50 protein-coding genes, 1 tRNA gene and 1 pseudogene are annotated in these 49,703 nt (G+C 66.7%); 5 read left to right on the plus strand and 47 right to left on the minus strand.

Annotated elements, in window-relative coordinates:
- The 10 genes from ACREEF_RS06735 to dnaE form a co-directional block, all read right to left on the minus strand.
- On the minus strand, positions 1–1,150 hold a 1,150-nt coding region (locus ACREEF_RS06735; RefSeq protein ID WP_431564827.1), incomplete at its 3' end, for a M50 family metallopeptidase.
- A gap of 23 nt (positions 1,151–1,173) precedes the next feature.
- Positions 1,174–2,370: a 1-deoxy-D-xylulose-5-phosphate reductoisomerase gene (dxr, locus tag ACREEF_RS06740; protein ID WP_431564828.1), complete on the minus strand. Its 1,197-nt coding sequence runs from the start codon at positions 2,368–2,370 to the stop codon at positions 1,174–1,176.
- Positions 2,367–3,185, minus strand: coding sequence for a phosphatidate cytidylyltransferase (locus tag ACREEF_RS06745; protein ID WP_431564829.1), 819 nt, complete (start codon positions 3,183–3,185; stop codon positions 2,367–2,369). The genes dxr and ACREEF_RS06745 overlap by 4 nt, the downstream gene beginning before the upstream one ends.
- Positions 3,185–3,952 carry a polyprenyl diphosphate synthase gene (gene uppS / locus ACREEF_RS06750; RefSeq protein ID WP_431564830.1) on the minus strand — a complete coding sequence of 256 codons (768 nt, stop codon included), beginning with the start codon at positions 3,950–3,952 and terminating at the stop codon, positions 3,185–3,187. The genes ACREEF_RS06745 and uppS overlap by 1 nt, the downstream gene beginning before the upstream one ends.
- 30 nt (positions 3,953–3,982) lie before the next feature.
- Positions 3,983–4,540 (minus strand): ribosome recycling factor, encoded by a 558-nt coding sequence (gene frr, locus ACREEF_RS06755; RefSeq protein WP_431564831.1) that lies wholly within the window; start codon positions 4,538–4,540, stop codon positions 3,983–3,985.
- Between the two features lie 38 nt (positions 4,541–4,578).
- Positions 4,579–5,316, minus strand: coding sequence for a UMP kinase (pyrH, locus tag ACREEF_RS06760; protein ID WP_431564832.1), 738 nt, complete (start codon positions 5,314–5,316; stop codon positions 4,579–4,581).
- Positions 5,317–5,455: 139 nt separating this feature from the next.
- On the minus strand, positions 5,456–6,397 hold the full coding sequence (gene tsf, locus ACREEF_RS06765; RefSeq protein ID WP_431564833.1) for a translation elongation factor Ts: 942 nt from the start codon (positions 6,395–6,397) through the stop codon (positions 5,456–5,458).
- 100 nt (positions 6,398–6,497) lie between these two features.
- The gene (gene rpsB, locus ACREEF_RS06770; RefSeq protein WP_431564834.1) at positions 6,498–7,346 is read right to left on the minus strand and encodes a 30S ribosomal protein S2; all 849 of its coding nucleotides are present in this window, start codon (positions 7,344–7,346) and stop codon (positions 6,498–6,500) included.
- A 164-nt stretch (positions 7,347–7,510) separates the two neighbouring features.
- On the minus strand, positions 7,511–7,873 hold the full coding sequence (locus tag ACREEF_RS06775) for a GFA family protein (RefSeq protein WP_431564835.1): 363 nt from the start codon (positions 7,871–7,873) through the stop codon (positions 7,511–7,513).
- Positions 7,870–11,325: a DNA polymerase III subunit alpha gene (gene dnaE, locus ACREEF_RS06780; RefSeq protein ID WP_431564836.1), complete on the minus strand. Its 3,456-nt coding sequence runs from the start codon at positions 11,323–11,325 to the stop codon at positions 7,870–7,872. The genes ACREEF_RS06775 and dnaE overlap by 4 nt, the downstream gene beginning before the upstream one ends.
- A gap of 322 nt (positions 11,326–11,647) precedes the next feature.
- Here dnaE and msrA point away from each other — a divergent pair, with 322 nt between their 5' ends.
- Positions 11,648–12,271, plus strand: a complete 624-nt coding sequence (gene msrA, locus ACREEF_RS06785) for a peptide-methionine (S)-S-oxide reductase MsrA (RefSeq protein WP_431564837.1) — start codon at positions 11,648–11,650, stop codon at positions 12,269–12,271.
- On the opposite strand, the gene ACREEF_RS06790 is transcribed toward msrA, so the two are convergent.
- From ACREEF_RS06790 to ACREEF_RS06805, 4 genes are read right to left on the minus strand one after another with little or no spacing between them, the layout of a single operon-like run.
- Positions 12,272–12,988: an ABC transporter ATP-binding protein gene (locus tag ACREEF_RS06790; RefSeq protein WP_431564838.1), complete on the minus strand. Its 717-nt coding sequence runs from the start codon at positions 12,986–12,988 to the stop codon at positions 12,272–12,274. It lies immediately after the preceding gene.
- A complete protein-coding gene (locus ACREEF_RS06795; protein ID WP_431564839.1) occupies positions 12,981–14,291 on the minus strand; it encodes a lipoprotein-releasing ABC transporter permease subunit in 1,311 nt (436 codons plus the stop codon). The genes ACREEF_RS06790 and ACREEF_RS06795 overlap by 8 nt, the downstream gene beginning before the upstream one ends.
- Positions 14,288–15,604 carry a proline--tRNA ligase gene (gene proS, locus ACREEF_RS06800; RefSeq protein ID WP_431564840.1) on the minus strand — a complete coding sequence of 439 codons (1,317 nt, stop codon included), beginning with the start codon at positions 15,602–15,604 and terminating at the stop codon, positions 14,288–14,290. Before proS ends, ACREEF_RS06795 begins: the two co-directional genes overlap by 4 nt.
- Positions 15,605–15,664: 60 nt before the next feature.
- Positions 15,665–15,931 carry a DUF1467 family protein gene (locus ACREEF_RS06805; RefSeq protein ID WP_431564841.1) on the minus strand — a complete coding sequence of 89 codons (267 nt, stop codon included), beginning with the start codon at positions 15,929–15,931 and terminating at the stop codon, positions 15,665–15,667.
- A 91-nt stretch (positions 15,932–16,022) separates the two neighbouring features.
- Between ACREEF_RS06805 and ACREEF_RS06810 the strand changes: the two genes are divergently transcribed.
- Positions 16,023–16,382 (plus strand): 5-carboxymethyl-2-hydroxymuconate Delta-isomerase, encoded by a 360-nt coding sequence (locus ACREEF_RS06810; protein ID WP_431564842.1) that lies wholly within the window; start codon positions 16,023–16,025, stop codon positions 16,380–16,382.
- Between the two features lie 6 nt (positions 16,383–16,388).
- Here the strand turns inward: ACREEF_RS06810 and ACREEF_RS06815 are convergent, their stop codons facing one another.
- The 20 genes from ACREEF_RS06815 to ACREEF_RS06910 all read right to left on the minus strand — a co-directional run bounded on the left by ACREEF_RS06815 (position 16,389) and on the right by ACREEF_RS06910 (position 34,946).
- Positions 16,389–16,727: a DUF3088 family protein gene (locus ACREEF_RS06815; RefSeq protein ID WP_431564843.1), complete on the minus strand. Its 339-nt coding sequence runs from the start codon at positions 16,725–16,727 to the stop codon at positions 16,389–16,391.
- Positions 16,727–18,403, minus strand: coding sequence for a ribonuclease J (locus ACREEF_RS06820; protein ID WP_431564844.1), 1,677 nt, complete (start codon positions 18,401–18,403; stop codon positions 16,727–16,729). The genes ACREEF_RS06815 and ACREEF_RS06820 overlap by 1 nt, the downstream gene beginning before the upstream one ends.
- A gap of 6 nt (positions 18,404–18,409) precedes the next feature.
- Positions 18,410–19,204, minus strand: coding sequence for a type III pantothenate kinase (locus ACREEF_RS06825; protein WP_431564870.1), 795 nt, complete (start codon positions 19,202–19,204; stop codon positions 18,410–18,412).
- Positions 19,201–19,947 carry a biotin--[acetyl-CoA-carboxylase] ligase gene (locus tag ACREEF_RS06830; protein ID WP_431564845.1) on the minus strand — a complete coding sequence of 249 codons (747 nt, stop codon included), beginning with the start codon at positions 19,945–19,947 and terminating at the stop codon, positions 19,201–19,203. Before ACREEF_RS06830 ends, ACREEF_RS06825 begins: the two co-directional genes overlap by 4 nt.
- Before the next feature lie 6 nt (positions 19,948–19,953).
- Positions 19,954–21,396 (minus strand): NADH-quinone oxidoreductase subunit NuoN, encoded by a 1,443-nt coding sequence (nuoN, locus tag ACREEF_RS06835; protein ID WP_431564846.1) that lies wholly within the window; start codon positions 21,394–21,396, stop codon positions 19,954–19,956.
- Positions 21,397–21,403: 7 nt separating this feature from the next.
- Positions 21,404–22,891, minus strand: a complete 1,488-nt coding sequence (locus tag ACREEF_RS06840) for an NADH-quinone oxidoreductase subunit M (protein ID WP_431564847.1) — start codon at positions 22,889–22,891, stop codon at positions 21,404–21,406.
- 5 nt (positions 22,892–22,896) lie between these two features.
- Entirely contained in the window at positions 22,897–24,966 is a 2,070-nt protein-coding gene (nuoL, locus tag ACREEF_RS06845) for an NADH-quinone oxidoreductase subunit L (protein ID WP_431564871.1), read from the minus strand.
- Between the two features lie 14 nt (positions 24,967–24,980).
- On the minus strand, positions 24,981–25,289 hold the full coding sequence (nuoK, locus tag ACREEF_RS06850; RefSeq protein ID WP_105563431.1) for an NADH-quinone oxidoreductase subunit NuoK: 309 nt from the start codon (positions 25,287–25,289) through the stop codon (positions 24,981–24,983).
- Positions 25,289–25,915 carry an NADH-quinone oxidoreductase subunit J gene (locus tag ACREEF_RS06855; protein WP_431564848.1) on the minus strand — a complete coding sequence of 209 codons (627 nt, stop codon included), beginning with the start codon at positions 25,913–25,915 and terminating at the stop codon, positions 25,289–25,291. Before ACREEF_RS06855 ends, nuoK begins: the two co-directional genes overlap by 1 nt.
- Positions 25,916–25,978: 63 nt before the next feature.
- Positions 25,979–26,470 carry an NADH-quinone oxidoreductase subunit NuoI gene (nuoI, locus tag ACREEF_RS06860; RefSeq protein WP_040345161.1) on the minus strand — a complete coding sequence of 164 codons (492 nt, stop codon included), beginning with the start codon at positions 26,468–26,470 and terminating at the stop codon, positions 25,979–25,981.
- Positions 26,470–26,682, minus strand: coding sequence for a hypothetical protein (locus ACREEF_RS06865; protein WP_431564849.1), 213 nt, complete (start codon positions 26,680–26,682; stop codon positions 26,470–26,472). Before ACREEF_RS06865 ends, nuoI begins: the two co-directional genes overlap by 1 nt.
- A complete protein-coding gene (nuoH, locus tag ACREEF_RS06870; protein WP_431564850.1) occupies positions 26,682–27,758 on the minus strand; it encodes an NADH-quinone oxidoreductase subunit NuoH in 1,077 nt (358 codons plus the stop codon). Before nuoH ends, ACREEF_RS06865 begins: the two co-directional genes overlap by 1 nt.
- Positions 27,759–27,761: 3 nt before the next feature.
- Positions 27,762–29,807, minus strand: coding sequence for an NADH-quinone oxidoreductase subunit NuoG (nuoG, locus tag ACREEF_RS06875; RefSeq protein ID WP_431564851.1), 2,046 nt, complete (start codon positions 29,805–29,807; stop codon positions 27,762–27,764).
- A 5-nt stretch (positions 29,808–29,812) separates the two neighbouring features.
- A complete protein-coding gene (gene nuoF / locus ACREEF_RS06880; RefSeq protein WP_431564852.1) occupies positions 29,813–31,126 on the minus strand; it encodes an NADH-quinone oxidoreductase subunit NuoF in 1,314 nt (437 codons plus the stop codon).
- A 6-nt stretch (positions 31,127–31,132) separates the two neighbouring features.
- Positions 31,133–31,402 (minus strand): hypothetical protein, encoded by a 270-nt coding sequence (locus ACREEF_RS06885; RefSeq protein WP_431564853.1) that lies wholly within the window; start codon positions 31,400–31,402, stop codon positions 31,133–31,135.
- Positions 31,402–32,076, minus strand: a complete 675-nt coding sequence (nuoE, locus tag ACREEF_RS06890) for an NADH-quinone oxidoreductase subunit NuoE (protein ID WP_431564854.1) — start codon at positions 32,074–32,076, stop codon at positions 31,402–31,404. The genes ACREEF_RS06885 and nuoE overlap by 1 nt, the downstream gene beginning before the upstream one ends.
- Positions 32,073–33,251: an NADH-quinone oxidoreductase subunit D gene (locus ACREEF_RS06895; RefSeq protein WP_431564872.1), complete on the minus strand. Its 1,179-nt coding sequence runs from the start codon at positions 33,249–33,251 to the stop codon at positions 32,073–32,075. The genes nuoE and ACREEF_RS06895 overlap by 4 nt, the downstream gene beginning before the upstream one ends.
- Positions 33,252–33,346: 95 nt before the next feature.
- A complete protein-coding gene (locus tag ACREEF_RS06900; RefSeq protein WP_431564873.1) occupies positions 33,347–33,946 on the minus strand; it encodes an NADH-quinone oxidoreductase subunit C in 600 nt (199 codons plus the stop codon).
- 23 nt (positions 33,947–33,969) lie between these two features.
- Positions 33,970–34,599: a NuoB/complex I 20 kDa subunit family protein gene (locus tag ACREEF_RS06905; RefSeq protein WP_431564855.1), complete on the minus strand. Its 630-nt coding sequence runs from the start codon at positions 34,597–34,599 to the stop codon at positions 33,970–33,972.
- Positions 34,569–34,946, minus strand: a complete 378-nt coding sequence (locus ACREEF_RS06910) for an NADH-quinone oxidoreductase subunit A (protein ID WP_431564856.1) — start codon at positions 34,944–34,946, stop codon at positions 34,569–34,571. The genes ACREEF_RS06905 and ACREEF_RS06910 overlap by 31 nt, the downstream gene beginning before the upstream one ends.
- Positions 34,947–35,156: 210 nt before the next feature.
- Between ACREEF_RS06910 and ACREEF_RS06915 the strand changes: the two genes are divergently transcribed.
- Positions 35,157–36,620, plus strand: coding sequence for an AbgT family transporter (locus tag ACREEF_RS06915; RefSeq protein ID WP_431564857.1), 1,464 nt, complete (start codon positions 35,157–35,159; stop codon positions 36,618–36,620).
- A 112-nt stretch (positions 36,621–36,732) separates the two neighbouring features.
- Positions 36,733–36,809, plus strand: a tRNA-Asp gene (locus ACREEF_RS06920).
- A gap of 105 nt (positions 36,810–36,914) precedes the next feature.
- Here the strand turns inward: ACREEF_RS06920 and ACREEF_RS06925 are convergent.
- Positions 36,915–38,165 carry a glycosyltransferase gene (locus ACREEF_RS06925; RefSeq protein WP_431564874.1) on the minus strand — a complete coding sequence of 417 codons (1,251 nt, stop codon included), beginning with the start codon at positions 38,163–38,165 and terminating at the stop codon, positions 36,915–36,917.
- Positions 38,166–38,468: 303 nt separating this feature from the next.
- Between ACREEF_RS06925 and ACREEF_RS06930 the strand changes: the two genes are divergently transcribed.
- Positions 38,469–41,756: an autotransporter outer membrane beta-barrel domain-containing protein gene (locus ACREEF_RS06930; RefSeq protein WP_431564858.1), complete on the plus strand. Its 3,288-nt coding sequence runs from the start codon at positions 38,469–38,471 to the stop codon at positions 41,754–41,756.
- Between the two features lie 502 nt (positions 41,757–42,258).
- On the opposite strand, the gene ACREEF_RS06935 is transcribed toward ACREEF_RS06930, so the two are convergent.
- The 12 genes and pseudogenes from ACREEF_RS06935 to ACREEF_RS06990 form a co-directional block, all read right to left on the minus strand.
- Entirely contained in the window at positions 42,259–43,182 is a 924-nt protein-coding gene (locus ACREEF_RS06935; protein ID WP_431564859.1) for a hypothetical protein, read from the minus strand.
- Between the two features lie 135 nt (positions 43,183–43,317).
- Entirely contained in the window at positions 43,318–43,608 is a 291-nt protein-coding gene (locus ACREEF_RS06940) for a hypothetical protein (protein WP_431564860.1), read from the minus strand.
- Positions 43,609–43,772: 164 nt separating this feature from the next.
- Positions 43,773–44,063 (minus strand): hypothetical protein, encoded by a 291-nt coding sequence (locus tag ACREEF_RS06945; RefSeq protein WP_431564861.1) that lies wholly within the window; start codon positions 44,061–44,063, stop codon positions 43,773–43,775.
- Positions 44,064–44,316: 253 nt separating this feature from the next.
- Positions 44,317–44,754: a helix-turn-helix transcriptional regulator gene (locus tag ACREEF_RS06950; RefSeq protein ID WP_431564862.1), complete on the minus strand. Its 438-nt coding sequence runs from the start codon at positions 44,752–44,754 to the stop codon at positions 44,317–44,319.
- Between the two features lie 102 nt (positions 44,755–44,856).
- Positions 44,857–45,147, minus strand: coding sequence for a hypothetical protein (locus ACREEF_RS06955; protein ID WP_431564863.1), 291 nt, complete (start codon positions 45,145–45,147; stop codon positions 44,857–44,859).
- A complete protein-coding gene (locus ACREEF_RS06960; RefSeq protein ID WP_431564864.1) occupies positions 45,144–45,743 on the minus strand; it encodes a lytic transglycosylase domain-containing protein in 600 nt (199 codons plus the stop codon). The genes ACREEF_RS06955 and ACREEF_RS06960 overlap by 4 nt, the downstream gene beginning before the upstream one ends.
- Complete coding sequence (locus ACREEF_RS06965; protein ID WP_431564865.1) at positions 45,737–46,240, minus strand: S26 family signal peptidase; 504 nt, start codon at positions 46,238–46,240, stop codon at positions 45,737–45,739. The genes ACREEF_RS06960 and ACREEF_RS06965 overlap by 7 nt, the downstream gene beginning before the upstream one ends.
- Positions 46,237–47,305: pseudogene (locus ACREEF_RS06970) on the minus strand (TrbI/VirB10 family protein). The gene ACREEF_RS06965 and the pseudogene ACREEF_RS06970 overlap by 4 nt, the downstream one beginning before the upstream one ends.
- Before the next feature lie 90 nt (positions 47,306–47,395).
- Entirely contained in the window at positions 47,396–48,394 is a 999-nt protein-coding gene (locus ACREEF_RS06975) for a TrbG/VirB9 family P-type conjugative transfer protein (RefSeq protein ID WP_431564866.1), read from the minus strand.
- Positions 48,373–49,056 carry a conjugal transfer protein TrbF gene (gene trbF, locus ACREEF_RS06980; RefSeq protein ID WP_431564867.1) on the minus strand — a complete coding sequence of 228 codons (684 nt, stop codon included), beginning with the start codon at positions 49,054–49,056 and terminating at the stop codon, positions 48,373–48,375. The genes ACREEF_RS06975 and trbF overlap by 22 nt, the downstream gene beginning before the upstream one ends.
- A 4-nt stretch (positions 49,057–49,060) precedes the next feature.
- A complete protein-coding gene (locus ACREEF_RS06985) occupies positions 49,061–49,336 on the minus strand; it encodes a hypothetical protein (protein ID WP_431564868.1) in 276 nt (91 codons plus the stop codon).
- 127 nt (positions 49,337–49,463) lie between these two features.
- Positions 49,464–49,703: hypothetical protein (locus ACREEF_RS06990; protein WP_431564869.1), on the minus strand; the 240-nt coding region annotated here is incomplete at its 5' end.

Here is a 49,703-nt window from a genome sequence, read left to right on the forward strand (position 1 = left end):
ACATTAAACTAGCCAGCAAAGCAAGACCGACCCTGTATCCCGCCTCCTGGACCTTTGCCGCCACGGGCCTGCGCGCCACCGCCTCATAGGCGTAGAACATCAGATGCCCCCCATCCAGAACCGGAATGGGCATGAGATTTAGAAAGCCGATTCCGACCGAAAGTATGGCGGCGAAGCTGGTCAGCGTCAGCAGGAGATTTCCCGCCATGGCCAGGGGATCGGGATTGGCGGCCACCGCGGCGTTGGTCAGGGCGCCCGACGCCTTGGCGATGCCCAGAGGGCCGCTGAACTGATCGCCCGATTCGCGGCCGGTGAAGATGCGGCCGATGTAGGTGAAGGTGGTGCTCAGAATGGCGCCGGTTTCCTTGAACCCCTGCCCCACGGCGGCGAGCGGTCCATAGCGGACATGACGCACCTCGTCTCGGCTGGAACCCAGGCCCAGGCCGATGCGGCCGACCGAAACCCGTCCGGCGATGGGATCGTTCTCGACCCGACGCTCCGGCGTGGCCGTCAGTTGCACGTCGGCGCCCGCGCGCTCGACCGTGAACTGCACGGGATCGCCGCTGCTGAGCGCCACCACACGCGTCACCTCTCCACCGTCGGCGATCAGCTTGCCGTTGACGCGGGTGATCAGATCCCCGGGCAGGAAGCCAGCGGCGGCGGCCGGGGATTCCGGCTGAACCTGCACGACCCGCGCGGGACGAAGCTCGACCCCAACCAGGCTGAACAGCAGGGTGAAGATGAAGATGGCCAGCACGAAGTTGGCGAAGGGGCCACCGGCGACCACCAGGGCGCGCTGCCACAAGGGCTTGAAATACAAATAGTCCTTCTCGGCGCCAGGACCGTGGGCGGCGACGACTTCCTTCTTCAGGGCGTCCAGACCCGCCTTGTCCGGCACGCCGGTCGCGTCCAGATCACCGGCGAACTTGACGTAGCCGCCCAGCGGCAGCCAGCCCAGCCGCCATTCGACGCCCTGCTTGTCGGTGCGCTGGAAGATGGCGCGGCCAAAGCCGATGGAGAAGCGCTCCATCTTCACCTTGAAGGCGCGCGCGGTCAGGAAGTGGCCCAGTTCGTGAATGGTGACGACCAGGGTCAGCACCAGCAGGAACGGCACGACATAGATCAGGGCCTGCCCAAGAACACCTAGCATCCCAGTCATGTCTCCTGTCGCCCTCAGGCAGCAATCGCGAGCGAGGCGATGATGTCGTTCGCAATCCGCCGGGCCATGGCGTCCACGGCCAGGGCCGCATCGCAGGCGTCGTCGGAACCGGAACCCACCCCCGCGTTCGTCGCACGCTCCAAGGTGTCGGCGACGACTGCGGCAATATTGAGAAAGCCCAGCCGACGGTCAAGGAAGGCCAGGGCCGCGACCTCGTTGGCCGCGTTGAAGACGATGGGCGCCGCACCCCCCGCCGCCAGGGCCTCGCGCGCCAGCCGCAAGGCCGGGAAGCGCGCCTCGTCGGGTGCCTCGAAGGTCAGACGGCCCAGAGCGGCCAGGTCCAGCCTGGGCGCCGGCCACGCCAGACGCTCCGGCCAGGCCAGGGCGCAGGCGATCGGCGTCTTCATGTCGGGAGGCCCCATCTGGGCCAGGGTCGAACCATCCACATATTCCACAAGGCTGTGGATGATTGATTCCGGGTGGACGACGACGTCGATCCGGTCGCCCGTCATGGCGAACAGATAGGCCGCCTCAATCAACTCCAGCCCCTTGTTGGCCATGGTGGCGCTGTCGACCGAGATCTTGGCGCCCATGCTCCAGTTGGGGTGGGCCACCGCCTGCTCCGGGGTGATCCGGCCCATGGCCTCGCGCGGCAGGGTGCGGAAGGGGCCGCCGGATGCGGTCAGCACCAGCTTCGCCACCTGTTCCGGCGCCTCGGCCGGGAAGACCTGGAAGATGGCGGAATGCTCCGAGTCGACCGGGATCAGCTTGCCGCCGCTGCGCTTGACCCGCTCGATCAGCGCCGGGCCGCAGCAGACCAGGCTTTCCTTGTTGGCCAGGGCCAGGGTCGCGCCGGTGCCGGCCGCCGCCCAGGCGGACCGCAGCCCAGCCGAGCCGACGATGGAGGCCATGACCCAGTCCACGGGCCGGCTGGCGGCCTCGACGATGGCTTCGGGACCGGCCGCTGCCTCGACATCCGTGCCGGCCAGCGCGTCGCGCAGTTCCGACAGGCGGGCGGGGTCGGCGGTCACGGCCAATCTGGGACGCCAACGCCGGGCCTGTTCGGCCAGACGGGCGATATTGATCCCGCCCGTCAGAACCTCGACCTGAAACGCGCCGGAGCCCACCTGCTCGGCCTGATCCATCAGATCCAGGGTAGACGTGCCGACTGAGCCGGTCGAGCCCAGCACGCTGACCTTGCGGGCGATCATGCGCTGCGCTCCAGCATCAGGACGATCACCCGCCCCGCCGCCACGACCACGACCGCGAACATCAGGCCGTCGACCCGATCCAGCAGGCCGCCGTGGCCGGGAATGATGTTGCCCGCGTCCTTGACCCCGAAGCGGCGCTTGAGAGCCGACTCCCACAGGTCGCCCGCCATCGTGGCCAGGGCCGCCGCCAGACCCAGGACGCCGCCCCAGAAGACGTTCAGACGGCCCATGTCCAGCCAGCCCGCCATGGCGGCGCCGGCGATCATCCCGGCGATCAGGCCGCCGATGAAGCCCGACCAGGTCTTGTTCGGCGAAAAGCGCGGCCACAGCTTGGGTCCGCCCACGGCGCTGCCGACCAGATAGGCCAGGATGTCCGACGCCCAGGCCACGGCGAAGACCAGCACGGTCCAGTAGAGGCCCTGCGCCGTGTTCAGGTCGCGCAGCCAGATCAGCAGGACGCACGGCCAGCCCAGGTAGAGAACGCCATAGGCCGCATCCAGGGCCTCCGCCCCACGCGACCGCGCGAACAACCCGGCCGCCAGAGCGCCGAAGACCAGCAGGATCAGCGCCAGGGACATCTGGCCGATCTGGGCGGCGATCACCGCCGTAATCAGCGCCACGGCCACGGCCACGCCCACCGAGCGCCAGAAGCGCGGCGCGCTCATCCGCGCCCATTCAAAGGCCAGCAGACCACAGGCCGCCATCACCAGGGCGCAGAACCAGCCGCCACCGGCCCAGGTGGCCAGCACCGCAGCCGGTGCCAACACCACGGCCGAGGCCGCTCTCAGGCCGATGTCGCCTATCTTCAACGCCATCAGATCGCCGCCGTCTTCGCTGCGGTCGCATCCGGCAGCACGTCGCGGCCTCCGTAGCGCCGCTCGCGGTCAGAATACAGGGCCACCGCCTCGCCCAGCGCCTCGGCGCCGTAGTCGGGCCAGAGGATGTCCTGGAACACCAGTTCGGCGTAGGCGGCTTCCCACAGCAGGAAATTGGACAGTCGCTGCTCGCCCGAGGTCCGCACGATCAGATCCACCGGCGGCGCTCCGGCCGTCGACAAGCCGGCGCCGAGGTCGTCCTCGGTCACTTCGCCCGTGAACTGTCCTGCGCGGGTTTGATCGACCAATCGCTGGGCCGCGTCCGCCAGATCGGCGCGGCCGCCGTAGTTGAACGCCACCTGCAGCAGGAAGCGGTCATTGTGCGCCGTCTGCGCCTCGGCGCGGTCGACGATGGCGGCGATGTCGGCAGGCAGGCCCCTGCGACGACCCAGAACGCGAATACGCACGCCCGCCGCCTCGAGCCGTTTCAGGTCGCTGCCGACGAATGATCGGACCAGCCCCATCAGGTCCGACACCTCGTCCGCAGGACGGCTCCAGTTCTCGGTCGAGAAGCCGAACACGGTCAGGCAACGGATGCCGAAGTCCGGCGCCGCCTTGATCGTGCGCCGCAGCGCCTGGACGCCCTCGCGGTGGCCCATCACCCGCGGCAAGCCGCGACGCTCGGCCCAGCGACCGTTGCCGTCCATGATCAGGGCGACGTGACGAGGCCCCTTCTCAGGCGCCGTGGCGACGGTCTCGGCCGACATTGTGCATTTCCCTCCCGACGCGAAGCTGCGTCAGACCTGCATGATCTCGACTTCCTTGGTCTTCAAGGCCTCGTCGATGCGCTTGATGGCCGCGTCCGTATCCTTCTGGACCTCGGTTTCCATCTTCTTCTGTTCGTCCTGGCTGATCTCGCCGGCCTTCTCGGCCTTTTTCAGGTCGTCGTTGGCGTCGCGACGGACGTTCCGCACCGAGATCTTCTGCTGTTCGGCGTATTTGCCGGCCAGCTTGACCAGGTCCTTGCGGCGCTCCTCGGTCAGCGGCGGGACAGGAATACGCAGGGTCTGGCCGTCAACGATCGGGTTCAGGCCCAGGCCGGCGGCGCGAATGGCCTTCTCAACCGCAATGACCATGCTCTTGTCCCAGACGCTGACCGAGATCATGCGCGGCTCGGGCACGCTGATGGCGGCCACGGCGTTCAGCGGCGAGGTCGAACCGTAGGCTTCGACCTGAACCGGGTCCAGCAGGCCCGCGTTGGCGCGGCCCGTGCGCAGACCGGCATACTCTTCCTTCAGCGCGGCGACGGACTTGTCCATACGATCGCGATAGGTCTTGAGCTCGGGCTTGGCCATTATGGTCTTCCTGGTCTGTCGTTCGGGTCGAGGGCCGCTCAGGCGGCCTTGTTGGTGATGACGGTGAAGGTGCCTTCGCCGCTCAGGGTCTTGCGCAGCGAGCCCTCCTCGCGGATCGAGAAGACCACGATCGGGATGTCGCTGTCGCGCATCAGGGCGATGGCCGAGGCGTCCATGACACGCAGGTCCTTGGCCAGAACCTCCTGATAGGTCAGGGTTTCATAGCGGGTGGCGGTCGCGTCCTTCTTGGGGTCGGCGGTGTAGACGCCGTCCACGCTGGTGCCCTTCAACAGGGCGTCGCAGCCCATTTCGGCGGCGCGCAGGGCAGCGCCCGAATCGGTCGTGAAGAAGGGGGCGCCCACGCCGGCGGCGAAGATCACCACCCGGCCCTTTTCCAGGTGACGCATGGCGCGGCGGCGAATGTAGGGTTCGGCGATGGCGGCCATCGGGATGGCGCTCTGGACCCGCGTGTCGACGCCGATCTTTTCCAGCGCGCCCTGCATGGCCAGGGCGTTCATGATGGTGGCCAACATGCCCATGTAGTCGGCGTTGGCGCGGTCCATGCCCGCGGCAGCCTTGGACAGGCCGCGGAAGATGTTGCCGCCGCCGATGACCAGGCAGATCTCGACACCCTCGCGCGCCACCTGGGCCACTGCGGCCGCCACGACGTCGACGGTCTTCATGTCGATGCCATAGGACTGCTCGCCCATCAGGACCTCGCCCGAGACCTTCAGCAGGACGCGCTTATATCGGAACTCGGAAGGGGCGTCGGGCATGGGTATGGGTCCGTGGATACAGGGGTTACGCATCCGCGCGAAGTGAATCGGCGGCTCATCATAGACGAAGGGCGCGCCGGCCATCAAAGCCGAACGCGCCCTTTTGAAAAATCTTCCCTTTCAGGAAGAAGCTTCGGTGTTAGTTGCCGCCCATCATCGAGGCGACTTCCGACGCGAAGTCGGGGCCTTCGACCTTCTCGACGCCTTCACCCAGAGCCAAGCGCACGAAGCCGGCCAGGTGCAGGTTGGAGGAGCCCAGTTCCTTGGCCGAGTTGGCGACCAGTTGTTCGATGGTCACGTCCGGATCCATGACGAACGGCTGCTTCGACAGCACCACGTCCTTCTGGAACTTGTTGATCTGACCTTCCACGATCTTCTCGATCATGTTTTCGGGACGGCCTTCTTCCTTGGCCTTTTCGATCAGAACAGCGCGTTCCTTCTCGATGGCGGCCGGGTCCAGGTCGTCCGTGTTCAGCGACAGCGGCGCGGTGGCGGCGACGTGCATGGCGATCTTGCGGCCCAGTTCGCGCAGGGCGGTCTTGTCGCCCTCGCCTTCCAGGGCGACCAGCACGCCGATGCGGCCGACGCCCGGCGACACTGCGTTGTGGACATAGGTCGAGACGACGCCTTCCGACACCGACAGGCGGGCGGCGCGGCGCAGTTGCATGTTCTCGCCGATGGTGGCGATCATGTTGGTCACTTCGTCCTGGACCGTCTTGCCGGCTTCCAGTTCGGCGCCGTGCAGGGCTTCGACCGTGTGGTGGTCCAGGCCCAGTTGGGCGAACGACTTGGCGGCGTTCTGGAACAGATCGTTGCGGGCGACGAAGTCGGTTTCAGCGTTGAATTCGATGGCGGCGGCGACTTCGCCCTTGCCGTCTTCCTTCGACGCGACAGCGACCAGACCTTCAGCGGCGACGCGGTCAGCCTTCTTGGCGGCCTTGGACAGGCCCTTGGCGCGCAGCCAGTCGATTGCTGCTTCGATGTTGCCATCGTTTTCGACCAGCGCCTTCTTGCAGTCCATCATGCCGACGCCCGAACGCTCGCGAAGTTCCTTCACGAGGGCGGCAGTGATCTCGGCCATGTTCTTCTCCTGAAAATTCAAATGAGCGGCCGGGCATGGATAGCCCGGCCGCATGTCAGTTTGGCGTAGGCCCGATCACCGACCGGGCCCCGAGGGCGTCTTAGCCCTCGACCTTTTCTTCAGTCGTCGCGAGCAGTTCTTCAGCAGCGCCTTCCGTGCCGGCCGGAGCGACTTCGGCTTCAACCGGGGCAGCAACGGCTTCACGCAGCATCGGCTCGACCGGAGCTTCCGAAGCGCCCAGGTCGATGCCCGAGGCCGAAGCGCCAGCGGCCAGACCGTCCAGAACGGCGTCGGCGATCAGGTCGCAGTAGGTCTGGATGGCGCGGGCGGCGTCGTCGTTGCCCGGGACCGGATAGGTGATGCCGTCCGGATCCGAGTTGGTGTCCAGGATGGCGATGATCGGGATGTTCAGCTTGCGGGCTTCCTGGATCGCGATCGCTTCCTTGTTGGTGTCGATCACGAACATGATGTCCGGGATCGAACCCATGTCCTTGATGCCGCCCAGCGACAGTTCCAGCTTGTCCTTCTCGCGCTGCAGGTTCAGCAGCTCTTTCTTGACGCGGCCTTCGCCGCCGGTGGCCAGAACGGTTTCCAGCTCGCGCAGGCGGGCGATCGAGCCCGAAACGGTGCGCCAGTTGGTCAGCGTGCCGCCGAGCCAGCGGTTGTTCATGTAGTACTGGGCGCAGCGCGTGGCGGCTTCAGCCACCGGGCCGGCGGCCTGACGCTTGGTGCCGACGAACAGCACGCGGCCGCCCTTGGCGGCGACTTCGCGCACGGCCACCAGAGCCTGGTGGAACAGCGGCATCGTCTGCGACAGGTCGATGATGTGGATGTTCGAGCGCGAGCCGAAGATGTAGCGGTCCATCTTCGGGTTCCAGCGGTGCGTCTGGTGGCCGAAGTGAGCGCCGGCTTCCAGCAGCGTACGCATCGAGAATTCAGGCAGAGCCATGATCGTGGTATCCTTTTTCCGATCAAACCTAGCGCGGGCGATTAAAAGGACCTGCGGTCCCTCGGAACGGTGCAGGCCGGGATGTCTCCCCGGACCGCGCCACGCCCACGTGCGAAGTGCGCGCGCTCTCTAGGCGTATTGTTCGGAAAAGGCAAGCCAATCAGTCAGAAGCTGCGCCCGTCCACCCGCGTCGCCGTCCAGGCCCAGGGCTCGACATCCGTCAGCGTCCGCACATTGATCGCCGCGACCTCGGACCCGTCCGGCGCCACGCCATAGCCGAAGGGCTGGACGCCGCAGGTCTTGCAGAAGCGGTGATCGATCTTGTGCTGATTAAAGAAATACGAGGTCGTCGCGTCCTCGCCCACCGTCTGGCGAAAGGCCGCGCGCGGCGCGAAAGCCAGGACGAAGCCCTTTCGATAGCAGTGCGAACAGTTGCACTCGATCAGGCCCTCCAGCCCGACCTCGACCTCATAGGCCACCGCGCCGCAATGGCAGGAACCCTTGTGCGTCGTCGTCTCGGTCATCATGCATCCTCCAGCATCACCACGCCCGGCGCCGACTTCAGCGCCCCACGCAAGGCCGCGTCCAGTCTATAGCGGCCAGGCAGCTTGATCTCGACCTCGGTGCGGCCGCCCAGTGTGGCCTGCAGCCAGACCTCGCCGCCCTTGCCCTGAGCCCGCGCCCGATCCAGCCGCGCCTTCAGCGCCTCGGCGTCGGCCGACTGCGCCGACAACACGACCCGCAACCCGATCTGGGCGTCGTCCAGCAGGACGTCCATGCGATTGGCGTCATCACCGAAGAAGCGCACCTCGCCGTCCGCTGACTTGGCCCGCACCTTGACCAGAACAGACGTCCCGACTTCGAGAATCTCGCGACAGCGACGCAGTTGTTCCGGCGGGAACAGGCATTCAAACTCGCCCGTCGGATCCGAGAAGGTGACGAAGGCGAACTTCTCGCCGCTCTTGGCGCTGGCCCGTTCCTGACGGCGACGGACCACCCCAGCCATCATGAAGGCCTCGTGTCCCGCCTCGGCCAGGCCTTGCGCCTCGGCCACAAAGGTCACCCGCTTGCGCTTCAGCGCGGGCGTCAGGTCCTCCAGCGGATGCCCCGACAGGTAGAAGCCGACGGCCGACAGCTCCTGATCCAGCTTGTCCGGTCCGGCCCAGGGTTCGACGCTCTTCAGCCGCGGCCGCGCGGCCCCCGCCTGATCCGCCCCGAACAGACTGACCTGAGACGAGGCGCGCTCGGCGGCCACGCTCTGGCAATAGGCGATCAGCGTATCCGCCTGCTCGAACAACTGACGACGGTTGGGGTTGAGGCTGTCGAACGCCCCGGACTTGGCCAGACCTTCCAGGGCCCGCTTGTTGACGGCCTTGGGATCAACCCGCTCCAGGAAGTCGAAGATGTCGGCGAACGGTCCGCCCGCCTCGCGGACCTCGACGACGTGCTTCATCGCCTCCAGACCCACGTTGCGGATGGCGCCCAAGGCGTAAAGGACGCTGCCCTGCCCGTCCTTCCACGCCACGTCGAAGTCGGCGGACGACCGGTTGATGTCGGGGGCCAGGACCGGCACCTCGAAGCGACGGCAGTCCTGATAGAAGACCGCCAGCTTGTCGGTGTTCGACAGGTCGAGGCTCATCGAGGCGGCGAAGAACTCGACCGGGTGATTGGCCTTCAGCCAGCCCGTCTGGAACGAGATCAGGGCATAGGCGGCGGCGTGCGACTTGTTGAAGCCATAGCCTGCGAATTTGGCCACCAGGTCGAAGATGGAGCCGGACTGCCCTTCCGGCACCGACTTCTCGGACGCGCCCTTGACGAAGCGGAGGCGCTGGAAATCCATCTCCTCCTTCTTCTTCTTGCCCATGGCCCGGCGCAGAAGGTCGGCTTCACCCAGGCTGTAGCCTGCCAGGATCTGGGCGATCTTCATCACCTGTTCCTGGTAGATGATGACGCCGTAGGTCTCGGTCAGCACCTCCTTCAGACTGGGGTGCAGATAGTCCACCTCGGCCCGGCCGAACTTCCGGTCGATATAGGTGTCGATCATCTCCATCGGCCCCGGCCGGTAGAGCGAGATCAGGGCGGTGATTTCCTCGATGGAGCCGCAGCGCATCTTGCGCAGGGTGTCGCGCATGCCCTGGGATTCCAGTTGGAACACCCCGACCGTCTGGCCCGAGGCCATCAGTTCATAAGTCTTCGCGTCGTCCAGCGGCAGCAGGTTCCATTCCGGCGCCGCGCCGCGCCGTTCCAGATATTCCCGCGCCCGGTCCAGCACGGTCAGGGTCTTCAGGCCCAGGAAGTCGAACTTCACCAGACCCGCCGGCTCGACCCACTTCATGTTGAACTGGCTGGCCGGGATGGTCGAGCGCGGGTCCTGATACAGGGGAACCAGTTCGGTCAGCGGCCGGTCGCCGATGACGATGCCGGCGGCGTGGGTCGAGGCGTTGCGGTACAGTCCCTCCAACTCCAGCGCCGTTTCCAGCAGGGTCCGAACCGAGGCCTCGGCGTCGCGCGCCTCCTTCAGGCGCGGCTCCAGGTCGATGGCCTGAGCCAAGGTCACCGGGTTGGCCGGGTTGTTCGGCACCATCTTGCAAAGCCGGTCCACCTGACCCAGCGGCATCTGCAGCACCCGGCCGACGTCACGCAGCACGGCCCGCGCCTGCAGGGTGCCGAAGGTGATGATCTGAGCCACCCGGTCCTTGCCGTAGTGGTGCTGCACATAGTCGATCACCTCCTCCCGCCGCTCCTGGCAGAAGTCGATGTCGAAGTCGGGCATGGAGACCCGTTCGGGGTTCAGGAAGCGCTCGAACAGCAGGCCGAACCGCAAGGGGTCCAGGTCGGTGATCGTCAGCGACCAGGCCACCAGCGAACCGGCGCCCGAGCCGCGCCCCGGCCCCACCGGAATGCCCTGCAGCTTGGCCCATTTGATGAAGTCCGAAACGATCAGGAAGTAGCCCGGGAAGCCCATCTGCTGGATGATCCCGACCTCCCACTCCAGGCGGGTCCAATAGTCTTCTTCTGGAGCGGCGGGCGTGACCTGTTGCAGGCGGGCCTTCAGCCCCTCGCGCGCCTGATGCGCCAGTTCGTCGGCTTCCGAACGCCCCGCCCCGGTATCGAAGCGCGGCAGGATCGGCGCACGGGTCTGCACCAGGAAGGCGCAGCGTCGGGCGATGTCGATGGTGTTGTCGCAGGCCTCGGGCAGGTCCGCGAACAGGGTCCGCATGGCCTCGGCCGTCTTGAACCAGTGCTGGTCGGTGATGCGGCGCCGGTCTTCCTGACCGGTGAAGGCGCCGTCGGAGATGCACAGCAGGGCGTCATGCGACTTCGCCTGCGCCGCCTTGGCGTAATAGACGTCGTTGGTGGCGACCAGAGGCACGTCGTTGGCGTAGGCCCATTCGACCAGCCCCGCCTCCGCCGCCGGCTCCTGCGGCAGGCCGTGCCGCTGCAACTCTACATAGAATCGATCGCCGAAGACGCGCTTCATCTCCGCGAGAGAAGATAGCGCATCATCGCGCTTGTTCTGGACGAACAGGGGGTCGATCGGGCCGTCGGGACCGCCCGACAGCAGGATCAGGCCCTCGGACTTATCCACAACCTGTTCCCAGGGCACGCCCGGTTCGGACATTTCACCCGCGTCGAGGTAGGCGGCGGACGACAGGGCGCACAGGTTGAGCCAGCCCTGCTCGTTCTGGACCAGCAGCACCACGGTCGGAGTCTTGGCCCAGCGGTCGGCGATCTGACCGCCTATGCCCAGCACAGGCAGGGCGCAGGCCACGATCGGCTGGACGCCCGCGTCCCGGGTGGTCTGGCTGAATTCCAGAGCGCCGAACAGGTTGGCCCGGTCGGCCACGGCGACGGCCGGCATCCCCGCGTCTGCGGCCATCTTGCCGATCTTGCCGGCCTTGATCGCCCCTTCCAGCAGGGAATAGGCGCTGCGGACCCGCAGATGGACAAAACCCTGGCTGTTCGTCGTTTCCGCCAACACAAACTCCGCTGATCCCGGACGCCGGGACCTCTCATATCCGACCGCCGCGCGGCCGGATTGTGATCATGCAGGGAGTCGATGCGGCGATCACGTCACCAGGAAAGACGCCTGCCAGATCATCCAGACGAAGCCGCCGCACGACGCAAGCGACAGCATATCCCTCACCCAACGCGACATCGGCTTATCCCCAGCTCGCTTGTTCCTGAAACGTTCTATATTCCCGCTTTGTTCTCATTGCAAGCCGCCTTCTCGCTGATGCGCGCGACGCTCCGCCTTCCCATATTGGGCGTCTGATGCGGAGAATGACCGGGAGCTTCCCATGTCGCGCCTTCTGCCCCTGATCGCCCTGGCCCTGGCGGCGGCCTGCTCGCCCGGCGAAACACCCGCCCGCGCGGCTCTGCCGAAACCGGCGCAGACCTATCAGACGGCGGTTTTCGCCGGCGGCTGCTTCTGGTCCACCGAGAAGGCGTTCGACGGCCTGCGCGGCGTGCGGTCCGCCGTGTCAGGCTTCGTCGGCGGCACGCGGCCCAATCCGACCTATGAGCAGGTGGTGCGCGGCGGGACCGGCTATCGCGAGGCGGTGCAGGTGACGTTCGATCCGGCCGTCGTCAGCTATCGCACCCTGGTCGACCGCTACTGGCGCACCATCGACCCGACTGATCCGACGGGCCAGTTCTGCGATCGGGGCCCGTCCTACGCCACGGCGGTTTACGCCACCGAGGCTCAGACCGCGACGGCCGAGGCGTCGCGGACGGCCGCGCGCGCCGCGCTCGGCGCCCGCAACTTCGTCACGCCCGTCTATCCCGCCATGCGCTTCTGGCCGGCCGGCGCCGAGCATCAGGACTTCGCCCGCCGGCATCCGGTCCGATACGAGGCCTACCGGATCGGTTGCCGCCGAAGCATCAGGCTGCACGCCCTGTGGGGCGAGGCCGCCGTCGGCTGATCAGTAGGTCTGGGCCTCGGCCGCGCGTTCTTCCAGATGGCCGTCCTTCAGGGCGAAGACGCGGTCCATATGGCCGGCCAGTTCCATGTTGTGGGTGGCGATCAGGGCGGCGACGCCCGTGGTCTTGGCCAGTTCGCGCAGGGCCTCGAACACCGCATGGCTGTTGGTCGGGTCAAGGTTGCCGGTCGGTTCGTCAGCCAGCAGCAGACGCGGGCTGTTGGCCAGCGAGCGGGCGATGGCGACGCGCTGCTGCTCGCCGCCCGACAACTGGGCGGGCTGGTGGGTGAAGCGCTCGCCCAGACCCAGGCTGGTCAACAGGGCCTCGGCGCGGCGACGCGCCTCGGCCTCGGAATGGCCCGCAATCCGCATCGGCAGGGCGACATTGTCCCGTGCGTCAAATTCCGGCAGCAGGTGGTGGAATTGATAGACGAAACCGATTCGCGACAGGCGCAGGCGCGTGCGCGCCCGCTCGTCCAGACCGCCGACGTCCTCGCCGTCGATCATGACCTGACCGCTGGTCGGGCGTTCCAGCAGACCGGCGGCGTGCAGCAAGCTCGACTTGCCCGAGCCCGACGGCCCGATCAGGCCGACGACCTCGCCCGGCATGATGTCCAGATCGACGCCCTTCAGCACCGTCAGCCCGCCCGAGGCGGTCGGATAGGTGCGGGTGATCCCGCGCAGGCGCAGGGTCGGCGTGGTGCTCAGCGGACTATTCAAAGCGCAGGGCCTCCACCGGGTCGATCCGCGACGCGTTCCACGACGGCGGCAGGCTGGCCAGGCAGCTCATGAAGAAGGAGAAGAGCGCCACCCAGGTCACGTCCCACGGATCGACCAGGGCCGGGATCGCGTCCAGCATATAGACATCGGCGTTGAACAACTGGACCCCCAGCAGGGCCTCGAGGAAGTGCTGGATCGCGCCGATGTTCAGGCAGAACAGCAGGCCCAGCACCAGACCGGCGATGGTGCCGCCGATGCCGATAGCCGCGCCCGAGACGAAGAAGATGCGCAGGATCGACGACGGGCTGGCCCCGACGGTGCGCAGGATGGCGATGTCGCGGGTCTTGTTCTTCACCAGCATGACGATGCCGCTGATGATGTTCATGGCGGCGATGGCGACAACCAGGCCCAGGATGATGCTCATGGCCACGCGCTCGACCTTGAGCGCGCCCCAGAAGGCGGCCAGGCGGATGCGCCAATCCTGCACGATGCTGCCCGGCCCGGCGGCCTGCTGCACCGGCGTCAGCAGGCTTTCGACCTGGTCAGGCTCGGCGACCTTCATCTCGATAACGTCCCAGACGCCCTCCTTGCCGAAGAAGAGCTGGGCCTGCTCCAGCGGCATGAAGATGAAGGCGCGGTCGTAGTCGGCGGTGCCGGAGCTGAAGATGCCGCCGACGCGATAGGTCTTTTCCAGACCGCCCAGGTTGCCGAAGGCGCTGTCTGCGCCTGTCGGCGAATAGATGGAGATGGCGCTGCCGACGCTCAGCCCCATCTGGTCGGCCAGAGCCTTGCCGATCAGAATGTTGTCGCCGCCGTATTCGCCGCGCCCGAAGGAGTCCCGCATTTCAGGCGTCAGGCTGTCATAGACGAACTTCGTCGAGGCCAGGTCCTGGGGCCGCACGCCGCGCACGATGCCGCCGGTCATCTGGCCGCCCGCACGGAACATGGCCGGGGCTTCCGTCAGCGGCGTCACCGAGACCACGCCCGGAACGTCGCCGATGCGCTTCAACGCCGCGTCGCGGTCCGGCGAGGTCAGCACCGGACCTTGCACGTACATATGCCCGTTGAACGACAGCATCCGCCCCAGCAACTCGCTGCGGAAACCGGCCATGATGCTCATCACGCTGATCAGCACCGCCACGGCCAGCATGATGCCGACAAAGCTGATGATGGCGATCAGGGCGACCCCGCCTTCCTTGCGCTTGGCGCGAAGGTAGCGAAGGGCCAGTCCGATCTCCCAGGCGGAGAAGGGACCGGCGGGTTTCACGGCGGGCGGCGCGGAGGCCGTCGCGGCGTCGGTCATTTCGTCAGCAGCTCCAGGGCGGCGTCCAGCGACAGGGTTTGCTTTTCGCCGGTGGCGCGGCGCTTCAGTTCCACCACGCCGTCGGCCAGGCCCTTGGGACCGACGGTCAGTTGCCACGGCACGCCGATCAGGTCGGCGGTGGCGAACTTGCCGCCCGGACGCTCGTCGGTGTCGTCGTAGAGGACATCCTTGCCCAGGGATTCGAGTTTGGCCACGGCCTCTTCACAGGCGGCCGAGACGGCCTCGTCGCTGGCGCGCAGGTTGATGACCACCACGTCGAACGGGGCGACCGAGTCCGGCCAGATGATGCCGCCGGCGTCGTGGCTGGCCTCGATGATGGCCCCCAGCAGGCGCGACACGCCGACGCCGTAGCTGCCCATGTGGACCTCGGTGTCCTGACCGTCCGGCCCGGCGACCCTGGCCTTCATCGGAGCCGAATATTTCGTGCCGAAGTAGAAGATGTGGCCGACCTCGATGCCGCGCGCCGACAGGCGGTCGCCTTCGACGGTCTGGGCCTCGAACTGGGCCGCGTCGTGCATTTCCTCGGTCGCGGCGTAGAGGGCCGTGCGCTCGTTGAAGACGCCTTCCAGCTGTTCGACGCTGAGGTTGTGGCCCGGCGCGTCCATCTCGACCAGCTTGCGGTCGCAGAAGACCTCGCTCTCGCCGGTGTCGGCCAGGACGATGAACTCGTGGCTCAGGTCGCCGCCGATCGGGCCGGTGTCGGCGCGCATCGGCACCGCCTTCAGGCCCAGACGCGAGAAGGTGTTCAGATAGGCCGCGAACATACGCTTGTAGGCGATGCGGGCCGAGGCCTCGTCCAGATCGAAGGAATAGGCGTCCTTCATCAGGAACTCGCGGCCGCGCATGACGCCGAAGCGCGGGCGGCGCTCGTCGCGGAACTTCCACTGGATATGGAAGAGGTTCAGCGGCAGGGCCTTGTACGATTTCACGTAGGCCCGGAAGATATCCGTGACCATTTCCTCGTTGGTCGGTCCGTACAGCAGCTCGCGTTCATGACGGTCGGTGATGCGCAGCATCTCCGGGCCATAGGCGTCGTAGCGGCCGCTCTCGCGCCACAGGTCGGCCAGTTGCAGCGTCGGCATCAGCAGCTCGACGGCGCCGGCCTTGACCTGCTCCTCGCGGACGATGTTCTCGATCTTGCGCAACACCCGCAGGCCCAGCGGCAGCCAGGCGTAGATGCCGGCGGCCTCCTGTTTGATCATGCCCGCGCGCAGCATCAGCTGGTGCGACACGATCTGGGCGTCGGAGGGGGCTTCTTTCAGGGTCGGCAGGAAGTAGCGCGACAGGCGCATGGCGAGAATCTCTGCAAAATCAGTCAGGCCCGAGTTTTAAACGGGCGAATGGGGCGAAAGCTAGAGCGCAGGCCCGCGCGTGAAGTCGGGCAGCGGGACCCAGCCCGTCCAGACGATGAAGACGATGAAGGCCCAGACGATGGCCGAGACCCAGGTCGTGGTGATGAATTTCTTCTTCAGCTGGGGGTCGGCCGGGGCGCCCCACTGGCTGCCGTCGCTCGGCGGCGTTTCAGCCTGCTTCGACGAGCCCAACGGCAGGATCGTGAACAGCACGATCCACCAAGAGGTCAGATACAGCGCCACCAGAGTGAAGGGGCCAAGAGGCATCGGGGCAAATCCATCCATCAGTTCGGGCGCCCTTCGCATTCCGCCCGCGTGCGCGGCGGGCTAAGGAAAGGCGCGAAACAAGGACGTCCTCATGCCACAGATCACCCTGGAACACTCCCCCCATTTCGACGGGACAGATTGGCGCGCCCTGGCGCTGGAGATCCACAAGCTGTGCGTGGACGTGGTCGGCGCGACGACCCAGGCGTGCAAGACGCGCATCGTGCGCTGCGACGACCTGATCATCGCCGACGGCGATCCGGCCCAGGCCATGGTCCACTGCGACCTGCGCATCCTGACCGGCCGCACCCAGGAACAGAAGACCGCGCTGGGCGAAGCGGTTCAGGCGGCCCTGCTGGCGGGCGTGAGGCCCTATGACGGCCCGGCCCAGATTTCCGTCGAGATCGGGAACCTGGACAAGGACAACTATCGGAAGATCACGCTGGGCGGCTGACGCCGCCTACGGGTGCGGGCGGCCGATGCCGTAGCGGGCCGCCCAGTAGGGCAGGATGTCGTCGTCCTGCAGGAAGCGGGCGCCGGTTTCTGCGCTGACCTGAGCGTCGGGCCAGTCGAACTCGCCGTCCAGCACCAACAGCGGACAGCTCTGGTTGGCCTCCCCCACCTCGGCCACCACGGCGGCGCGCGGACGGGGGTGATCCAGATGCGTCACCTGAACCTGCTCGCGCAGGCGCGGATAAAGGCCCAGCACCCCTTCGATCCGGGCGCCGGGCGGGCAATACCAGGGCCCGCCCTGATCGTCGAACCAGTCGGCGTTCAACAGATAGAGCCGATCCGCCATTACAGACGCAGGATCACGGTTTCGACGATGGGACGACGGTCCCAGATCTGCTGGCTGGCCTTCTTCAGGGCGCGGCTGACGGCCTGTTCGACCACCAGTTCATCGTCCAGAGCCTCGCCCTTCAGCTTGCGAACGGCCTGTTCGGCGCGCTCGGCCAGATCGTCGAGGATGTCGCCCAGCGGACGGTCCTCGTCACCCGGCAGGCCGATGCCGCGCACGTCGATGTCGCTGACGATCTTGCCGCGCTTGTCCATGGCGAAGCTGACGACCAGCACGCCGTTGGACGCCGCGTGCTTGCGCTCGCGCAGAGCCTCGCCCGCCTCCTCGACCAGCATGCCGCCGTCGACGAACAGACGGCCCGAGGGCACTTCGTCGATGATGGCGGCGGGTCCCGGGGCCAGACGCACCATGTCGCCGTTGCGCGGCGTCACGGTTTCGGGGACCTGCATGTCCTTGGCCAGATTGGCGTGTTCCATCAGGTGACGGCGCATGCCGTGGGTCGGCACCGCGATCTGCGGGCGCGCCCAGTTGTACATCTGACGCAGTTCGTCGCGGCACGGGTGGCCCGAGACGTGGATGCCGGGATGGTCCTTCTCGGTGTAGAGGCGCACGCCCCGGTCGGCCATCTTGTCCTGAAGACGGCCGATCGACAGCTCGTTGCCCGGAATGACCCGCGACGAGAAGATGCAGTGGTCGCCCTTGCCCAGCTTGATGAAGGGGTGGGTGCCTTCGGCCACGCGCGACAGAGCCGCGCGGACCTCGCCCTGGCTGCCGGTGCAGAGATACAGGATCTCGTCCTCGGGCCAGACGCGGGCCTCCTGTTCCGACAGGAAGGGTTTGACGTCGCTCAGCATGCCGACCGACTTGGCGGCGGCGGTGATGCGGTGCATGGAGCGCCCGGCCAGGGCCACGCGGCGGCCGGCGGCCTCGGCGGCGCGGATCACGCTGTCCATTCGCGCGACGTTGGAGGCGAAGCAGCCCACGGCGACGCGGCCCTTCAGGTCCTTGATCAGGGCGGCCAGAGCCACCTTCACGTCGCCCTCGGAGCCCGCCACGCCGTCCACGAAGACGTTGGTACTGTCGCAGACCATAGCCAGCACGCCCTCGTCGCCGAGGCGCTGGATGGTCTCGACGTCCGTGCGCTCGCCTACGACCGGATCATTGTCGATCTTCCAGTCGCCGGTGTGCAGGACGGTGCCCAGCGGGGTCTTGATGGCCAGACCGTTCGGCTCGGCGATCGAGTGGGTGATGGTGACGAAGGTCACGTCGAACGGACCCAGGTTCAGGTCGCCGCCCAGCGGAATCTCGTTCAGCTCGACATCGTCCAGAATGTCAGCGTCGCGCAGCTTCTCGCGGACCAGGTAGGCGGTGAAAGGCGTCGCATACAGCGGCGCCTTGATGCGCGGCCACAGCCAGCCCAGGGCGCCGATATGGTCCTCGTGGGCGTGCGTCAGCACGATGCCCAGAATGTTTTCACCCTCGAGGAAGGTGGGATCGGGCACGATCACGTCCACGCCGGGCGTGGAAGGGTCGCCGAAGGTCACGCCGACATCGACGATGATCCATTTGCGGTCGTGCGCCGGGCCGAAACCATAGGCGTTCAGGTTCATACCGACCTCGTTCGAGCCGCCCAGCGGCAGGAAGACGAGTTCGTCGTTTTGAGTTTTCTTTGTCATACGTCCCTAGAGGTGGGTATTCCGCCGCCAGATTTCGAGTAGGCCGCGGATGGTCAGGTCCGGATCAAACCGGTCGATTGAATTTGTGGAGCCTTCAAACAGGGAGGCGACACCGCCGGTGCCGACGACCGTCATGGGCTTGCCCCACTCGGCCTTGATGCGGTCCACCAGTCCTTCGATCAGGGCGATGTAGCCCCAGAAGACGCCCGACTGCATGGAGGTGACGGTGTCGCGCCCGATGACGACATCGGGGCGTTGAATGGCGATGCGCGGCAGCTTTGCCGCGGCTTCATGCAGGGCCTGCAGCGACAGGTTGATGCCCGGCGCGATCAGGCCGCCCTCGAAGGCCCCCTGCCCCCGTTCGCCCGCCCCGGACACCACGTCGAAGGTCGTGGCCGTGCCGCTGTCGATCAGCAGCAGGTCGCCCTCATAAATCTGCAGCGCGCCGATGGCGTTGACCAGACGGTCGGCCCCCGCCTCGCTGGGCTTGGGAATGCGCACCTCGATGCCGAGATTGACGTTCTCGCCGATCACCAGGGGCTCAACCGCGATATAGCGCCGCGCCAGGTTGCGCAGGTTGAAGATCGACTGCGGCACCACGCTGGAGATGATGCACCCGTCGAGGTCCTTCATATTCAGACCCTTGCCGCGCATCTCGAACAGCTGATGCAGCCAGACGGCGTATTCGTCGGCCGTGCGCATGGCGTCCGTGGCCGTGCGCCATTGGGCGATCCATTCGTTCCCGTCGTGAACGGCGAACAGGGTGTTGGTGTTGCCTTGCTCGATCGCCAGCAGCATCAGGCAGCCTCTCCGAAAAAGACGTCACCGGCGGAGATCACCCGCAGCGATCCGTCCGGCAGTTTCAGACGCAGCGATCCGTCCGCCTCGACCCCGTCGGCCACGCCAGTCAGGGTCTCGTTGGTCAGCCGCGCCGTGCAGGGGCCGTGCAGACCGGGCGTCCGCGCGGTCCAGGCGTCGAGAATAGGCTGGAAGCCCAGCGTCATCCAGCGGTCCAGCCAGACGCCGAAGGTCTCGGCCAGCGCCTTGGCGGCCTCATCGACGGTCGGCGCCGAGGCCACGCCGTGGTTCAGGTGCTCTGCGATGCAGGTGGCGGGGCGTTCGGTGTCACCGGGCGTCTGGCTCAGGTTCACGCCGATGCCGACCGCCAGCCACAGGCCGCCTGACGGCGCCGGACCTGACTCGATCAGGATGCCCGAGGTCTTGCGCCCGTCCAGCAGCACGTCGTTGGGCCATTTGATCGTGACCAGAGCCGGCGGGACATAGCGGTCCAGCAGGTCCGCCACCGCCAGAGACGCGGCGAAGGTCAGCTGCGCAGCCTCGGCGGGGGATTTCCGCGTCAGCAGCAGCAGGGTGGAGGCGAGATTGCCGCTCTCGCTCTCCCATTTGCGTCCACGACGGCCACGACCGGCCGTCTGGCGCCGCGCCGCGATCCACAGCGGCCCGACCTCGCCCGCCTCGGCGCGGCGGCGCGCCTCGGCGTTGGTGGAGTCGGTTTCGTCGAGAATCAGGACCGGCGCGGCCAAAGACCCTTACCCGACGCCGACGCCCGAGGCGGCGACGCGGGTCAGCGGCTCCAACCAGGTCAGGGCCACGATCACCAGCGGGAAGCAGAAGGCGGCGGCCGCCAAGGCGATCGACTTGGCTTCCAGCGGCGACTTGTCGGTCGTCACGTCGAACTCCGGCGTATCGAACCACATCACCTTGATGATGCGCAGATAGTAGAAGCCGGCCACGACCGAGGCGACCAGACCGGCGGCGCCGGCCATCCAGTAGCCCGCGTCGGCGGCGGCGCCGAAGACGAAGAACTTGCCCCAGAAGCCCGACATCGGCGGAATGCCGACGGCTGACAGCGACAGGATAGTCAGGGCCACCGCCGTCAGCGGACGATCCTTCTTGAGACCGGCCAGGTCGGCGATCTTGCGGATCGGACGACCGTTGCGGCTCAGCGACAGCAGGACGGCGAAGAAGCCGAACTGGTCGATGACGTACAGGGTCATGAACATCAGCGTGGCTTGGACGCCGGCTTCGGTGCCCGCCGCCACGCCCAGCAGGGCGTAGCCGATGTTGATGATCGAGGAATAGGCCAGCAGGCGCTGGACGTCCTTCTGCATCAGACCGCCGAACGAACCGACGGCGAAGCTGATCAGCGAGATCAGGATGATGACCTGGGCCCACTGGCCATGGGCGACGCCGAAGCCTTCGACCAGCACGCGGATGATCAGCACCATGGCGGCGATCTTGGGCGCCGTGGCGAACAGGGCCACGACCGGGGTCGGGGCGCCTTCATAGACGTCGGGCGTCCACATATGGAACGGCGCGGCCGAAACCTTGAATGCCAGACCGCAGATCAGGAAGACCAGACCGAAGATCAGGCCCGGGCCCGGGTTGGCGGTGGCGAAGGCGGCGATGTCGACGAAGCGCATCGAGCCGGCGAAGCCGTAGATCAGGCTGGCGCCGTAGAGCAGCAGACCCGACGACAGGGCGCCCAGGACGAAATACTTCAGGCCCGCTTCCGAGGCCTTCAGGTTGTCGCGGTGATAGGCGGCCAGCACGTAGAGCGCCAGCGAGTGCAGCTCGATGCCGATGTAGAGCGAGATCAGGTCGCCGGACGAGGCCATCATCCCCATGCCGGCCGAGGCCAGCACGATCAGGATCGGATACTCGAACTTGGCGATGCGGGTGCGATGCATCCAGCCATCGCCGAGGACGATGGCGACCGCCGCCGACAGGAAGATGGCGACCTTGCCGTAAACGGCCAGCGGATCGGCCACATAGGCGCCGTTGAAGGCCGTACCCAGCGGGCCGACGGCGGCCAGAACCGAGGCGACGGCCAGCAGCAGGATCGACAGACCCGAGACCAGGCGCGTCGACTTCTCGCCGGTGAAGGCGCCGAGCATGAGCAGCACCAGCCCGCCGACCGCGAGGGTCGCTTCGGGGGCGGCGAGGTTCAGGGCGGAAGACAGATCAGTCATTATGCTCTCACCCGCCGATGGCTGCGCGATAGGCGGTCGTCAGGGCCTCAACGCTTGGCCCGGTGTAGTCGAGGACGGCGTTGGGATAGAGGCCCAGCCAGATGGTGCCGACGATCAGCGGCACGAAGATCAGCAGCTCGCGCTTGTCGATGTCCGTGATGGTCTGCAGCGCCGGGTTCTTGATCTCGCCGTACATGACGTTGCGGAACAGCGTCAGGGCGTAGACCGCCGAGAAGATGACGCCCGAAGCCGCGACCAGGGCCGTCCAGGTCGAGACCTGATAGGCGCCGGTCATCGTCAGCACTTCGCCGATGAAGCCCGAGGTGCCCGGCAGGCCGACGTTGGCCATGGTGAACATCAGGAAGATGGCCGCATACCAGGGCATCCGCGCCGTCAGGCCGCCGTAGAAGGCGATCTCGCGCGTGTGCATCCGGTCATAGACCACGCCGACGCAGAGGAAGAGCGCGCCCGAGATCAGGCCGTGGCTCAGCATCTGGAAGACCGCGCCCTGAACGCCCGTGTCGTTGCCGGCAAAGATGCCCATGGTCACGAAGCCCATGTGGGCGACCGACGAATAGGCGATCAGCTTCTTGATGTCGGTCTGACGGAAGGCGACCAGCGACGTATAGACCACGGCGATCACCGACAGGGTGAAGACCAGGGGCGTGAACATCTGCGACGCCTGCGGGAACATCGGCAGGTTGAACAGGATGAAGCCGTAGCCGCCGAGCTTCAGCAGGATGCCGGCCAGGATGACCGAACCGGCCGTCGGCGCCTGAACGTGGGCGTCCGGCAGCCAGGTGTGGACCGGCCACATCGGCATCTTGACCGCGAACGAGGCGAAGAAGGCCAGCCACAGGATCGGCTGCACGGCCGGATCGAAAGCGTACGTCTTCAGCTCGGGGATGCTGGTGGTGCCCGTCTCATGGGCCATCCACAGCATGGCCAGCAGCATCAGCACCGACCCCAGCAGGGTGTAGAGGAAGAACTTGTACGAGGCGTAGATCCGGTTGGCGCCGCCCCAGATGCCGATGATCAGGAACATCGGCACCAGAGTGCCTTCGAAGAAGATGTAGAAGAGGAACAGGTCCAGCGACGTGAAGACGCCGATGACCAGGGTCTCCAGCACCAGAAAGGCGACCATGTATTCGACGACGCGCGTCTCGATCGACTTCCAGCTGGCCACGATGCAGATCGGCATCAGGAAGGCGGTCAGCAGGACGAACAGGATCGAGATCCCGTCCACGCCCAGGTGATAACCGGCGCCGGCGAACCAGGCGTAGTTTTCAACGAACTGGTAGGCCGGGTTCGACGGATCGAACTGGGTGACCAGCAGGACGGACACGGCCAGCACCACCAGGGTGGTGCCCAGGGCGATCCAGCGCGCGGCCGGGGCCGCGGCGTCCTGGCCGCCCTTGTTCATCATGCCGGCCAGAAGCAGCAGACCGGCGCCGACCAGCGGCAGGAAGGTGACGATGCTCAGAATGTGAGGCACGAGGCTCAGGCTCCCCACGTGAAGATGGCGAAGGCAAGGAACACAGCCACGCCGATCAGCATCACGAATGCATAGAAGTAGACGAAACCGGACTGGAAGCGCGACAGCCAGCCGCCCGATTTCAGCGAAGCCCAGGCCGCGCCGTTGGGGCCAAGGCCGTCGATGATCTTCACGTCGCCGATCTTCCAGAAGAAGTCGCCGATCGCCTTGGCGCCCTTCACGAAGACGGCGTCATACAGCTCATCGAAGAACCACTTGTTGTAGAGGAAGGTCCACAGCGGTCCCTTGCGCTCGGCCCACTCCTTGGCGACGCCTTCCTTCAGGACATAGATCCAGAAGGCGGCGAAGGTGCCCGTCAGGGTCACGACCAGCGGCGCCCACTTCACCCAGGTCGGGACGTTGTGGCTCTCGTGCAGGACGTGGTTGGCGCCGCCGACAAAGATGGCGCCGCGCCAGAACTCGGCCTCATGGTGACCGATGAAGTGCGGGGCGAAGATCATGCCCGCGAACATGGCGCCGATCGACAGCACCAGCAGCGGCAGGACCATGGCCAGCGGGCTCTCATGCGGCTGCAGCGGACCGTGGTGATGGTCGTCGTGCGCGTGATCGTCGCCGTCCAGCGGCTCGGAGTGCGTCTCCAGCTGGGCGTGCGAGGCGTGGTCGTCGGCGGCGTGATGACCGTCGTCTTTCCACTGGGCCTTGCCGTGGAAGGTCATGAAGACCAGGCGCCACGAGTAGTAGGCCGTCAGCAGGGCCGCCGAGATGCCGATGACGAAGGCGAACATCCCCGCGACCGAGTGGCCGCTCGTCGCCGCCGCATAGGCGCTCTCGAGGATGGAGTCCTTGGAATAGAAGCCGGCGAAGCCGCCGACGCCGGGCAGACCCAGGCCGGTGATGGCGATGGTGCCGATCATCATGACCGCGTAGGTCACGGGCAGCAGCTTCCACAGGCCGCCCATGCCCCGCATATCCTGCTCGTGGTGCATGCCGTGGATCACCGAACCGGCGCCCAAGAATAGCAGGGCCTTGAAGAAGGCGTGCGTGAACAGGTGGAACATGGCCGGCTGATAGGCGCCGACGCCCGCCGCGAAGAACATATAGCCCAGCTGCGAACAGGTCGAATAGGCGATCACCCGCTTGATGTCGTTCTGCATCATGCCGACAGTCGCGGCGAAGATGGCCGTGATCCCGCCGATGATGGCGATGACCAGCGAGGCGAGCGGCGCGTGCTCATACAGCGGCGACAGCAGGCAGACCATGTAGACGCCGGCGGTGACCATGGTCGCCGCGTGGATCAGGGCCGACACAGGCGTCGGGCCTTCCATCGCGTCCGGCAGCCAGGTGTGCAGGAAGAACTGGGCCGACTTGCCCATGGCGCCGATGAACAGCAGCACGCCGGCCAGATCCAGCGCCGACCAGGTGTAGCCCAGGAATTCCCAGCCCGTGCCGGCCTTGCCGGCGATCTGCGGGAACAGCTTGGCGAACTCGATCGTGCCGAACATCCAGAAGACGGTCATCATGCCGAGCAGGAAGCCGAAGTCGCCGACGCGGTTGACCACGAAGGCCTTGATGGCGGCGGCCGAGGCGGTGTCCTTCTTGAACCAGAAGCCGATCAGCAGATAGGAGGCCAGACCCACGCCTTCCCAGCCGAAGAACATCTGCAGGAAGTCGGCGGCCGTCACCAGCGCCAGCATCATGAAGGTGAACAGCGACAGGTAGGCGAAGAAGCGCGGCCGGCTGTCGTCCTCGGCCATGTAGCCCCAAGAATACAGGTGGACCAGCGACGACACCGTCGTCACCACGATCAGCATGGTGGCCGACATGGCGTCCACGCGGATCGACCAGTTCGACTGGAAGTCGCCGACGTGGATGAAGGGCGCGAGGTGGACGGTGAAGGCTTCGAGCCCGCCCCAGGTCCACTGGCTGAACACGATCCACGAGATCGCGCACGAGAAGAACAGCAGGCCGGTCGTGACCGACTGCGAGGCGATGTTCCCGATCCTGCGACCGAAGAAGCCAGCGATCATGGCCCCCAGCAGGGGGGCGAAGACGCCGAGAGTGACGAGAGTCTGGATAGTCACGGTTCCGATCAGCCCTTCATCACGGAGGCGTCGTCAACCGCGATGTCGCCGCGGTTACGGAAGAAGGTCACCAGGATCGCCAGGCCGACGGCGGCTTCAGCCGCGGCGACGGTCAGGACGAACATGGCCATCAGCTGACCCGACACATCGTTGAGATAGGTCGAGAAGGCGACGAAGTTGATGTTCACCGCGAGCAGGATCAGCTCGACCGACATCAGGATGATGATGACGTTCTTGCGGTTCACGAAGATGCCGAACACCCCGATGGTGAACAGCATGGCGGCGACCGCCAGGTAGTGCTGGAGCGAGATGTCCATCACAGAAGCTCCTCGGGGGTGACGCCCTGCCCGGTCGGCGCGGCCTTGACCTCGACCGACTTGTTGCGGTCGCGATTGACCTGCGAGGACGGATCCTGGCGGCGGATGTTCGGCTTGTGACGCAGAGTCAGGACGATGGCCCCGATCATGGCGATCAGCAGGACAATGCCGGCGGCCTGGAAGAAGTAGACGTAGTCCGTGTACAGCACCCGGCCGATCGTCTCGACGTTCGAGGCGTCAGGCCCGGCGGCGATCGGCGCGAGCGCCGCCTTGGCCGCCCCGCCCTGCACCACGGTGATCGACACCATGATCATCTCGGCCAGCAGCACGCCGGCGATGATTCCCGCCAGCGGCAGGTAGCGGGCGTAGCCTTCGCGGAGGCGGACGAAGTCGACGTCCAGCATCATGACCACGAACAGGAACAGCACCGCGACGGCGCCGACGTAGACGACCACCAGCAGCATGGCCAGGAACTCTGCGCCCAGCAGGACGAACAGGCCGGCGGCCGAGAAGAAGCTGAGGATCAGCCACAGGACGGAGTGCACGGGATTGCGCGCGGTCACGACCAGAAGGCCCGAAACCACGGCGACCGTCGCCAGAAGATAAAACGCTATGCCTTGCAGCATGGGTGGGACAAAGCCCCCTTCAAAGTCTTGCGCGGCGATCCCGTGGCGGAATCGCGGCTCGGTTTAGCGATACGGAGCGTCGAGTTCCAGATTCTTCGCGATCAGCCGTTCCCAGCGGTCGCCGTTGTCCAGCAGTCGGGCCTTGTCATAGAGCAGTTCTTCGCGCGTCTCGGTGGCGAACTCGCTGTTCGGTCCCTCGACGATGGCGTCCACCGGGCAGGCCTCCTGGCACAGGCCGCAGTAGATGCACTTGACCATGTCGATGTCGTAGCGCGTCGTGCGGCGGCTGCCGTCGGCGCGCGGTTCGGCCTCGATGGTGATGGCCTGGGCCGGGCAGATGGCCTCGCACAGCTTGCAGGCGATGCAGCGCTCTTCGCCGTTCGGATAGCGGCGCAGCGCGTGTTCGCCGCGGAAGCGCGGCGACTGCGGGTTGCGCTCGAACGGATAGTTCACCGTCGCCTTCGGCTTCATCATGTACTTCATCGACAGGCCGACGGCGCCGAACACGTCGGTCAGCATCGCGCCCTTGGCCGCCTGAACGATACGGGTCAGCATTACGATTTCACTCCGGCGCACTCGCGTTCATAGCGCGCGCTTTCCTTGTCGAGGGTTCCGCACAGGCGTGCACGTTCAGCGTCTTCACGCTGGATACGCTCCACCTTGCGCTCCCATTGATAGACCGAAACGGGTTCGGCCTCGTACGAGGCGCAGCCGCCGGCTGCGCCTGCCAGGATCAGGCCCGTCAGCAATGTGGCGCGAACGCCCATCACGCGCCCACCGCGAAGACGCGCCAGGCCGCCACGACCACCACGGCCACCAGCGACGCGGGCAGGAAGATCTTCCAGCCCAGGCGCATCAGCTGGTCGTAGCGATAGCGAGGCACGAAGGCCTTCACCAGGGCGATCATGAAGAACCAGAAGACGATCTTGGCCGCGAAGACCAGGAAGTAGAACAGATTGGCGACGAAGGTCGGCCAGCTGTCCAGGAAGTCCGTCGGGAAGCCCGGGTTCCAGCCGCCGCAGAACAGCAGGCTGATCATGGCGCACATGAAGACGATGTTGGCGTACTCGCCGATCATGAACAGCAGGTAGGGCGTCGAGGAATATTCGACCTGATAACCGGCCACCAGTTCCGACTCCGCTTCGGGAAGGTCGAAGGGCGGGCGGTTGGTCTCGGCCAGGGCCGAGATGAAGAAGACCACGGTCATCGGCAGCATGACCACGATGGTCGGCAGGGTGTCGAGGCCGCCGCCGAACATGTTCCAGTTCCAGATCCAGCCGTTCTGCTGGGTGACGATCTGGGTCAGGTTCATCGTCCCGGCCAGCAGGATGACGTTGATGATGATGAGGCCCATCGAGACCTCATAGGACACCATCTGCGCCGCCGAACGCAGCGAACCCAGGAACGGATACTTCGAGTTCGAAGCCCAGCCGCCCATGATGATGCCGTAAACGCCCAGCGAGCTGATCGCGAGAATGTACAGCACGCCGACGTTCAGGTCCGAGATCACCCAGCCCGGCGCGAACGGGATCACCGCCCAGGCGATGAAGGCCAGGATGAAGGTGATCAGAGGCGCGGCCAGGAAGACGACCTTGTCGGAGCCCGACGGGACGACGATTTCCTTGAGCACGAACTTGAAGAAGTCGGCGAAGGACTGCAGCAGGCCGAACGGGCCGACCACGTTGGGGCCTTTGCGCATCTGCACGCCGGCCCAGATCTTGCGGTCCGCCAGCAGCAGGAAGGCCAGCGAGATCAGGATCCCGACCGTGACGATCAGGATGCCGCCGATGGTGGCGAGGGTCCAGCCGAGGGGCGTGGTCCAGAAGGAGGTCGCAGCGTCCATGATTTACTCCGCCGCCAGGGCGACCGGCGCCGTCCGCTCGGCGGACAGTTGGGCCATCGTTTCGCTGGCGCGCGCGATCGGGTTGGTCAGGTAGGGATCAGCGATGGTCGAGACGAAGGCGACGTCGCCCAGATCGCCCTTGGCGCCCAGAGCCGCCACATCGAACGCCGCAGCCGGCGCCAGATAGTCGATGCGGCCGAAGGTCGGATGGTCGCCCATCAGCTTGGCGCGCAGTTGCTCCAGGGTGTCGAACGGCAGCTTGTGGCCGACCCGTTCCGACAGGGCGCGGATGATGGCCCAGTCTTCCTTGGCCTCGCCCTTCGGGAAGACGACGCGTTCGGCCATCTGCACCCGGCCCTCGGTGTTCACGTAGAGGCCCGACTTCTCGGTGTAGGCGGCGCCCGGCAGGATGACGTCGGCGTTGTGCGCGCCGCGGTCGCCGTGCGAACCCAGATAGACGCGGAAGGCGTCCGAGGCCGAGGCGTTGACCTCGTCGGCGCCCAGCAGGAACAGCACGTCCAGCGCGCCCGGCTTGAGCATGGCGGCCACGTCCAGGCCGCCGTCGGCGGGGACGAAGCCCATGTCCAGACCGCCGACGCGCGCGGCGGCGGTATGCAGGACGTTGAAGCCGTTCCAGCCGTCCTTGACCACGCCGACCTTCTTGGCCAGCGCGCCCAGGGCGTTCAGCACGGCCGCGCCGGTCTCGCCGATCAGGGCGCCCGCGCCGACGATGATCGCCGGGCGTTCAGCCTTGGTCAGGAAGTCGACAGCCGCCTTGGGCAGCTTGCCCAGGGTCTTCGAGCCGGCGCCGAGGTAGTTGTACTCATAGGTCAGGTCGACCTGCTGGCCGATGACGCCGATCTCGGCGGCGCCCTTCAGCCAGACCTTGCGCAGGCGCGTGTTCAGCAGCGGCGCTTCCGTGCGCGGGTTGGCCCCAACGATCAGGATGGCGTCAGCGTTTTCAATGCCTTGCAGGCCGGAGTTGAACAGCCAGCCCTCACGAGCCCCCTGCCCGATCGCGGCGCCGTCCTGACGGCAGTCGGTGTTGGCCGAGCCCAGGGCGCGGAACAGGTCCAGCGTCGCCTTCATCGACTCGGCGTCCTGCAGGTCGCCGGCGATGACGCCGATGCGGTCAGCCGAAGCCGACTTCAGCTTGGCGGCGACGGCGTTCAGCGCCTCGTCCCACGACGCGGCGCGCAGCTTGCCGTTTTCGCGCACGAAGGGACGATCCAGACGCTGGCGCGCCAGACCATCGACGGCGTAGCGGCTCTTGTCCGACAGCCACTCTTCGTTGATGCCCTCGTTCACGCGCGGCAGAACACGCATGACCTCGGCGCCGCGCGCGTCGGCGCGGATGTTCGAGCCCAGGGCGTCCATGACGTCGATGGTCTCGGTCTTCTTCAGCTCCCACGGACGATAGTGGTACTGCCAGGGACGGTGCGTCAGGGCGCCCACCGGGCACAGGTCGTTGACGTTGCCCGACAGCTCGCTGTCGATGTTCTTTTCCAGATAGGTCGTGATCTCGGCGCTTTCGCCGCGCGAGATCATGCCGATGTCCGGCACGCCGGCCACTTCGGTGATGAAGCGAACGCAACGCGTGCACTGGATGCAGCGCGTCATGAACGTCTTGACCGTCGGGCCCATGTTCTTTTCTTCGACCGCGCGCTTGTTCTCGCCGTAGCGCGAACCGTCGCGGCCATAGCCGACGGCCTGGTCCTGCAGGTCGCACTCGCCGCCCTGGTCGCAGATCGGGCAATCCAGCGGGTGGTTGATGAGCAGGAACTCCATCACCCCTTCGCGGGCCTTCTTGACCATCGGCGTGTCGGTGAAGATCTCTTGGCCCTCAGCGGCCGGAAGGGCGCACGAAGCCTGCGGCTTCGGCGGTCCGGGCTTCACCTCGACCAGGCACATCCGGCAGTTGCCGGCGATGGACAGGCGCTCGTGGTAGCAGAAACGCGGGATCTCTTGTCCGGCGCGCTCTGCGACCTGCAGAACCGTCATGCCGGGTTCGAACTCGGTTTCGACGCCGTTGACCTTGGCGATAGGCATTACGATTACTCCGCCGCGATCGCGTGGCCGGCGAAGTTCGCGCGGCGGCTGCGGTAGGTGTTGATGCGGTCTTCGATCTCGTGGCGGAAGTGCCGGATCAGGCCCTGAACGGGCCAGGCGGCGGCGTCGCCGAGGGCGCAGATGGTGTGGCCTTCGACCTGACCGGCCACGTCGAGCAGCAGGTCGATTTCGGAAGGATCAGCGTCGCCGACGGCCATGCGTTCCAGCACGCGCCACATCCAGCCGGTGCCTTCGCGGCACGGCGTGCACTGGCCGCAGCTCTCGTGCTTGAAGAAGTAGCTGATGCGGGCGATCGCCTTAACGATGTCGGTGGACTCGTCCATGACGGTCACGCCGGCCGTCCCCAGCGACGAGCGCATCTCGCGCATGGAGTCGAAGTCCATCAGCGCGACTTCAGCCTGCTCGCGCGTGATGACCGGGCAGGACGCGCCGCCCGGAATGATGGCTTTCAGGTTGCCCCAGCCGCCACGCACGCCGCCGCCGTGATCTTCGATCAACTGGCGCAGCGGCATCGACATGGCTTCTTCGACCACGCAGGGCGTGTTCACGTGCCCCGACAGGGACATCAGCTTGGTGCCGGTGTTGTTCGGACGACCGAAGCTGGCGAACCAGTCCGCGCCGCGACGCAGGATGGTGCCGACCACAGCGATCGATTCCACGTTGTTCACGGTCGTCGGGCAGCCATAGAGGCCAGCGCCGGCCGGGAACGGCGGCTTCAGGCGCGGCTGGCCCTTCTTGCCTTCCAGGGATTCCAGCAGGGCGGTCTCTTCGCCGCAGATATAGGCCCCGGCGCCGTGGTGGATATAGACGTCGAAGTCCCAGCCGTGGACGTTGTTCTTGCCGATCAGCTTGGCCTCATAGGCCTGCTTGACGGCGGCTTCCATGCGCTCGCGCTCCAGCACGTACTCGCCGCGCAGGTAGATGTAGCAGGCGTGGGCCTGCATCGCGAACGAGGCGATCAGGGCGCCTTCGATCAGCAGTTGCGGATCATGGCGCATGATCTCGCGGTCTTTGCAGGTCGCGGGCTCGGACTCGTCGGCGTTGATGACGAGGTAGTGAGGACGATCCTTCACTTCCTTGGGCATGAAGGACCACTTCAGGCCGGTCGAGAAACCGGCGCCGCCGCGTCCGCGCAGGCCCGAGTTCTTGACGTTGGTGATGATCCAGTCACGGCCAAGGTCCAGCATGTCCTTGGTGGCGTTCCACGCGCCGCGCTGCTTCGCCCCCTCAAGGCCCCAGTCCTGGAGGCCGTAGAGGTTGGTGAAGATGCGATCCTTGTCTTCGAGGATTCCGACCATGAGCCCTTAAAGTCCTTCCGCCAGACGGCGCTTGTGGTGGCGGGTGCGCATGAAAATAGCGGTGACGACCAACGCCCAGCCCGCGGCCAGCAGGCCGTAGGCGATCAGCAGAAGGTCCTCGGACAGCCCGAACTTGCCGTCCTTCACCGCCAGCACCAGTCCCGCCGCAACGACGATCAACGCCAGTCCGCCCCAACGCAGGGGCCAACCGACGCGACGCAGTTCGGCCCGGTAGGCCGCCCTGCCCTCATCGCTGTCGAGGTTCGGTCGAGTCATCAGGCCGGAGCCTTCTCAGCCGCCGGCTTGGAGTTCGGCAGCGACTTGATCTTCTTGGCGCGCGAGCCGTCGTACAGCGTCGGGTCCTTCAGGACCAGCGCGCCGCCCTCGGGCTCGGAGCTGTGACGACCGACGCGCGAGCCCGGCTTCGGCGACTTGCCCGCGGCGAAGTCGTCGATGATCTGGGCCATCGTCTCGGGCGTCAGGTCTTCGTAGTAGTAGTCGTTGATCTGGGCCATCGGCGCATTGGCGCAGGCGCCCAGGCACTCGACTTCCTGCCAGGTGAAGCGACCGTCGGCGGACAGTTCGTCCTTGGGCCCGATCTTCTCCTTGCAGACGCGCATCAGCTCATTGGCGCCGCGCAGCATGCAGGGGGTGGTGCCGCAGACCTGGATCAGGGCGACCTTACCGACCGGCTCCAGCTGGAACATGGTGTAGAAGGTCGCGACCTCCAGCACCCGGATGAAGGCCATGCCCAGCAGTTCGCCGATGGCGCGGATGGCGGGCTCCGAGACCCAGCCTTCCTGCTTCTGGACCAGCCACAGAATCGGGATCACCGCCGACTGACGACGGCTGTCAGGATACTTCTTGATCCACCACTCGGCCTTGGCCTTCGTGTCCTTTGAAAAGGCGAAGGATTCAGGTTGCTCTTTGGCGAGACGACGAACGCTCATCGGTCCACTTCTCCGAAAACGATGTCGAGCGAGCCGAGGATGGCGGACACGTCAGCCAGCATGTGGCCGCGGTTGATCCAGTCCATCGCCTGCAGGTGACGGAAGCCCGGCGCCGAAATCTTGACGCGGTAGGGTTTGTTGGTGCCGTCCGAGACGACATAGACGCCGAACTCGCCCTTGGGCGCTTCGACCGAGGCGTAGACCTCGCCCTCGGGCGTCTTGAAGCCCTCGGTGTAGAGCTTGAAGTGGTGGATCAGCGCTTCCATCGAACGCTTCATCTCGCCACGACGCGGCGGAACAACCTTGTTGTTCTCGACCATGACCGGCTCGCCGGGGCAGTTGCGCAGCTTGTGGATGCACTGCTCCATGATCCGCACCGACTGCTTCATCTCCTCGATGCGGACGAGGTAGCGGTCCCAGCAGTCGCCGCTCTTGCCGACGGCGATGTCGAACTCGAGGTCGGCGTAGCACTCATAGGGCTGCGACTTGCGCAGGTCCCAGGCGATGTCCGAACCGCGCACCATGACGCCCGAGAAGCCCCAGGCCATCGCCTGGTCCTTGGACACCACGCCGATGTCGACGTTGCGCTGCTTGAAGATGCGGTTCTCGGTGACCAGGCTCTCGATGTCGGCCAGAGCCGCCGGGAATTCCTGGCACCAGCGGCCGATGTCGTCGACCAGCTCCATCGGCAGGTCCTGGTGGACGCCGCCCGGACGGAAATAGTTGGCGTGCAGACGCGCGCCGCAAGCCCGCTCATAGAAGACCATGAGCTTCTCGCGCTCCTCGAAGCCCCACAGCGGGGGCGTCAGGGCGCCGACGTCCATGGCCTGGGTCGTCACGTTCAGCAGGTGCGACAGGATCCGGCCGATTTCCGAATACAGCACGCGGATCAGCTGCGCGCGGTACGGCACGTCCACGCCCAGCAGCTTTTCGATGGCCAGGCAGAAGGCGTGTTCCTGGTTCATCGGCGCGACGTAGTCGAGACGGTCCAGGTAGGGGATGTTCTGGAGGTAGGTGCGCGCCTCCATCAGCTTCTCGGTGCCGCGGTGCAGCAGGCCGATATGCGGATCGACGCGGGTCACGACTTCGCCGTCCAGGTCCAGCACCAGACGCAGCACGCCGTGCGCGGCCGGGTGTTGCGGGCCGAAGTTGATCGTGAAGGTGCGGTCGTCCATCGCCCGGGCGTGGGCGGTCAGACCGTCTTCATAGTCCTCGAACGCATCGACGCCCGTGGGGGCCGCCGTCGCGGGGGTGTTGGCGCCGTCGGCCATTACTTAGCTCCCGCTTTCTCGTCGCCCGGCAGGACCTGGGCCGGATACTCGGCGCCTTCCCACGGGGAGAGGAAGTCGAAATTGCGATACTCCTGAGCCAGCTTCACCGGCTCATAGACCACGCGCTTCTGCTCTTCGTCGTAACGGACCTCGACATAGCCCGTCATCGGGAAGTCCTTGCGCAGAGGATGCCCCTGGAAGCCGTAGTCGGTCAGCAGGCGACGCAGGTCCGGGTGGCCGGAGAACAGCATGCCGTACATGTCGAAGGCTTCGCGCTCGAACCAGTCGGCGGCCGGATAGACCGGGATCGCGCTGGGCACGGGCTGGACCTCGTCGGTCGTCACCTTGACCCGAACGCGCGCGTTCCGCGTCAGCGACAGCAGGTGATAGACCACCTCGAAACGCTCGGCGCGATCCGGATAGTCCACGCCGCACAGGTCGATCAGCTGCTGGAACCCGAAACGGTCGCGCAGCGTCGTCAGAACCTGGAGGATCTGATCGCGGGTCGTGACCAGGTTCAGCTCGCCGTAAGCGACCTGGGCCTCGACGCCCAGCGCGGCGACCATCTCGGCCCCCAGCGGCGTCAGGGCCGTTTCCATTTCAGCAATCTTGGCGAGGGCGTTCATCGCTCGATCGTCCCCGTGCGGCGGATCTTCTTCTGCAGCTGCAACAGGCCGTACAGCAGGGCTTCAGCCGTCGGCGGGCAGCCCGGAACGTAAACGTCCACCGGCACCACGCGGTCGCAACCGCGCACGACGCTGTAGCTGTAGTGGTAGTAGCCGCCGCCGTTGGCGCAGCTGCCCATCGACAGGACGTAGCGCGGGTCCGGCATCTGGTCATAAACCTTGCGCAGGGCCGGAGCCATCTTGTTGGTCAGGGTGCCGGCGACGATCATCAGGTCCGACTGACGCGGGCTGGCGCGCGGCGCCATGCCGAACCGCTCCATGTCGAAGCGCGGCATCGAGGCCTGCATCATCTCGACGGCGCAGCAGGCCAGACCAAAGGTCATCCACATCAGCGAACCGGTGCGGGCCCAGGTGATGACGTCGTCCAGCGACGTCGTCAGGAAGCCCTGTTCGCTCAGCTCGGTGTTGACCGCCTCAAAGAACTTGTCGTGCAGCTTGGGGTCGTAACCCTCGACCATCGAGCGTGCGCCCGAACCATAGGCGCTCGCGCCCGGGGTGACCGGGCTGCTGGGCGCCAGGGGGCTGGTGGGGGTGATCAGTCCCATTCCAGGGCTCCCTTCTTCCACTCATAGATGAAGCCGACCGTCAGGACGCCCAGGAAGACCATCATCGACCAGAAGGCGAAGATCATGCCCCCGTGCGACAGGTCGAACATCGACACGGCCCACGGGAACAGGAAGGCGACTTCCAGATCGAAGATGATGAAGAGGATCGACACCAGGTAGAACCGGACATCGAACTTCATGCGCGCGTCGTCGAAGGCGTTGAAGCCGCACTCATAGGCCGAAAGCTTCTCGCTGTCCGGGTTCTTGGGGGCCAGAGCCCAGGCGGCCAGCATGAAGCCGAGGCCGAGCACGGCCGCAATCGCCAGGAAAACGACGATCGGGAGATATTCCAGAAGAAATGCGTTCATTCGAGCTGCCTCGCCCGCCGAGGGTAGGGGCGGATTCGGGGCTTCTTAGACCCAACCTCGCCGGGGTTCAAACCCATGTCGGCAAAGGTTTTTTATTGAGAACGGTTCGCAGGTCCGTGCGCGTTTTGCCGCAGGCTCTGGCGTTGCCAGTCGCACCGCTGATACGCGTAATGGAGACTTCCCCCATACCTCTGGAATGAAGGTCGCAGCATGAGCCTGACAGCCCGCTTGCTGAACACCATCGAGCGCGTCGGCAATCGGCTGCCGGACCCCGTATTTCTCTTTCTGTGGCTGATCCTGGGCCTGGTCGTGCTCAGCCTGGTCGGGGCCGGTCTGGGCTGGTCCGCCGTCAATCCCGTGACCGGCGACGTGCTGCAGGCCGAAAGCCTTCTGTCACCCGGCAATCTGGAGCGGCTGTTCATCGGAATGCCGCGCACCCTGGCCGACTTCCCGCCGCTAGGGATCGTGATCACGATTATTTACGGCGCCTCGGTCGCCGAACGGACCGGCATGTTTTCGACCGCCATTCGCGGCGCCCTGCTGAACGCTCCGCGATTCATCCTGACGCCGATCGTGGTGGTGACGGGCATGGTGTCGCACCACGCGTCCGACGCCTCATACGTCGTCGTCATTCCGCTGGCGGCCGTCATCTTCGCTGCTGCGGGTCGCCACCCGCTGGCGGGTCTGGCCGCCGGCTTCGCCGCTGTCTCGGGCGGGTATGCAGGCAACCTGTTCCCCGGCGCCAGCGACGCCCTGATCCTGGGCATCACCGAGCCCGCCGCCCACCTGATCGACCCCTCCTACGCCGTCAGCATCGCCGGCAACTGGTTCTTCATCGTCGGCGTCGTCTTCGTCTTCACCCCCATCGTCTGGTTCCTGACCGACCGGGTGATCGAGCCGCGCCTGGGGCCGTGGACGCCGACGTCCGCCGCCCCGGCGACCGCTGAGGAAAAGACGCCGCTGACGAGCGCCGAAAAGCGCGGCCTGCTGTTCGCAGGCCTGACCATCCTGGCCATGATCGCGCTTTGGACGACCGTCACCCTCCTGCCCGGCTCGCCCTTCGTCGATATCGACGCCGAGCCGGAGCAGCGCTTCAATCCCCTGTACCGTTCGCTGGTCGCCTTCTTCGCCTTGACCTTCTTCGGTGCGGGCGCAGCCTTCGGCGTCGGCTCAGGGTCCATCAAGGATCATCGCGACCTGGTGAGGATGATGCGCGAGGGGATCAGCCAGCTGGCCCCCTATATCGTCCTGGCCTTCTTCGCCGCCCACTTCGTGGCCATGTTCAACTGGTCGGGTCTGGGGCCGATTCTGGCGGTCAACGCCGCCGCCTCGCTGCGTGAGCTGGCCCTGCCCACGCCGCTGCTGCTGATCGTCGTGGTCCTGGTCTCCTGCATCTTCGACCTGTTCATCGGCTCGGCCTCGGCCAAGTGGTCGGCCCTGGCGCCCCGCTTCGGCCTGGGCTCGCTGATGGCCACCATGCTGCCCTACGCCGGAGCCTTCCTGGTCGCGGGCCTGATCATGGTGGCGACATGGGTGGCGCTGGACCTGCCGCTGGGACCGGGCGTCGGCGTGCACTACGACCCGCCGCCGCCCGCGACCGCTTCGCACCTGCCGGCGGACGGCGGAATCGCCGGGCCTCTGGCTCCGCCGCAGGCCGCAGCCGCGGCCAAGTAACGGAGGTCGCGCGATCTTTTTACTTATCCACAGCCGCGTCGCTTGACAGTAACCGGCCCGCCCGCCTAAACGACGCCCCTCGCCGCGGCGCACAGCGCTCGGTTCGGGAAACGCGGGTGTAGCTCAGTTGGTTAGAGTGCCGGCCTGTCACGCCGGAGGTCGCGGGTTCGAGCCCCGTCACTCGCGCCATTCTCTTCAGCGAAGGGAATGGCGCACACCGCCCCAAGCGGGCGCCGCCTCTCACTACATCATCAGCCTATCCGTCGCCCGGCGCATTCATGCGCGTCCGCGCCGCTAGTTCAGCGGCGCGACGTCTTGCGGCATGACGAACTCGGGCCGGCCGCTCAGCTCGCCATAGAGAGCCGACAGATCCTCGAAGACGCGGTTCCAGGCGAACCGCTCCACCATCTTGACCCGCGCCGCCCGGCCCAGGACCTCGACGTCCCGTGCGAACAGCGCCTCGATCGCCTCGGCGTAGTCGGCCGGGTCGGCGGACGCGGCCAGCTGACCCACGCTCGGATCGACCGTCTCGGCCACCCCGCCTGCATTGACGCCCACGACCGGGCGTCCGCAGGCCATGGCCTCCAGCACGATCAGGCCGAACGGCTCCTTGTCGTTGGCGTGAACGAAGGCGTCGCAGCTGGCGATGATCCGCGCCACGGCCTTGGGATCCTTCTCATAGGGCAGCGAGATCACCCGGTCCTCGGGCGGCATCCCTGCGCCTGCCCCGACCAGCACCAGATGATAGGGCGCGCCCAGACGTTGAACCGCGTCGATCAGGACGTCGACGTTCTTCTCCTTGGCCGGGCGGCCCGCGAAGCACAGCAGGCGCGCGTCGGCGCCCAGGCCCAGCTTCTTCAGCAGCCAGTCGCGATCGCGGCGATCGGGACGGAAGGTGTCGACCTCGACGCCCAGGGGACGAATCACAATGCCGCCGACGCCCGCCTCCTCCAGCCGCTGCGCGATGAAGCGGCTGGGCGAGACCACGCGGTCGAACTGCGAAAACAATTTGGCCCAGCGCTTCTCGACCGGCTTCTTGGCCCATTCGCCGAAGTGCAGCGCCGCCAGACCCGCCGGGTCCGAGTGACAGAAGCCGACAACCGGACAGCCAGCCCTCTGCCCCGCCTCCAGCGCCCCCTGCCCCGGCGTATAGGGATCGCCCGCCTCGATGACGGCCGGGTTCATCGACGCCACCCAGGCGCCCCAGCGCCGAACCGAGCTGGGCCAGCGATAACCGTCGCCGAAGGGCAATTTCGCAGCATGAAGCTGGACGATGCCGTCCGCGCCCGCCTTGTGCTTGGCGCCCGGCACCACCAGGGTGTGAGCCACGGACGGCCGGTTCGCCTCCAGCCAAGCCTTCTTGGACAACAGATAGCGCTTCACCCCGCCCGAACGCGGCGCGAACAGCATGGTGGTGTCCACCAGACGCGGGCGCGGATCAGACGTGGAGGCCTTGAGCAGTCGCAGCGTTTCAGCGACCTCCTCGTCCAATCCCGGGAACAGCCGAAGCTCGCTCTCCTGAACGTCGATATCGCTCATGCTCATGAAGCCGGCCTCTCCGGGATTCGACGCGCCGATGCGGCCGGTCCGGCTCTGGATGTGACGCGCGCGCTTGGAACTCACCATGAATCGGCCGTAGCCCCGGAAACTGCTCCGCTCAAGCACCCATTTCCACAACCGACGTCATGAGCCGAAAAATGGCGATGTTCAGGCGCCGTTCAGCTTGCCCCTCCTACGCCGGGCCTTGCAATCGCCTCAAATTCGAGAAACTTGGGGCGTGGTGTCGCTGAGCCTGATAGACGGGCCGCTGGCGTCCTTGCGCGTGTGTCCACGAGGGGTTTCTATCTAATGCGTATTCTGCTCGCGACCGCAGTGGCGATCGCCCCCTTGATGGTCGCCGCCGGCGCTCAGGCCGAAGTGGTGATCTCCACGGCCCGCACCACGCCGATTTCGACCTCCAACGCCACCGGCAGCGCCCCCGACAGCATCCGCCTGGCCAACGGCGGCTCGATCGCCGTCGCCAGCGGCGCGGCCGTGACCATCGATTCCAGCCACGGCGTCGATCTGGACAACGGCGGAAACATCACGATGGCCAAGTCGGCCAACGGCTCGACCGGCATTCTGGCCCTGGGCGGCACCACGGGACCGATCACGATCGGCGGCACGATCAGCGTCACCGACGACATCGAAGAATATGCGGACACCGACAAGGACGGCGATCTCGACGGCCCCTTCGCCACCGGCACTGATCGATACGGCATTCGGGTCACCGGCGCCGCGCCGCGCACCGGCGATATCCTGATCGAGCAGAACGGCGCGATCCTGGTCGAAGGCAATAATTCCTATGGCGTATCGGTCGAGGCGCCCATGGTCGGCGACCTGACCAGCTTCGGGACTATTGCGGTCACGGGTAACAATACGCACGCCGTTCGCGTCAGCGGTCCCGTCACGGGCGACGTCAACATTCTGGGCTCGGTGACGGCGAGGGGCGAGAACGCCGTCGGCGTGGCGGTGGACGGCGCGGTCGATGGCCGGGTCGCGGTTCAGGGCACGCTCACCTCCACGGGATACCGCTACACCACCCGTCCCAACGACAAGCCGACCACTGGCACGGTGCCGGCCGAAGAGCTCTTCCTTGAGGACCTCGACGCCGACGACCTGCTCCAGGGCGGTTCCGCCGTGCGAATCGCCGGCAATGTTTCCAAGGGCGTCCTGTTCGACAAAGGACCGGCCTACAGCGCTGCGGGGGTCGAGGGCGACGACGACGGCGACGGCGTCAAGAACGGCGATGAGGACGACGACGGCGACGGCATCGCGAACCGGACGGACACGGACCGCGACGGCGACGGCCTGCCCGACTCCACCGAGACGACGGCCTCGGTCACGACCTTCGGCGCCGCTCCGGCGGTGGTCGTCGGCTCCACTGCGAACGCCGTGACCCTCGGCGTGGCCGGCACGGGCGACAACGCCTACGGCTTCGTCAATCGCGGCGAGATCATCGGCCGCGGCATCTATGACGATGTTGCGCCGACAGCGGTCCAGTTCGGCGTCGCAGGCGGCCAGGCCGTCACCGTCAATGGCGGCGTACGCAACGAGGGCTCCATCGCCGTGCTGGCGAACGAGGCCGACGCCACGGCGGTCCGTTTCATGGCGGGCGCCACGACGCCGACGCTGATCAACACCGGCACCATCAGCGCCGCCTCGGCCACCACGGGGGCGGATCAGGTCACGGCGGTGCGTATCGAGGCCGGCGCCAACGTCGCCAGCCTGAACAACGACGGCGTGATCGCCGCCACCGCAGGCGGCGGAACGGCGAACGTGACCGCCATCGCGGATCTCAGCGGCAGCCTGACCTCGATCACCAACACCCGCTCCATCCAGGCCAACGTCTCGCCCAACGACGCGGGCGACCCGATCACCGGCACGGCCACGGCGATTGACGTCCGCGCCAACACGACCGGCGTCACCTTCACCCAGAAGGGCATCCCCGGAACGGCCACGGCAGGGGATCCCGACACGGACGGCGACGGCGTAACCGACTCGCGCGAACCGCTCACCTTCGGCGCCATTCGCCTGGGCTCCGGCGCGGACTTCGTCGACGTCCAGAACGGCCTGGTTCAGGGCGACATCGAATTCGGCGCCGGCGCCGATCGTCTTTCGATCTCGGGCGGAGCCGTCGTGCGCGGCGCCGTCACCACCTCCGACGGCCAACTGGACATCGACGTCTCCAAGGGCACGCTGGACGCGCGCCAGACGGGCGTGACGACCATCAGCGATCTGAACATCGGCGCCGACGGCGACCTGATCGTCACGCTCGACCCGGCCACCGGCACGAACAGCGGCTTCAATGTCAATGGAACCGCCAACATCGCAACCGGCGCGGGGCTTGGCGTCCGGTTCAACTCCCTGCTGCAGGCCCCGACGCGCTTCACCATAATTGACGCCAACACGCTCAATGTCGGCGCCATTGATTCCAACGCGGTCCAGGCGAACTCGCCCTACGTCTTCGTCGTCAAGACCGGCGTCGACGCCGCAGCCGGCCAGGTCTTTGTCGACGCCGCCCGCCGCACGGCCGAAGAAGCCGGCATGATCGGTGTGGAGTCCGCAGCCTACGACTCCATCTACGGCGCGCTCGGCCAGAACGAGGCGATCCGCAACGCCATCCTCAATCAGACCGGCCGCGACGGCTTCTTCGATATTTATGAACAGATGCTGCCGGATCATTCGGGCGGCCCCCTGCTCTCCCTGGCCAGCGGCGTTGACGCCGTCACCCGCGCACTGACGGGCCGCAACGCCTCGGCCGCGCCGGGCGAAACCAGCGCCTGGGTCCAGGAAATCAACTTCTACGCCGACAAGGACAAGACCGACTCCTACGGCTTCCGCTCGGAAGGCTTCGGCGTCGCCGGCGGCGTCGAGCGCGGCACCCGCATGGGCGCCATCGGCCTGTCGGCCGCCTTCACCTCGTCCGACCTGGAAGACCCCGAGGCCGCGGCCGAGGAAGTCCTGTCGGCCAATCTGCTGGAGCTGGGCCTCTACTGGCGCGCCCAGGGCCAGTACTGGACGACCTGGGCCCGTGCGGCGGGCGGCTACGCCTCGTTCAACGCGACCCGGAAGCTGGTGGCTGACGGCCTGAACCTGAAGAACGAATCCGACTGGCACGGCTTCACCCTGGCCGCCGCCGGCGGCGCCTCCTACGAGCGCAACTTCGGTCGCCTGAACGTTCGTCCTGAAATCTACGGCGAGTATTTCTCGCTGAGCGAAGGCGCCCGCACCGAAAAGGGCGGCGGCGACGGCTTCGACCTGAAGATCGACGATCGCGACGGTCATATGTTCTCCGGCGTCGCGGCCGTGAACATCGGCTACGGCTTCGGCCAGAACGGCTGGATCCGTCCGGAAGTCCGCGTCGGCTGGCGTCAGAACTTCTCGGTCGACGCCGGGACGACCATCGCCCGCTTCGCCTCGGGCGGCGACGCCTTCACCCTGGACCCCGCCAGCATCGAGGGTGGCGGTCCCATTCTCGGCTTCCGCCTGAACGTCGGCAACGAGCTGGGCATGATCGCGATCACCGGCGACGCAGAACTGCTGGAGGACTACGTCCGCTACACCCTGTTGCTGCGGGCCAGTTTCAAGTTCTGATCGGTCCGACCGAACAGCAAAAAGGCCGCCGGGTTCGCCCGGCGGCCTTTTTAATGATGGTAGGCGGCGACGGGTTCGAACCGCCGACCCTCTCGGTGTAAATCGGGTTCAGGCCATTTTCAGGCCTTTTCAGGGTTTATAAAAAACTCATAAAAACAATATGTTCCGAGAAAAACCTGTTTCGTAGCTTTGCATGAATGTTCGTTTGGCTTCGCTCCGAATGCCCCACTAGCGCCCCACAAAAATGCCGCCAATCCGATGGTTCTATCGTGCTACACACACGCTGACTGGCTCAATCTCGCCGACGCATCCATGCCATGAACAGGTTCAGAAGCGTGCTTCCCGCAGTGTTCTGCACACGGCGAGCGTGACGGCCCTTGCCGCGATAGACCTCGAAGCCTGCTCGCCCCGTCGTCATCCCAGCCTCCTGCTGATGCCTGATTCCGCGCGTCCAGTTTGGCCCAAGGCGACGCTCTGGACCATCCGCAACGTCGAACCGACCCTAGACCCTGGGCGCCGCCTGAATCTGGCTGGCCATCTGGCCTATCGCCTCGAACGCATATCTGTAGCCGAGGTAGGTGAGCAGCAAGGCCGTAATGAGCACAACGGCGAGAACCAGAAGCGCCGACACCTGGGCGGCCCTGGCCGGCACGCGATGGCGCCGCAACATGCCCATGAAGCCGCCTACGAGCCGGCTCACGCTAGCCCGCGCCTTTTCAAACCATTCCTGATTCACGGAGAAGGTGAGAATGGCGTGGTCGACCGCAAAGCCGATCATCGCGGCGACGGCCAAGGTCGGGATCGGATTGTCGACAGCCAGCGCCAGGGCATCGCGGAAGTAGCCCGGCCATTGCCCCAGGTGCTTCTCATTGCCCCGATAGGCTGGCGTCAGAATAGACAGGGCGGTCACCGCCGTGCCGAAGGCGAAGAACATTCGGGCGCGCCGATTGGAATCCTTCAGCTCTCGGACCTTGAGACTCGCCTCAATTGAGGCTTTCAGCGCCGCGAAGTCATAGTTGAAGCTGACGGCGGACTTGCGGACCTTGCCCGGCTCCGGAGAAGACCAGCCGCACAGGTGGTTCTGGAAAGCCTGCGCATAGGCCACTATGCCGAGGGCCTGGCGGAAGGATTCCGCTCGCCCCGAACGGCGCACCGCGATCGCCATCCGAGCCAGACCGTACTGGGTCTGCCGCCTCCAGTCCTCATCGGTTTCCTGCGTCCACGGCGTGACCGTGGTCAGAAGGTCCGAGTGTTTCTTGTGGTGATAATGCTGGTGGGTCAGGTCGCGAATCACAAAGAAGGCCTGGGCGGCGACATCCTCGAGGTGGGCCTGAACTGCCTCCCGATCATAGCCGTCCGTCCGTCCCTCGCGCGCCATCTGCTTGAGATGGCCCGTCGTCAGAAGCTGAGCCGGATCCACCGACACCCTGCACATCCCCGAGCGCGAGAAGACGACGTCGACCTTGCCGAAGATGGGGGTCGGTTCTTCGCTGAGGTTGGCCCTTTTCAGGAGGTCGAACGCTTCCTCCAGACCGCTGCGGGTCCGGTGGAACAGCTCGAGTTAGACCTGGCCTGAAGCCGTCGCGCCCGAGGCGATCCAGGCATTGTCCCGACAGTTGGCGAAGGCCGCGTGGGCCGCGGCGCCCAGAGCGTTCGTCGCCCCGTTGGCGAAATAGAGCGTGCCGACAAGCTCGGCCCGATCATCCGACCGCAGAACCACATCCGTATCGGAGACTGCGGCGTCGCTGCACGAGGTCTTGAGGAAGGGGAGCTCGCCTGGGCGGCACTCAAGGAAGAAGGCCCAGTCAGTGTAGGGATAGCGGCCGACCAAGCTGGTCAGCCACGCGGGCAACGGTCCATCATGGCTCGTTCGGCGGCTCACGCCAAACAGGAAACCGCCAGCCTCAGTCGCATTGCAGGTCACAGACCCGCTGACAACAGCCTCCCCGATCCGGCTGAACGACACCCGCCCAAGGATGGTCGGCGACCAACCGACAAAGTCCCCCATACGAGAACTTACAGGCCGTAGATATGGTCGGAGGCGCGCTCGGTGACAGCCACAACGCCGTAGGACTTGCTCTTGCGTCCAGCGATGGCGGCGCGGGCATCATGACGAGGTCCGGGACGAGGCACGGTTTTGGATGGGTCTGCCCAGGACGCCAGGCTGTCGCCGCGACGGAAGGCTTCCTCCGCGACGCGCGAACCGCGACGGAACACGCCAAGCCAGACATTGAGGGAGACGATTGCGACGCCGAGGGCGAACGTCGCCCCCGCAAGCGCCACAGCAATCATGATCCAGGTCAACATACAGGTCCAACGTCCATAGGCGGATGAGGATGCAATCCACACGGTGTCGACGCACGGATCCCCGCAGGGATATGGAGCGGAACACCCAAGGCGGCGGGGGTTTAACAGTGCGTCGTACTGAAGTCCAATCCGATGATGCTCCCAGAATCGCTACGCACGATTAACGCCGCATTCGACGATGACCGAAGCGTCGTCGCTAACGCGCAGCGAGTCAATTCCGATGACGAGTAGCCTTCGCTGCCCCGCAACCCGCCTAGAAGTCGAAGCCCAACTGGTCCGCCGACGCGGCCCGCGCGCCCCGCTTGCGTCCGCGCGAACTCGGAACCGCCTCGACGAGCGATTCCCTGGAGATCGATGCCGTCGGCAGGTTCTCTCGTAGATCCAAGGCGTTCGGCGCCAGGGCGGCGGCCCTCTTCGGCGATGGACGCGGCATGCCGGGCAGGCGCGGCCGTGACGGCGGCTTCAGCGGCCGGATCGCGCCCCGCGTGGCCTTCCAGGCCGTGAGCTCGCTTTCCCACCAGCAGACCCGCCCCGGAGACACCGGCACGGGCTCCGGAAAGTCCCCGGTCTGCTGCATGCGCCAGGCCGTGGTGCGACTGATGCCCGCGATGTCCCGGACACGCCCCCACGGCAACAACCGATCCTCCCGTCCGCCGGTCTCGACCGCCTGTCCGTTTGATTGAAAGGTCATGCGATCGCCCCCAATCGCCGGACGGCTTCCCAGGCGAAGGCGGCGCTCGTCGCCGGTTCCCCGCACCGCCTACCCGACGCGGCCTGCTCGACGCGATCGGGTTCAGACACGACCACGCCCCTTCGCCGCCGGCGGCGCTCCGGTCCTCAGTTCCGACACCTGTGAGCGCGCCCAGTCCCGCAGAAGCCCTCGCGGGTAGTAGGGCTTTGACCTTATATGGCGGCAGGGCGGTCCGTCCGCCGCCGTCGACCATATCCGCGCCAGGGTGGCGGGCTTCAGGCGAACGCCCATCAACGCCAGAAAGGCCGAGGCTTCGGCGCGTGTCAGCAGATCTTCATCGCTGGACGACGGCTGGGCCTCATGGGCTTCAACGCTCGAAACAGAAGGGATCATGGCGCCGCCCCTTCAGAACGGCACTGACGCGAGTTCGTGACCCTCCTCCCCGCGGTCAGGGCGAGATAGCAGTCGATGACCGTCACGACATAGGCGCGCGTCTCGGCGATATCCGGCTCCCGGCCTAGACGCGCCACGCGTCCTGGCCCCGAATTATAGGCCGCCAGGGCCAGCCTCAGGTCTCGGAACCGGATGATCTGACGCGCCAGATACTCAGCCCCTCCCCTCAGGTTTTCGATGGGATCGAAGCGATTCCTGACGCCCAGATCGAGGGCTGTTCCCGGCATCAGTTGCGTCAGGCCAGCCGCGCCGGCGGGCGAAACCGCATCCGGCCTATAGGCGCTCTCCGTCATGACCAGGGCATGGAGCAGCTTCGCATCCAGACCGTGACGCTCGGCCGCCTCCGCCACGGCCTCGGCGAAAGGCTGGCTCAAGGGAACCAGACGCGGATCATCGCCGGAGTCGGACCAGGTTTCAGCGGCTTCGAGCGGTCGACCGAACATATCCCCGCCGGACCGCCCCCAATCGAGCGCCTGGGCCGAAGTCGTCGCAGGCGCGCCCATAAGAAGCGCCGCCGTCAGAATGAGCCTCACCATGTCAGAACCTCCCGATAGACCCCCTTCGCCTCTCCCCTTCGGACCGGGCCGAAGTAGCGGCTGTCGAAACTCCCCGTCGTGTCGCCGAGCAAAAAGACTTCGTCGCGCGCGAGACGACGGCACGCTCGCCAGGCGGGCAAGGCCGCGCCCTGGCGATCATGAGCAAGCGCCCGGACCTGACGCCCTGGCATGCGAACCATCCCGGACCCGGCGCAGACCGGATCTCCTCCCACAGCGGCGACGCGCTTGAGCAACAGGACGTCGCTCGGCATCCCGAGGCGCATCAGGTAGGGGCGGACCTCGACCGGTTGAGCGATCGCGACAATCGCCCCGCGTTCGATCGCCGACCCGGTGCGCAGATAGAGGCCGCGCGGCAGGCTCGGGCTTTCATTGACCAGAGCGGGCGGCGGTTCATCCAACCCGATGCCCATGGCCGCTGCAAAGGCGACGCCCGCGATCGGCGCCGCCCAGAGGCGAATGATCTGATGCGGGATCATGGCCGGTAGGGCTCCAGGATCAGGTCGCGCGTGATCATGACGCGTACCGGCGCGCCCGGGCGAAGACGGATCGAGGGCCGAACCTCCAGTTCACGGTCCACCAGACGGCCGCCGACCTGGGCACCCTCGATAGCGGCCGCGTCGCCTGCGTCGCCGAGCCAGCCGCCCGAATCCCGACCGCCATCGTCCCGCGCCATCTGGCCCAGGGTGGTCACGGCGCCGGCGAAGAGGGTTCCGGCCAGGAGCGGCAACAGCCGCCGATCAACCTGTCCCTCCACCCCGATCGTCCCTTGCGCGTCCACGCCGGGCTCCGCGTCCAGGATCAGGCTCTTGCCGTTGGGGAGGATCAGGCGCTCCCAGGCCAGAAAGGCCTCGGTCGCCATAGGCGCTTTCGCCCTCATGGCGACCGATCAGCCGCGTCCCCTGGGGGATCAGCAGATGCCGTCCGCTCACCGTGTCGAAGACGTTCTGGGTCGTCATGGCGACCACCGGACCTGCACGGGCGGTGTCGACGGCCGTCAGCAGGGCGGCGGGCACCACGGCTCCGGCCTTGAGCTCGAAGGGCGACAGAGGCGCGACGAGCTCATTCTCGTTGTAGCCGGCGCCCCGCCGCCCGTGCACAGCGGCGCCTTCGCCCGAGCCCGGCGCGGTAGGCGGTACCTGTTCTGCAGGCGACCGCCCGCTGCTCGCCACGTCGAAGAACAGGGCCGAGCGCGCCGCCTGGTCCGAGGCGCTCGGCCCCGTGGATCTCGAAACGGGCGGCGATGGATAGGCCTGAGCCGGATAGACCGCGGTCGGCGGCGCTGCGTCCGACGGCGCGGTCGCTTTCGACGCCGCTCCGCCCCTGGGCTCGGGCAGCCGGTCGTAGCTCGCAGGCTGACGGGTGACGACCTCAGACGGGCGCACCAGGCCGCGGCCCTGCTCCGGCTTCTTCTCCGCCGCACGCGCCTGGGCGCCGGCGCGAAGCTCGGGCTGGACCACAAAGGCCCAGGCCAGTGAGCCGGCGACCAGGGCGGCGCCGCCCAGGGCCACGACCTGGATGACCGACTTGCGAAGCCGGATCACAGGGGGGGTGCGGCGCGCGCAGGGAAAGGCCCGGCGCCGGTTCCTTCGGCTGAGGTGCGTCCGCCGCCGGACCGGGCTTGTCGAACCCCGTCATCGGTCCGCTCCCGCCAGGCGATGAATGCGCACGACCTGGGGCCGGCGACCTCCCAGGCGAAGTTCAGCCCTGTCGAACACCCTATCAACAACGAACAGACCGCCCTGCTGTCGATAATTGACCAGTTGCGCCTCGCCGTCCGGCGACAGCACGAACAGAACCGGAGCCTCGTCGACCTGCAGGTCTGCGTTGAAGGCGATGAAGGTGCGCAGGCCGTCGTTGAAGACCGACGACGGCGTCCAGCGCGCGCGCCGTCCCCGCGGCTCGATGCGGTAGCGGGCGTCGAGCGGCCCCTGGGGCGTCATGAGCGGCTCCGGGGCCTTGGGTTCCTCGACATCGCCCCCAGAGCCCTTCGCCTCAGCCTCGTCCCAGGCGATCGCCGCGTTGAAGGCGTCCGCCGCGCCGCTCTTCAGATCCAGCAGATAGACGCGTCGGTTGGTGGTCAGGACCAGGTTGGTCTCCAGGCCGCGCTCGAGCGGCTTCAGCAGGACATGGGTCCGGCGCGCCGCCCCCGTTCCCGACGCCGCCTCGCCGATCTGCCAGCGGATCGTGTCGCCCGCCGCTCTGGAGACCAGGGTCTCGCCCTGTCCGAGCGTCAGGGTGGTGACGCGCAGGGGCGCGGTCCAGACCTCGAACACCCGTCCCGGCGACCAGGCGAAGACCTGGACCCCGCCGACGAAGCCGTCCGCGCGCGACGGGGCCCGCGCCGCCTGGTTGGCCATGGCGATGGCGGCCCGTCCGCTCGGGCCGACCCTCGTTTCAACGGCGGGCGCCGCTGCTCCGGTCGTCGCCGCCAGATAGGGAACCTCTGTCGGAGAGATGATCGGTTCGGACGCAACGACGGGCGCTTCCTCGAAAGCCGTCAGGACGGCATCTGCGCTCGGCGCAGGTCCAGGCGAAACCGTCCCGCCCTCCGCAAGGGCGGCGCAGCCGGCCATCAGCGATCCCGCCGCCGCCAGCGTCAACATCGGAGTCAGGAGGCGTCGGGGGTCCATGATACGTCCTCGATCTTCAATCCCAGGGGGTTCTTCATCAGTTCGGCCTCGGTGCGAGGCGGCTGCAGGCCGGTGGTGATCAGGGCCCGCCAGCGTTCGCTCCCGGCCTGCTGGCCGTTGACGAAGCGGGTCTCGCGCCATTGCAGGTCATAGGTCCGCTCGGTCCGGCGCACGACGTTGAGCACCTCGACATTGACCGCTTCCCGGCCGGCGTCGGCGAAGGGGTCGTGGGTCTGGGCCCAGGCGTTGAGGAAGGCGGCGGCCTTTGGCGTCATCAGGTCATAGGCCCGCAGCCAGTTCTGCCGGATGACGATGGGGTCGATGCTCTTGGAGCGAACGTCGTGGATCCAGCCGCCGAGCGCATGCCCGACCTGGGCCTCGCTGGGCTCATAGCGGCCGCCGATGGCGGTGATCCTCTGGGTCTCGCCCCAGTCGGACACCTCCACCACGAAGGGCTTGACCACGGCCCGGTCGGCCTGGACCCACCACCCCGCGCCGAGAAAGGCGGCCAGGGCCAGATTGGCCAGGGCCATGCGCCGCCAATTCCGGGCATGGGCCAGAGACAGGCCCATGCGGTCGTCCCAGACCTGGCTGGCCCTCTGATAGGGCGTCGCGTCGGGGGCGGAGCTCAGCGCCCGCCGGGGTCGGAAGAAGGGATGCATGATCTCAGGGCTCCTCGGTCTTGAGGGAGGGAGACAGGACGCCGCTGGTTTCACCTGACGGCATCAGGCCGCGTCCGGCGTTGGCGACGAAGAAGGCCTGCAAGGCGCCGGACCGGCCCTGGGGGCGGGCCTTCGCCGGCGCGTCGCCGCCCGCCGCCGCCCGGTGGAAATCCCGGCGAGCCGCTTCGGCTTCACGGGCGATGGCTTCGGGTTTACGTCCCGGGCCTGCTCCACGCGCCGCGTCCGGAACGCCGCCGACCTGGCCCTGCCCGGACTGCACCTCCGGGGCCCGCTGCGTGGACGCCGCCGATCCCCCTTGCGCGCGAGGATCCGCAGTCCAGGCCCGTTCGGCCTCGCTGACGCCCGACCTTCCAGGCGCCGATCTCGGTCCTGACGACCTGGGATTGTCACTGGAGGCGCGCTCTGGCCCGCCAGGCCTGGGCGACCCTGGTGAAGATGAGGGCGACGAAGGCGACGAAGGCGACGCCGGAGAAGGCGGGGACGACGACGGAGACGTCGATGGCGACGAAGGCGAGGCCGAGCCAGACGGCGGCGTCGACCGCCCTGCCGCGGCCCCCGACGCCGCCCGCGCCGGCCCGGCTAGGCGCGCGGCGGCCCCGCCCGCGCCCACCAGGCCAGCGCCCGCC

The sequence above is a fragment of the Brevundimonas sp. genome (assembly GCF_050729455.1).
In the GTDB taxonomy this organism is placed as follows: domain Bacteria; phylum Pseudomonadota; class Alphaproteobacteria; order Caulobacterales; family Caulobacteraceae; genus Brevundimonas.

What these genes read in the sequence shown, in the direction of transcription:
- dxr (WP_431564828.1), bottom strand. Translation starts at nt 2,370, where the DNA reads ATGATCGCCCGCAAGGTCAGCGTGCTGGGCTCGACCGGCTCAGTCGGC.
- ACREEF_RS06745 (WP_431564829.1), bottom strand. Translation starts at nt 3,185, where the DNA reads ATGGCGTTGAAGATAGGCGACATCGGCCTGAGAGCGGCCTCGGCCGTG.
- uppS (WP_431564830.1), bottom strand. Translation starts at nt 3,952, where the DNA reads ATGTCGGCCGAGACCGTCGCCACGGCGCCTGAGAAGGGGCCTCGTCAC.
- frr (WP_431564831.1), bottom strand. Translation starts at nt 4,540, where the DNA reads ATGGCCAAGCCCGAGCTCAAGACCTATCGCGATCGTATGGACAAGTCC.
- pyrH (WP_431564832.1), bottom strand. Translation starts at nt 5,316, where the DNA reads ATGCCCGACGCCCCTTCCGAGTTCCGATATAAGCGCGTCCTGCTGAAG.
- tsf (WP_431564833.1), bottom strand. Translation starts at nt 6,397, where the DNA reads ATGGCCGAGATCACTGCCGCCCTCGTGAAGGAACTTCGCGAGCGTTCG.
- rpsB (WP_431564834.1), bottom strand. Translation starts at nt 7,346, where the DNA reads ATGGCTCTGCCTGAATTCTCGATGCGTACGCTGCTGGAAGCCGGCGCT.
- ACREEF_RS06775 (WP_431564835.1), bottom strand. Translation starts at nt 7,873, where the DNA reads ATGATGACCGAGACGACGACGCACAAGGGTTCCTGCCATTGCGGCGCG.
- msrA (WP_431564837.1), top strand. Translation starts at nt 11,648, where the DNA reads ATGTCGCGCCTTCTGCCCCTGATCGCCCTGGCCCTGGCGGCGGCCTGC.
- ACREEF_RS06795 (WP_431564839.1), bottom strand. Translation starts at nt 14,291, where the DNA reads ATGACCGACGCCGCGACGGCCTCCGCGCCGCCCGCCGTGAAACCCGCC.
- proS (WP_431564840.1), bottom strand. Translation starts at nt 15,604, where the DNA reads ATGCGCCTGTCGCGCTACTTCCTGCCGACCCTGAAAGAAGCCCCCTCC.
- ACREEF_RS06805 (WP_431564841.1), bottom strand. Translation starts at nt 15,931, where the DNA reads ATGCCTCTTGGCCCCTTCACTCTGGTGGCGCTGTATCTGACCTCTTGG.
- ACREEF_RS06810 (WP_431564842.1), top strand. Translation starts at nt 16,023, where the DNA reads ATGCCACAGATCACCCTGGAACACTCCCCCCATTTCGACGGGACAGAT.
- ACREEF_RS06815 (WP_431564843.1), bottom strand. Translation starts at nt 16,727, where the DNA reads ATGGCGGATCGGCTCTATCTGTTGAACGCCGACTGGTTCGACGATCAG.
- ACREEF_RS06820 (WP_431564844.1), bottom strand. Translation starts at nt 18,403, where the DNA reads ATGACAAAGAAAACTCAAAACGACGAACTCGTCTTCCTGCCGCTGGGC.
- nuoN (WP_431564846.1), bottom strand. Translation starts at nt 21,396, where the DNA reads ATGACTGATCTGTCTTCCGCCCTGAACCTCGCCGCCCCCGAAGCGACC.
- nuoK (WP_105563431.1), bottom strand. Translation starts at nt 25,289, where the DNA reads ATGGACATCTCGCTCCAGCACTACCTGGCGGTCGCCGCCATGCTGTTC.
- ACREEF_RS06855 (WP_431564848.1), bottom strand. Translation starts at nt 25,915, where the DNA reads ATGCTGCAAGGCATAGCGTTTTATCTTCTGGCGACGGTCGCCGTGGTT.
- nuoI (WP_040345161.1), bottom strand. Translation starts at nt 26,470, where the DNA reads ATGCTGACCCGTATCGTTCAGGCGGCCAAGGGCGCGATGCTGACCGAC.
- ACREEF_RS06865 (WP_431564849.1), bottom strand. Translation starts at nt 26,682, where the DNA reads ATGGGCGTTCGCGCCACATTGCTGACGGGCCTGATCCTGGCAGGCGCA.
- nuoH (WP_431564850.1), bottom strand. Translation starts at nt 27,758, where the DNA reads ATGGACGCTGCGACCTCCTTCTGGACCACGCCCCTCGGCTGGACCCTC.
- nuoG (WP_431564851.1), bottom strand. Translation starts at nt 29,807, where the DNA reads ATGCCTATCGCCAAGGTCAACGGCGTCGAAACCGAGTTCGAACCCGGC.
- nuoF (WP_431564852.1), bottom strand. Translation starts at nt 31,126, where the DNA reads ATGGTCGGAATCCTCGAAGACAAGGATCGCATCTTCACCAACCTCTAC.
- ACREEF_RS06885 (WP_431564853.1), bottom strand. Translation starts at nt 31,402, where the DNA reads ATGACTCGACCGAACCTCGACAGCGATGAGGGCAGGGCGGCCTACCGG.
- nuoE (WP_431564854.1), bottom strand. Translation starts at nt 32,076, where the DNA reads ATGAGCGTTCGTCGTCTCGCCAAAGAGCAACCTGAATCCTTCGCCTTT.
- ACREEF_RS06895 (WP_431564872.1), bottom strand. Translation starts at nt 33,251, where the DNA reads ATGGACGACCGCACCTTCACGATCAACTTCGGCCCGCAACACCCGGCC.
- ACREEF_RS06900 (WP_431564873.1), bottom strand. Translation starts at nt 33,946, where the DNA reads ATGGAAACGGCCCTGACGCCGCTGGGGGCCGAGATGGTCGCCGCGCTG.
- ACREEF_RS06910 (WP_431564856.1), bottom strand. Translation starts at nt 34,946, where the DNA reads ATGAACGCATTTCTTCTGGAATATCTCCCGATCGTCGTTTTCCTGGCG.
- ACREEF_RS06915 (WP_431564857.1), top strand. Translation starts at nt 35,157, where the DNA reads ATGAGCCTGACAGCCCGCTTGCTGAACACCATCGAGCGCGTCGGCAAT.
- ACREEF_RS06925 (WP_431564874.1), bottom strand. Translation starts at nt 38,165, where the DNA reads ATGAGCATGAGCGATATCGACGTTCAGGAGAGCGAGCTTCGGCTGTTC.
- ACREEF_RS06930 (WP_431564858.1), top strand. Translation starts at nt 38,469, where the DNA reads ATGCGTATTCTGCTCGCGACCGCAGTGGCGATCGCCCCCTTGATGGTC.
- ACREEF_RS06945 (WP_431564861.1), bottom strand. Translation starts at nt 44,063, where the DNA reads ATGTTGACCTGGATCATGATTGCTGTGGCGCTTGCGGGGGCGACGTTC.
- ACREEF_RS06950 (WP_431564862.1), bottom strand. Translation starts at nt 44,754, where the DNA reads ATGACCTTTCAATCAAACGGACAGGCGGTCGAGACCGGCGGACGGGAG.
- ACREEF_RS06955 (WP_431564863.1), bottom strand. Translation starts at nt 45,147, where the DNA reads ATGATCCCTTCTGTTTCGAGCGTTGAAGCCCATGAGGCCCAGCCGTCG.
- ACREEF_RS06960 (WP_431564864.1), bottom strand. Translation starts at nt 45,743, where the DNA reads ATGGTGAGGCTCATTCTGACGGCGGCGCTTCTTATGGGCGCGCCTGCG.
- ACREEF_RS06965 (WP_431564865.1), bottom strand. Translation starts at nt 46,240, where the DNA reads ATGATCCCGCATCAGATCATTCGCCTCTGGGCGGCGCCGATCGCGGGC.
- ACREEF_RS06975 (WP_431564866.1), bottom strand. Translation starts at nt 48,394, where the DNA reads ATGGACCCCCGACGCCTCCTGACTCCGATGTTGACGCTGGCGGCGGCG.
- trbF (WP_431564867.1), bottom strand. Translation starts at nt 49,056, where the DNA reads ATGCATCCCTTCTTCCGACCCCGGCGGGCGCTGAGCTCCGCCCCCGAC.